Annotated in this window: 37 protein-coding genes and 1 pseudogene; 20 read left to right on the top strand and 18 right to left on the bottom strand. The window is 56.3% G+C overall.

Annotated features, from left to right (window positions below; all coding sequences use genetic code 11):
• Positions 1-200 precede the first annotated feature (200 nt).
• The 5 genes and pseudogenes from IGS16_RS03335 to ispE form a co-directional block, all read right to left on the bottom strand.
• Positions 201-446, bottom strand: coding sequence for a DUF4365 domain-containing protein (locus tag IGS16_RS03335; RefSeq protein ID WP_297083324.1), 246 nt, complete (start codon positions 444-446; stop codon positions 201-203).
• Between the two features lie 41 nt (positions 447-487).
• Positions 488-2,005, bottom strand: a complete 1,518-nt coding sequence (locus tag IGS16_RS03340; RefSeq protein WP_297083325.1) for a cryptochrome/photolyase family protein — start codon at positions 2,003-2,005, stop codon at positions 488-490.
• Positions 2,006-2,020: 15 nt separating this feature from the next.
• Positions 2,021-2,359 carry a DUF3082 domain-containing protein gene (locus IGS16_RS03345; protein ID WP_297083326.1) on the bottom strand — a complete coding sequence of 113 codons (339 nt, stop codon included), beginning with the start codon at positions 2,357-2,359 and terminating at the stop codon, positions 2,021-2,023.
• Between the two features lie 2,018 nt (positions 2,360-4,377).
• Positions 4,378-4,611: pseudogene (locus IGS16_RS22275) on the bottom strand (patatin-like phospholipase family protein); the annotation flags it as partial.
• Positions 4,612-4,691: 80 nt separating this feature from the next.
• Positions 4,692-5,636: a 4-(cytidine 5'-diphospho)-2-C-methyl-D-erythritol kinase gene (ispE, locus tag IGS16_RS03355; RefSeq protein ID WP_297083327.1), complete on the bottom strand. Its 945-nt coding sequence runs from the start codon at positions 5,634-5,636 to the stop codon at positions 4,692-4,694.
• Positions 5,637-5,930: 294 nt separating this feature from the next.
• Here ispE and IGS16_RS03360 point away from each other — a divergent pair, with 294 nt between their 5' ends.
• From IGS16_RS03360 to minE, 6 genes are all read left to right on the top strand, one after another.
• Positions 5,931-8,693, top strand: a complete 2,763-nt coding sequence (locus IGS16_RS03360) for an SMC family ATPase (RefSeq protein ID WP_297083328.1) — start codon at positions 5,931-5,933, stop codon at positions 8,691-8,693.
• Positions 8,694-8,792: 99 nt separating this feature from the next.
• Entirely contained in the window at positions 8,793-8,990 is a 198-nt protein-coding gene (locus tag IGS16_RS03365; RefSeq protein ID WP_297083329.1) for a hypothetical protein, read from the top strand.
• Between the two features lie 191 nt (positions 8,991-9,181).
• Positions 9,182-12,277: a CHAT domain-containing protein gene (locus IGS16_RS03370; RefSeq protein WP_297083330.1), complete on the top strand. Its 3,096-nt coding sequence runs from the start codon at positions 9,182-9,184 to the stop codon at positions 12,275-12,277.
• 317 nt (positions 12,278-12,594) lie between these two features.
• Positions 12,595-13,392 (top strand): septum site-determining protein MinC, encoded by a 798-nt coding sequence (minC, locus tag IGS16_RS03375; RefSeq protein WP_297083331.1) that lies wholly within the window; start codon positions 12,595-12,597, stop codon positions 13,390-13,392.
• Between the two features lie 161 nt (positions 13,393-13,553).
• A complete protein-coding gene (gene minD, locus IGS16_RS03380; RefSeq protein WP_297083332.1) occupies positions 13,554-14,360 on the top strand; it encodes a septum site-determining protein MinD in 807 nt (268 codons plus the stop codon).
• 65 nt (positions 14,361-14,425) lie between these two features.
• A complete protein-coding gene (gene minE, locus IGS16_RS03385; RefSeq protein ID WP_068513308.1) occupies positions 14,426-14,698 on the top strand; it encodes a cell division topological specificity factor MinE in 273 nt (90 codons plus the stop codon).
• A gap of 573 nt (positions 14,699-15,271) precedes the next feature.
• Here minE and IGS16_RS03390 read toward each other — a convergent pair.
• A complete protein-coding gene (locus tag IGS16_RS03390; RefSeq protein WP_297083333.1) occupies positions 15,272-16,204 on the bottom strand; it encodes a YihY/virulence factor BrkB family protein in 933 nt (310 codons plus the stop codon).
• A 262-nt stretch (positions 16,205-16,466) separates the two neighbouring features.
• Here IGS16_RS03390 and IGS16_RS03395 point away from each other — a divergent pair, with 262 nt between their 5' ends.
• Positions 16,467-17,234, top strand: coding sequence for a hypothetical protein (locus IGS16_RS03395; protein ID WP_297083334.1), 768 nt, complete (start codon positions 16,467-16,469; stop codon positions 17,232-17,234).
• A 51-nt stretch (positions 17,235-17,285) separates the two neighbouring features.
• Here the strand turns inward: IGS16_RS03395 and IGS16_RS03400 are convergent, their stop codons facing one another.
• The 4 genes from IGS16_RS03400 to ndhC all read right to left on the bottom strand — a co-directional run bounded on the left by IGS16_RS03400 (position 17,286) and on the right by ndhC (position 20,083).
• Positions 17,286-18,191 (bottom strand): hypothetical protein, encoded by a 906-nt coding sequence (locus IGS16_RS03400; RefSeq protein WP_297083335.1) that lies wholly within the window; start codon positions 18,189-18,191, stop codon positions 17,286-17,288.
• A 275-nt stretch (positions 18,192-18,466) separates the two neighbouring features.
• Positions 18,467-19,000 (bottom strand): NAD(P)H-quinone oxidoreductase subunit J, encoded by a 534-nt coding sequence (locus IGS16_RS03405; protein ID WP_297083336.1) that lies wholly within the window; start codon positions 18,998-19,000, stop codon positions 18,467-18,469.
• Complete coding sequence (locus IGS16_RS03410) at positions 18,993-19,727, bottom strand: NADH dehydrogenase subunit K (protein ID WP_172356042.1); 735 nt, start codon at positions 19,725-19,727, stop codon at positions 18,993-18,995. The genes IGS16_RS03405 and IGS16_RS03410 overlap by 8 nt, the downstream gene beginning before the upstream one ends.
• Positions 19,718-20,083, bottom strand: coding sequence for a photosynthetic/respiratory NAD(P)H-quinone oxidoreductase subunit C (gene ndhC, locus IGS16_RS03415; RefSeq protein ID WP_172358922.1), 366 nt, complete (start codon positions 20,081-20,083; stop codon positions 19,718-19,720). Before ndhC ends, IGS16_RS03410 begins: the two co-directional genes overlap by 10 nt.
• A gap of 236 nt (positions 20,084-20,319) precedes the next feature.
• Here ndhC and IGS16_RS03420 point away from each other — a divergent pair, with 236 nt between their 5' ends.
• Positions 20,320-20,961: a hypothetical protein gene (locus IGS16_RS03420; protein ID WP_297083337.1), complete on the top strand. Its 642-nt coding sequence runs from the start codon at positions 20,320-20,322 to the stop codon at positions 20,959-20,961.
• Between the two features lie 44 nt (positions 20,962-21,005).
• Here IGS16_RS03420 and IGS16_RS03425 read toward each other — a convergent pair whose 3' ends face one another.
• On the bottom strand, positions 21,006-21,254 hold the full coding sequence (locus IGS16_RS03425; protein WP_297083339.1) for a hypothetical protein: 249 nt from the start codon (positions 21,252-21,254) through the stop codon (positions 21,006-21,008).
• A 738-nt stretch (positions 21,255-21,992) separates the two neighbouring features.
• Here IGS16_RS03425 and IGS16_RS22280 point away from each other — a divergent pair.
• The gene (locus tag IGS16_RS22280) at positions 21,993-22,979 is read left to right on the top strand and encodes an AAA family ATPase (RefSeq protein ID WP_367185719.1); all 987 of its coding nucleotides are present in this window, start codon (positions 21,993-21,995) and stop codon (positions 22,977-22,979) included.
• A gap of 36 nt (positions 22,980-23,015) precedes the next feature.
• Here IGS16_RS22280 and IGS16_RS03435 read toward each other — a convergent pair whose 3' ends face one another.
• Positions 23,016-23,336 carry a DUF1825 family protein gene (locus IGS16_RS03435; RefSeq protein ID WP_068513336.1) on the bottom strand — a complete coding sequence of 107 codons (321 nt, stop codon included), beginning with the start codon at positions 23,334-23,336 and terminating at the stop codon, positions 23,016-23,018.
• A 355-nt stretch (positions 23,337-23,691) separates the two neighbouring features.
• Between IGS16_RS03435 and hpsU the strand changes: the two genes are divergently transcribed.
• Positions 23,692-24,375: a hormogonium polysaccharide biosynthesis acetyltransferase HpsU gene (gene hpsU / locus IGS16_RS03440; RefSeq protein ID WP_297083343.1), complete on the top strand. Its 684-nt coding sequence runs from the start codon at positions 23,692-23,694 to the stop codon at positions 24,373-24,375.
• A gap of 180 nt (positions 24,376-24,555) precedes the next feature.
• On the top strand, positions 24,556-25,893 hold the full coding sequence (locus IGS16_RS03445) for an SLC13 family permease (RefSeq protein ID WP_297083345.1): 1,338 nt from the start codon (positions 24,556-24,558) through the stop codon (positions 25,891-25,893).
• A gap of 16 nt (positions 25,894-25,909) precedes the next feature.
• Here the strand turns inward: IGS16_RS03445 and IGS16_RS03450 are convergent, their stop codons facing one another.
• Both IGS16_RS03450 and IGS16_RS03455 read right to left on the bottom strand, forming a co-directional pair.
• Positions 25,910-27,433 (bottom strand): serine/threonine-protein kinase, encoded by a 1,524-nt coding sequence (locus IGS16_RS03450; RefSeq protein ID WP_297083346.1) that lies wholly within the window; start codon positions 27,431-27,433, stop codon positions 25,910-25,912.
• A 641-nt stretch (positions 27,434-28,074) separates the two neighbouring features.
• A complete protein-coding gene (locus IGS16_RS03455; protein ID WP_297083348.1) occupies positions 28,075-28,605 on the bottom strand; it encodes a 2TM domain-containing protein in 531 nt (176 codons plus the stop codon).
• Positions 28,606-29,239: 634 nt separating this feature from the next.
• On the opposite strand from IGS16_RS03455, the gene IGS16_RS03460 reads away from it, so the two are divergent.
• The gene (locus IGS16_RS03460; protein WP_297083350.1) at positions 29,240-29,773 is read left to right on the top strand and encodes a hypothetical protein; all 534 of its coding nucleotides are present in this window, start codon (positions 29,240-29,242) and stop codon (positions 29,771-29,773) included.
• Between the two features lie 205 nt (positions 29,774-29,978).
• Here the strand turns inward: IGS16_RS03460 and IGS16_RS03465 are convergent, their stop codons facing one another.
• Complete coding sequence (locus IGS16_RS03465) at positions 29,979-31,037, bottom strand: peptidoglycan-binding protein (RefSeq protein ID WP_297083352.1); 1,059 nt, start codon at positions 31,035-31,037, stop codon at positions 29,979-29,981.
• 333 nt (positions 31,038-31,370) lie between these two features.
• Here IGS16_RS03465 and IGS16_RS03470 point away from each other — a divergent pair, with 333 nt between their 5' ends.
• The 4 genes from IGS16_RS03470 to IGS16_RS03485 all read left to right on the top strand — a co-directional run bounded on the left by IGS16_RS03470 (position 31,371) and on the right by IGS16_RS03485 (position 36,304).
• Entirely contained in the window at positions 31,371-33,098 is a 1,728-nt protein-coding gene (locus tag IGS16_RS03470; RefSeq protein ID WP_297083354.1) for a diflavin flavoprotein, read from the top strand.
• Between the two features lie 54 nt (positions 33,099-33,152).
• On the top strand, positions 33,153-33,734 hold the full coding sequence (locus IGS16_RS03475) for a Uma2 family endonuclease (RefSeq protein ID WP_297083356.1): 582 nt from the start codon (positions 33,153-33,155) through the stop codon (positions 33,732-33,734).
• Between the two features lie 106 nt (positions 33,735-33,840).
• Complete coding sequence (locus IGS16_RS03480) at positions 33,841-34,383, top strand: phosphate-starvation-inducible PsiE family protein (RefSeq protein WP_297083358.1); 543 nt, start codon at positions 33,841-33,843, stop codon at positions 34,381-34,383.
• A gap of 187 nt (positions 34,384-34,570) precedes the next feature.
• Positions 34,571-36,304 (top strand): diflavin flavoprotein, encoded by a 1,734-nt coding sequence (locus IGS16_RS03485; RefSeq protein WP_297083359.1) that lies wholly within the window; start codon positions 34,571-34,573, stop codon positions 36,302-36,304.
• Between the two features lie 188 nt (positions 36,305-36,492).
• Here IGS16_RS03485 and IGS16_RS03490 read toward each other — a convergent pair whose 3' ends face one another.
• The 3 genes from IGS16_RS03490 to IGS16_RS03500 form a co-directional block, all read right to left on the bottom strand.
• Positions 36,493-37,509, bottom strand: a complete 1,017-nt coding sequence (locus IGS16_RS03490) for a hypothetical protein (RefSeq protein ID WP_297083361.1) — start codon at positions 37,507-37,509, stop codon at positions 36,493-36,495.
• Between the two features lie 110 nt (positions 37,510-37,619).
• Positions 37,620-38,189 (bottom strand): hypothetical protein, encoded by a 570-nt coding sequence (locus IGS16_RS03495; protein WP_297083363.1) that lies wholly within the window; start codon positions 38,187-38,189, stop codon positions 37,620-37,622.
• A 347-nt stretch (positions 38,190-38,536) separates the two neighbouring features.
• Entirely contained in the window at positions 38,537-39,796 is a 1,260-nt protein-coding gene (locus tag IGS16_RS03500) for a GTP cyclohydrolase II (RefSeq protein ID WP_297083364.1), read from the bottom strand.
• 416 nt (positions 39,797-40,212) lie between these two features.
• Here IGS16_RS03500 and upp point away from each other — a divergent pair, with 416 nt between their 5' ends.
• The 4 genes from upp to IGS16_RS03520 all read left to right on the top strand — a co-directional run bounded on the left by upp (position 40,213) and on the right by IGS16_RS03520 (position 43,448).
• The gene (gene upp, locus IGS16_RS03505; RefSeq protein WP_297083366.1) at positions 40,213-40,887 is read left to right on the top strand and encodes a uracil phosphoribosyltransferase; all 675 of its coding nucleotides are present in this window, start codon (positions 40,213-40,215) and stop codon (positions 40,885-40,887) included.
• A gap of 375 nt (positions 40,888-41,262) precedes the next feature.
• Positions 41,263-42,063, top strand: coding sequence for a hypothetical protein (locus tag IGS16_RS03510; protein WP_297083367.1), 801 nt, complete (start codon positions 41,263-41,265; stop codon positions 42,061-42,063).
• Positions 42,064-42,344: 281 nt separating this feature from the next.
• Positions 42,345-42,815 carry a hypothetical protein gene (locus IGS16_RS03515; RefSeq protein WP_297083369.1) on the top strand — a complete coding sequence of 157 codons (471 nt, stop codon included), beginning with the start codon at positions 42,345-42,347 and terminating at the stop codon, positions 42,813-42,815.
• A gap of 21 nt (positions 42,816-42,836) precedes the next feature.
• On the top strand, positions 42,837-43,448 hold the full coding sequence (locus IGS16_RS03520) for a 2'-5' RNA ligase family protein (protein WP_297083370.1): 612 nt from the start codon (positions 42,837-42,839) through the stop codon (positions 43,446-43,448).
• The last annotated feature ends 19 nt before the right edge of the window (positions 43,449-43,467 follow it).

Genomic DNA, 43,467 nt, shown 5'->3' on the forward strand with positions numbered 1-43,467 from the left:
CTGCTTCCCTCCTGGCTTTCATCTCAGCCTGCCACCGTTTTGTCAGTCAAGCAGCAGCGAATGGTTATACCAATAATGGAGGTGCGTTAAATCACCTCGAAACTTTAGGTAGTCCTATTTCTTAAAGGATGAAGAATAATCACCTGTTTTAGGAAGCTTGCTAGGCAATACTCTCAGAACCAGGCTTTTTTCTCTGTCCTTTACATAAGGGCACTACCAAACTTTATTCCGTCTTGATTTCTATGTCTGAAGTAGCTTTCACCCGATTTGATTTGCAGTCCAATTAATCGTCCTGATGGATTTCTATCCTCACAGATTTCAACATGAGCATCTATACCCATGTCTTGTTCTAGCTGTTGTCTAAATATCCACCCAAAACCTTGAAAAATCATCCCAACCTTGTAAACACCTTGGCTTGCAGTTGGATTAAATCTAGCTTTACTCATCCTGATTGACTAGATAAACAATGAGGTAGTTAGTGTCCAATTTAAACTAGATAAGAATGCTGCTCGTGCCAGTCTTTAGCGTGTTGGCGGATGGCTTGGAGTTCTTCGGGAAGCATCTTGTCCAGGTTGGCGAGGATGAGGTTGATGCGGCCCTGGGATTTTAGCTGGGCGCGGTGGCGATCGAGGAAGTCCCAATAGAAAAAGTTGAAGGGGCAGGCGTTTTTGCCCGTGCGCTGTTTGGGGTCATAGCGACAGCCCTTGCAATAGTCGCTCATTTTGTTGACGTAGTTGGCGGAGGCGGCGTAGGGCTTGGAGGCGAGGATGCCGCCATCGGCGAACAGGCCCATGCCAATCACGTTCGTCTGCATCACCCAGTCGTAGGCATCGATGAAGGCGGCGTGGAACCAGTTTTCGACTTCCTGCGGCGAGAACCCGGCAATTAGCGAAAAGTTTGCCAGGATCATCAGCCGCTGGATGTGGTGGGCGTAGCCCGTGCGCTCGATCTGGCTGAGGGTTTGGCGGAGGCAGTTCATGTCGGTCTGCGCCGCGTCCCAAAAGAAGGCGGGCAGCGGCTGAGTGTGCTGAAACCAGTTGCGCTGGGCGTAGTCTGCCTCGACGTGGTGATACAGCCCGTACATATACTCGCGCCAGCCGAGGACTTGGCGGATAAAGCCTTCGACGCTGCTGAGGCTGAGGTCTTGCTCGTGGTAAGCGCGTTCGGCGGCGCGGATCACCTCTAGCGGACGCAGCAGCCCCAGGTTCAGATAGGGCGACAGCAGCGCGTGCCACATCGTGTCTTCGCCCGTCACCATTGCGTCCTGGTAGGGGCCAAAGGTGGGCAGGCGCGTGGCGATGAAATGATCCAGAACTTGCAGCGCGTGCGATCGCCCCACGCCCCAGCGAAACGGCTCCAATTCCCCATAGGTGGGACAGTCCAGCGCTCGCACCTGCCGCATCACCTCGCGGGTGATGTCGTCCGGCTCAAATTCTAGCGGCGCGGGCGGATTCAGCTTGCTCTTAGGCGGTTTGCGATTGTCCTTATCGAAATTCCATGCGCCGCCGACGGGCTGCTTGCCCTCCATCAGCACGCCAAAGCGCTGCCGCCCTTCACGATAGAAATATTCCAGCAGCAGGCTCTTTTTGCCCTTCGCCCAGGCGGCAAACTCGCCATCCTGCCAGAGAAAATGGTTATTGGGCAATAGGTTCAGCTTGCAGGGCAGATCGAGGGACTGGATGAGATCCAGGAAGGGGCGATCGCCCGGTGTCATTACCCGCAGTTCTGTAATCCCGTTCGCCTTGATCCACTGGATCAACGGTTGTTCAAAATCTTCCGCCGTCTCATAGGTGACGGGCCAGCCCGCCTCGCGCAGTTCTGCCGCAAAGTGGCGCATGGCAGACCACACCAGCACCAGCTTTTGCTTGTGATAGGGACGCAGCCGCACCCAGCCCAGCGACTCGATCAGGATGACGGGCGTGTTTTCCGCTTGCCCAGCACGGCTTTGCAGCGCCGCCTGCTCCTGCCAAAGCTGGTCGCCCAGCACCCAAACGCCGATGGTCATGGTTGGGAGAACGCCCTATGCATCTGACTGCTTGGGCTGAAGAAGAAGCTGAATCCCCAGCGCCACCAGCCCCACCGTGGCAATGCCAAACGTCACCAGCGCCAGACAGCTCATGCCCAGCACCAGCGTCCGCACGGCCGAGCCAATGCTCACTGCCAGGGAGTTGCCCGTGGGCAGCGGCTTGTTGGCAAAGGTGCTGTGGATAGAAATGGTGAGGAAATAAAGCGCAGTGGCGATCGCCCCTGAAATGGCAGCCCCCGTCCAGCAGCGCAGGGGGGTCGGCGGGGTCTCATCTGCCACTAGGGGGAGAGGCTTCTTTTTAGCAGTCTCTTGAACAGGGTTAATCTCTGCCATGTCGCGAACCTCACTTGAGCCTTGCTAGGGATGATCTTACAGGATGGAACGAGCAGGGGAGGATGGGAATTTAGACTCGTGTCCTGGCATCCTCCTCCCCTCCTCGCATCCCATCATCGGCTCTAAAGTTCCGGCATTGTCCGCAGCACGGTCTTTGGCTGCGGGAGCTTCTCATCCAAGGCAGGGGCACACGCCCAGAAAGTCGTCACCGACTGGCGCATCCGCTCGACGCATTCCCTGGCCTTCTTGGCGTGGATATCGTCAGGATAGGCATAGGGATAGCTGGCGTGGTGGGTCGTCAGCTTTTCATAGTCGAACTTTTTCGTAGAAAAGGCGACGGCTTCGAGTTGCGTCAGCCGTTCTTCCAATAGCCCCATCAGCACCCGAAACCGCACCCACTGGTGATCCTCAAAGTTGAATTCCCCAATGAGCTTATCGCCTGCGGTTTTGCCCTTGTTCATCACGCCCTCAATCGTGGCCTTGTCCATTGCCAAGTTGAGGCCGCCTTCGTCGTGGGCCAGGCGCACCTGAGCAATCCGTTCGCGGTAGCCGGGTAGCCCGGCCAAGCTGGTGTCGCGATAGTTTTGTGCGGTCTGGAACATCTGCCACGCGAAGGCCAGCAGGTTGGACTGCAAATCGACCCATTCGGGAGCCTGACGATCGTTGGGGCGTGGCAGGAATACATCCTGATTCAGCACACGGCCGCTTTCCTGCGATCGCTCTTCTTGCAAATTGGGCGAGTTGGGCGTGACGCTCAAATAGTCCGGGTTGATCGTGCGCGTCGCGCCAGTGCCAAATCCGGGTCTGGCTTGCAGCGCGTCTTCCGACACCGACCCCAGGTTGATGCCAAAGGTCGGGCGCGTGGGCAGCCACGAGTCAAAAAAGTGAATCGGGAAGTTGCTGCAAATGCCGCCATCGCTGAACCAGTTTTGCTGCAAATCTTTGGAATTTTTCGTCAGGTCTACTCTGATCACATCGCCCGGCTGGTGGCGATTGAGGCACGACTGGGACACCGTGTAGAGCGGCACCGCGCTAATCAGCACCGGAAAGCTGAGGCTCATTCGCGTTGCCACGACCACAGGCAGATCGTCGGGATCGGGCAGAAAGTAATAGCCGTTGGGCAGGTTATACTGCGGCCGCTGCCCCGCCTTCTCGACCAGATGCTTGACCACGTTGCTGGGAAACAGCCTGCTAAATTCTTCGACCTTAAAAATAAAGCGGTGATCGGGTTCAAAGGGCAGCGTGTAGGGGCGATTGTGGCTGAGATTGGAGGTGACCACGCGCAGGTCGATGTTGTATTTACCGTTGTCGCAGTCGGGCAGATCCCCGTTTGGCAAGGGCTTCTTTCGCAGGTCGCCAAAGGTGAGCGGTCGCCCGGTTTTCTCCAGTCCGGCCAGATTGTTGAGGTTGACGCTGAGCCAGTCCGTCAGCGCGATGGGGTCGGGGTCTGGCCCACTGTTTCCCTCTGGGATATGTCCGGTGCAAATGCCAAACAGGTTGTTGGGCAGCATTTTAAACAGCGCCGTGTATAAGTCCACCGCGCCCGCCGCCAGCGTCCCCACGCCCAGCAGCCGATCCAGCCCGATGAACATCATCGCCAACACGCCCACCCCCAGCAGATAGTCGCCCAGCGCCACCGAGTTGCCCGTCAGCCAGCCCGCAACGCCAAAGGCGATCGCCGCCAGAGTTCCCAGCACCAGCGCCAGCACCGCGCTACCCAGCAGCCCCCAGAGGGTTCCCTTGCGGGCGCTGGCGGGGCTGGTGCGGCGGGTGATGTCGAGCAATTCCTGTATCCGCTGGAGCCAGGATTTCTTGGGTTTTGCGCCTTGGGCACTGGCGGCTCGGCTCGATTTGCCCGTTTTGGGGTCGGGCGTGATGCCCAAAATTGCCATCAGCGCGTCCATCAATGGCTTCAGCGTCGGTTCTGGCTGAAACAGGCTGAGCAAGAATCCCTCTTGGCAAAGCTGTTGACTGAGCGTGTCGAGTCGGTCGAACCCGCTGGGCTGTCCGTCCCAGGCTGTTTCCCGACCAAACTCGGCGGCGGCCGTCACCGCAGCGGCGATCGCCCCAGCGGAGGTTCCCCCTACGCTGCGAAAGCGATACTTCCCCTCGCCGGCCAGTTTGCAAATTGCGGGCGGATAGACAATGCCGCTGGTGATGCCGCCTTTCATCACCAGGTCGCATTCCTGCTCTGGCGTGAGATAGCGGGTTTCGGGCGCTTCGGATGCAGCCGATGGTTGGGCTTGGGACATGGATCAACTCCTTAAAGGGGGCATGGAGAGCGCCAGACGGCGCTGTTCCTTCATACCCATCCAATACCCCAAATTTCGGACTACGGTGCCAAATGGATACCTTTCGCAATCAACTGGCCCACCCAAATTTCCAGATCTGGGTCGGGCTGCTGTTCGCGCAGGGCCGCCGTCAGCGCCTCGGCTTTTTCCGGAGAGTGAGCCAGCCCAAACACCGTAGACCCCGACCCCGACATCAGCGCCCCCGCCGCCCCCAGATCGAGCAATTGCTGCTTGAGGGCTGCCACCTTGGGGTGGTCGGGAAACACCACCCGCTCAAAGTCGTTGTAGAGCAACTCAGGGATTTTGGAGCCGTCGCGCTGGGCGATCGCCCCCACCATTGGCCCAGCGTGAACCCGCGCTTGCCGCTGCTGGAGCGAGTCCGTATCGCGGGCATAGGTTCCTTCAAACCGCTGGCGATAGGTTTTGTAGGCCCAGGCGGTGGAAATCGGCAGGCTGCGATATTTTGCCAGCACCACCCAGAGATAATCCACGCTGGGCAACGGGTCTAGCTGTTCGCCCCGACCCGTGGCGATCGCCGTTCCGCCGCCAATGCAAAAGGCCACATCCGACCCCAACTCGGCCGCCAGTTCTTGCAGTTCCATCTGGGTCAACCCCAAACCCCACATCAGATCCAGCCCCACCAGCACCGCCGCCGCATTGGTCGAGCCGCCCGCCAGCCCCGCGCCCACAGGAATCCGCTTGTGCAGCGTCATATCCACCCCGCCAAACTGGGCGTAGGCCTTGGGAAACCGCTGCGCCATCAGCCTTGCCGCCTTGTGCGCCAGATTGTTCTCATCGGCGGGCACCTCCGGCGAGTCGCAACTGAGGCGAAACTGCTCGATGCCATTTGCCCGTAGATCCACCCGATCCGCCAGCGACACGCTCTGCATCACCATCGCCAGTTCGTGGTATCCATCGGGGCGATCGCCAATGATTTCCAAATAAAGATTGATTTTGGCCGGGGCAATTAGAGAATAAGAGCGCATTCTAGGGGTTGGGGGTCGGGATACCCCTGCTAAAGTGAACAAATGAACTAAACACTGGTCCTGGCGGTTTATCCTGGCCATTGAAATGGCCATTGAAAGTCGATGGGCAGAACCCTCCGCAAATCCAGTAGGATGTGTTAGCACCAGCGGAACGCATCAAAGCCTTGTGGGGCAGTGCGTTACGGCTACGCCCAATCGCAACCTACACACTCATATTCTCATCATCTAGCGCCAGGCTACTGTTCCGCATCTCTCTGCATTTCTCCGCATGTCTCTTTTCTCGCCGCTGCCACTATGCAACTCCTCACGCTCACCCTGACCAATTTCAAATCCCACCGCGATCGCCATGTGGTGTTTCAACCGGGGACAAACGCGATTTGCGGAGAGAATGGGGCAGGCAAGACGAGCATTCTGGAGGCGATCGCCTGGACGCTGTTTGCCTATCAGGGGCCCTATCGCAAAGAGGATCTGATTCGCAATGGCGAAAAGAGTGCTCAGGCGCGAGTCGCCTTTATCTCGCGGCAGGACGGGCGCACCTACGAAGTCGAGCGCTGCACCACCAAAGGCTACGTCATTTACGACCCGCAGCTTGGGCAAAAGCTCCCCTATCGCAACCTTGAGGCAGAGGTGATGCCCTGGCTGCGTCAACAGTTGGGCGTGGCGGGCGGCACGGATTTATCGCAACTGTTTGCCAACACCATCGGCGTGCCCCAGGGGACGTTTACCGCCGACTTTTTGAAGGCGACGGAAGACCGCAAGCGCGTCTTCGACAGCATCCTCAAAGTCGAGGAATACAAACAGGCAAACCAGAAAATGCTGTCGCTGGAAAAGTATGCCAAAAGCGAGGTAGAAACCCTGGAGCGCGACATCGCCCGCTATGAAGAAGCGCTTCAGGATTTGGAGGCGACCCAGCAGCGCCAGCAGACGGTGACCCAGGCGATCGCCACGGCCGAGGCCACGCTGATCCAGCTAGAAGCAGACCTCGCAACCCTGCAAACCGAGAAGGAGGCGCTAGCGGCCCTGGCGAATCAGTTGCAACAGGCAGAACTGCGGCTGCAAACGCTGACCACGCAGATCGCAGCCCAGCAGCAGACCAACCAGGTGCTAGAAACTTCGGTGCAAAAGGCGGAGGCGGCTTTGGCGCAGTGCGAGGCCCATCGAGCCAGCCATGCGGCCTATCTCCAGGCCGAGGCGACGCTGAAGCAGTTGAACGAGCAGCTTAAACAGCGATCGCCCCTGGTCAAACAGCGCGATGCTCAGCAGAAAGCCCTGGCCGCCGGCCAAGCCGAACTCACCCGCCTGAGCCTGCAACTGGAAGCCCTAGCGCAAGCACAGCAGCAGTTGCAAGCCCTCCAGCCGGGAATCGCGCAGCAGGCAGAACTGGAAGCGCAGCAGGCCGCAGTCGCGGAGTCGCTGAACCAGCTTCAGGCGATGCGGGTAGAGGAGCGATCGCTCTTGTCCCAACAGGGAAAGCTGCAAGAAAACCTAGCGGAGCTTGCCCGGGACATTCAGCGACTGCAAGCGTTGGCTGAGAACTTGGCGGATGTATCCAGCCTGGAGCAGCAGCGCGATCGCCTGCAAACTCAACTCAGCCGCCTCGAGGCGGCCCGCCAGTTTGAGGGCGAGTTGCAAACCCTGCTGACCGGGGCAGAGCAGCAGCGCGATCGCCATCGGGCACAAGCCGCAGCCGCCCTAGACACCTTACGCCAGATGCAGGCGGGAATGCCCCTGCTGGCAACCGATGCCGTAGATGCCGTGCTGCAAGCGCTCCAAGAGGGTATTGACCTGAATTCGGAACTGCTGAGCAACATTCGAGCCATTCTGACCGATCTGGCCGCACAGACCGACGCAGAGGCAATTCGCAAACAGATTCAGCAGACGAAAAAGGCAATCGACGCGGCCTATCGCCAGCGGGCGGAAGTGGACAATTTACCCGCCCAGCAAGCGCAGCAGCAGCGTCTCCGGGGCGAGTTGCAGCAGGCTCAGTCGCGGCTCCAGCAGCTTCAGCAGTCCCTCCAGGCAGAAACAGCGACCAAAGAACGGCGATCGCACCTGATCCAAGCCCTTAGCGACCTGGGCGATCCACGGGGGCGCAGCCAGCTTTTGCAGCAAGACCTGGCCCAGCAGCCGACGCTCCAGGCGCAGTACGAGCGGCTGAAAGCCTCACAGGCAGACGCAGCAGCGGCGATCGCCCAACTGGATGCCCAGCTTGCCGAGTTTGCCGAGTTGGAAACCCAGATAGACACGCAAACCGCAATTCGCCAGCAGCACCAGGTGGGCTACCAGCATTTTCTGCAAGCGCAAGCCACGGCGGAACCGTTGCCCAGCCTACAACAGCAGCTTCAGGCGGCGATCGCCCAGGTTGCGACCCTGGAAGCCGAACGGGCCCAGGTGCAGGCCGAACTGGACGAACTCCAACAGCGCTATGACCCGCAGCGCTGGCATCAGGTCGAAGCCGACTACAGCGCCAAACGCAGTCAGGCAGACCAGATCAGTGGGGGATTGCCGCCCCAGAGGCAGCTTTTGGCAGAGCTAGACCGCAAGCTGGCAGAACTAGGGGCGATCGCCGCCCAGCGCGACCAGGCCCAGCACGACCTAAAGCAGCGCAAGCACAACCATAAGTTCATCACCTTTGCCCGCAAAACCTACAAAGACGCAGGCCCGCGTATCACCGCCCGCTATGTGCAGCAGGTGTCTCAGGAGGGCGATCGCCTGTTTCGGGAGCTAATGAACCGTCCCAACCTGTCGCTAGAGTGGACGGCGGAATACGAAATTCTGGTGCGCGAGGGAGGCTACACCCGCCGCTTTATCAACCTTTCGGGGGGCGAGCAGATGTGCGCGGCCCTGGCAGTGCGGCTGGCCCTGTTGCGCGTGGTGGCAGATCTAGACGTGGCCTTCTTCGACGAGCCGACGACCAATATGGATCGCCCCCGCCGCGAAAGTTTGGCTGAGGCGATCGCCAACCTCAAGTCCTTCCGCCAACTTTTCGTCATCAGCCACGACGACACCTTCGAGAAAGTGACCGAAAACGTGATTCAAGTTACCCGCGAAGTTTAGTCGTTACACGCAACTTTTTAGGGACGGGCTGCGTCTAGCCAATTGGGCATTCTAGATGTCACGGGCCTTCGGTGGGCCGATGGGGTGCAGTGCCACACAATGGGCGATTCCCGTGGGGATCGCTTCGCGAATCGCCCCTCACCCGCTGTCGGAAATGGCTTCGTCGGGCTAAATGCGATTCTGTCGCAAGGCCACGCGAACAGCGCTATTCTGGATCTAGAAGCAGGGACAGACTACCACACGTTTTATCAAGCGGTTTGCTCCGCACGACGGCTGGCTAAACTGGGCCACCCTTAGGCATTGCAGCGCAACCTCTGGCGCGTCGTTGGGCAACACTGCACGAGCTATCTCGCGATGGGCTTTTTGCGGGTGCGTTCGCCCCAGGTGTGGATCACACGAGTCTCCTGGCTTCTGGGACTTTGGCTAGCGATCGCCCCACATCAGATGGAAAGCCCCGATCCATCACACATTAGGGAAGCGCTACAGCCGTGACTCAGGAGTTTCATCTTTCCGTAACCCCTGTGGGCAATGACGAGTATCTGGTGCGAACCGAGCGGGTTGCGCCGGGCGTGCCGCTGGCGGAGGAGCAACTCCGCTGGACAGTAGAGGAATGGCTGGCGCTGGCGCGGCAGTTGATGGATGACCCGCTGCTGGGGCTGCTGCGGGGGCACGGATTTTATCGAGTGGGCGGGTTTGAGCTGCCGCGTCGATCTGAGTCTGAGAACGAGCTGCCCGTCAGCCTCACAGAACTGGGCGAAACGCTATATCACGCGCTGTTTCAGGGGACGCTGCGGAATAGCTGGATGATTGCCCGGGGCATCGCCCAACACCAGGGCGAAATGCTACGGCTGCGGCTGGGACTGAAGGGGTCGCGCCTGCCCCGGCTGCCGTGGGAGGTCATGAACGGGGGCGATCGCGACAGTTTGGGCAATCTGCGCCATCCCATCGCCACGGGAACCGATGTCGTGTTCTCGCGCTTTCAGACGGGCATCCAGGTCATGGGGGGGCGATCGCTCCGTCCCCTCAGCCCAACTCAGCCCGTCCGCATCCTCATGGTGGTCGCCACGCCCACCGATCAGGAGCGGCTAGAGCTAATGCGCGAAGCCATGCATTTGCAAGAAGAACTGCGGCGACCCGCCGGGTCAGGTTTGGAGGGACTGGGCATGCATCCCCAGCTAGAGCTGACGGTGCTGGAGCAGCCCGGCCGCGAAGAACTAACCCACGCCTTGGAGCAGGGGCATTTCCATATCCTGCACTACGCAGGCCACAGCAATCTAGGCGCATCCGGCGGCAACCTGTACCTGGTCAACTCGCGCACGGGACTCACAGAAACCCTCAGCGGCGACGACCTGGCCGGGCTGCTGGTGAATAACGACATTCGCCTGGTGGTGTTCAATTCCTGCCGGGGCGCACACACCGCCGTTCCCGCTGCTGGAATGCCTGCCGAAGCCCAGCCCGCCCAAGACACGCGCAACCTGGCCGAAGCGCTGGTCAGCCGGGGCATTCCCGCTGTGCTGGCGATGGCCGAAAAGATTCCCGACGACGTAGCGCTGACGCTGACCCGCCTGTTTTATCGCAACCTGCGGCGGGGCTTCCCCATCGACCTCAGCCTCAGTCGGGCGCGGCAGGGACTGATCTCGTCCTACACGTCTAATCAACTGTATTGGGCGCTGCCCGTGCTGTACCTACACCCTGCGTTTGACGGATACCTGGTGTCGGGCGATTGCCACCACACCAATCCCGCCGATCGGTTACAGCAGTTGCCCCCGTCCTATGACCTGCCGCTGCTGGCCGGGGAGGAGCCGTCTTTGGTGCTGTCGCCGTCGAGATTGCTAGAGCCAGATTTGGCTCCAGATCTAGAGCCAGATGAGGATTTTGAACTCATTTCGCGGGCGGTGCTGCTCGATCACGACTGGGCCTCGCCAGGGCTGGAGTTCGACAATCCGTTTCATTTCGATGCGCCCGTCGCCACCGAAAACCCGTTTGATTTTGACTTTGCCAGCAGTGGCAGCCTGGTAGAGGTGCAGCCCACCAGCAGCGAACGGCTAGACGAGGCGGCAGAGTCCAGACCCGCCCAGTGGCCGATTCATCATCCGGGTGCTGGCTTATTTACCCTCGGACGGTATGACCAAGAGCCATCTGCTCCAGCAGAGGGACTGGGTACGGCGGATCAACCAGCAGCAGAGGGGCGATTCGCGAAGCGATCCCTAGGGGAATCGCCCTTGGAGCTTCCCGGCGGCTACCTGGGTCGGCTGCTGGCACAGCACGCAGATCCGGCAGACCACAGCACCGCCCCAACCTCCCTCAGTCTGTCTTCTGCCCCTGCTCCCCAGCAGAATGAAACGGCGAATGCCGCCAATGCCGCAGACCTGTTGCAGCAGCTAACCCCCCGCCCCGTTGACCTGATGAACGTGGCCACCGACGCGACTCAGGATGCCCGCCCGGTCGATGCGCCCGTGTCTCCAGCGGCGACCTATCGGTGGCTGGCTAGCCATGCGCCTGCGACCTCCCTGGACTCTTCAGAAGCGGCTGCGCCACCGCAGGATTCCCAGCCAAATTCCCAGCCAAATTCCCAGCCAGAATCTCAGCAGCAGACGGCTACACCCCAGGATTCTCACCGAGCGATTACGCCTGTAGACATGATTCCCACGGCCGACCGTATTCCGGCGCTGCGGGACAGCCGGGCAGCCCATCCCGCCCGCAAGCCTGGCCGACTGCAAAAGCAGCACATCCTGCTGCCGCTGGCGGGTGCAGGCGCAATGGCGATCGCCCTCTCCTCGTTTCATTACACGATGGGACTGCTCCGCCGCGACCCATCACCCGCTGATTTGCTGCCGCCGATGGACAACGCCTATACGCCCAGCGCGCCGCCGATGCCCGTTGGCACGACTGAAACCAGCCAGCTTGCAGGCGCGGCTATCCTGAACCTGAAGCGCGAAAACCTGCCCGAAGCGGAAAAGGCGATCGCCCAACTGCTGGATCAAAATGCGCTGCTGGATGCCAAAGTCGCCCTCGACGCAGTGCCCTCCGAATGGCGCAATGCCAGCTATCCCGAACTGATGTTTTTGATGGGGCGACTGGGATGGCAATGGCAGCAGCAGGAGGGAAATATCTACAGCGTGGACGACGTGCAGCGGTTTTGGAAACTGGCGGCCGAAGGACGGCCCGATGCCGCCGCCTACTGGAATGCGCTGGGCTTTGCCCACTATGCCAAGGGTGAGTCGGTAGACGCGGCGCGAGTCTGGTGTCGGGCGGCGGCGCTGATGCTGGCACAGCCGATTCCCGACTCCGTAGACGCAGCAGACGACCGAGCCGCCCTCAACTGTCCGCCGCCGATTCAGTCTGTTACCAATCCCGAAGCGCTGACCGCCTATGCCGGAGTAGCGCTGGCCTTGCAGCAGGCAGCCCTCGACCCCAAATTTTCTCAGAGTGCAACCGAGCTACTGAAACAGTCTGCCGCATACTATCAGATGGTCATGCTGAGCAATCCAGCCAGTTTCGATCAAACGGCACTGGCAAAGAACTGGCTGTGGACTCCCGCGACGCTGCGCGACTGGGCGGCGCTGGGCAGTCGGCGACCTTAGCCGCGGTGAATCTGCACCCTGTAGACCCTGCAACCTGTGAGTTTGCCATCTACGAGTCTGCAACCTGTGAATCTGCATCTGTGAGTCTGCATCTACGAGTTTGCTATCTATGCGTCTACAATCTGTGCGTCTACAATCTGTGCGTCTGCAACCTGTGGACTCTACGACTTAGGGAGACTCTGCGGCGTAGGTAGACTCTGCGGCTTAGGCATCGAGTGCGCTACCCTATCCTGCGAAAAACATTTTCCGAATCTCGCTCCCGCGACTAATATGGATAGTTATTTCGCCCTGTTGCATAATCGTCATCCTTTGGGTTCATGACTTCTGACTCCTCCCCCGTGTCTACGGTGTCGGCCCTGCCCCAACCCCCTGCCGATGCCGCCCATCCCAATTCGCAGGTTCGCTTTAAGAGTGAAGGCGGCCGCCTGCTGCTGATGCTGCCGCCGGAAGGCGAGAGCGAATTTGCTGTAAGCTGGGGCGACCTCTGGCAGCAGCTCAAGCAGCGACTCAGTGCGGGCGATCGCTTTTGGCAGCCGAATACCTCCGTGCATCTCATCGCGCGCGATCGCCTGCTGGACGTGCGCCAACTCCAGTCCATCGACGAAGCCCTGACTCAGGAACAGCTTTGCCTAAAGCGGGTCTACACCAGCCGTCGGCAAACTGCGGTGGCAGCAGCGACGGTCGGATTCTCGGTCGAACAACACACGCCCGTTGCCCATCTCAACGCCCCCGCCGAAGCCACCGGACAAGCATTGGCAGAGCCACTCTATGTCGAAACGACGGTGCGTTCGGGGATGGAAATTCGGCATCCGGGCACGGTGGTCGTGCTGGGCGATGTCAACCCCGGCGGCTCGATCGTCGCGGATGGCGATATTGTGGTGTGGGGGACGCTACGCGGCGTAGCCCACGCGGGTGCATCGGGCAATCCCCGCTGTCTGATCATGGCGCTGCGGCTAGAGCCAACCCAACTCCGCATTGGCGAACACCTAGCCCGCGCCCCCGAAAAGCCACCCGAACAGTTTTATCCGGAGGTGGCTTACGTGGCCTCGGAAGGGATTCGCATTACTCGCTCAGCAGATTTTTCCAAGCTGCGGCTGTTAGCGCCCGATGCCTAACAGAATCCAGGGTTCAGGGTTTTGTGCAAAAGATTTCTCCTGTCAAGGCGGCTGCTAGATTGCATTACTAAATTGCATCGGCCAGGGTTTCGATTTCATCTCCACATTTCATTCGTTCAGGGTTTACTCAAACAGCTTTAGGAGCATTAGGGGCGATTTTCATGACTCGGATTATTGTCGTCACATCGGGCAAGGGCGGTGTTGGCAAAACCACGACGACTGCGAACCTGGGCATGGCATTGGCCAAGCGGGGGCGGCGGGTCGTGGTGATTGATGCAGACTTTGGACTCCGAAATTTAGACCTGCTGCTGGGGCTAGAAAATCGCATTGTTTACACCGCGATGGAGGTGATTGCAGGCGAATGTCGGCTGGATCAGGCGCTGATTAAAGACAAGCGACAGCCCAACCTAGCACTGCTGCCCGCAGCCCAAAACCGCACTAAGGACGCGGTGAATCCTGATCAGATGAAGCAGCTCATCGAAACGATGAAGGAGCAGTTCGACTTCATCCTGGTGGATAGTCCCGCAGGCATTGAGATGGGCTTTCAAAATGCGATCGCCGCTGCCCAGGAAGCGCTGATCGTCACCACGCCTGAAATCTCCGCCGTGCGCGATGCCGATCGGGTCGTGGGGCTGCTAGAAGCCAACGACGTGCGAAAGCAGCACCTCATCGTCAACCGCCTCCGACCCTCAATGGTGCAAGACGACCTAATGATGTCGGTTAGCGATGTCCAGGAAATTTTGGCCATTCCACTACTGGGAGTGATTCCGGATGATGAGCGCGTGATTGTGTCTACGAATAAGGGCGAACCGCTGGTGCTATCGCAAAAGCTCTCGCTGGCGGGCTTAGCGTTTGACAATATCGCCCGCCGCTTAGAAGGTGAAACGGTGCCTTTTCTGGACTTCACGGCCAGCCATGATGACCTGCTCTCTCGCATCCGCCGCATGTTCCGCAGCCCTTCGCGCTAGCCAGTGCCGACCCTCTTAGCACGGGGGTTTCTCTCCTCACCCTCTTCCCCAGTTAGCCCTGCCCTATGCTCAGCGAACTTCTCGACCGCCTCTTCCCTCGCCAGCCCGAAGTCTCTAGCCGCGAAACGGTAAAGCAGCGCCTCCAACTTGTGCTGGCTCACGATCGCACGGATCTGCCGCCCGCCACTATCGAGAAGATGCGCCAAGAAATCCTGGAAGTAGTGTCGCGCTACGTGGAGATTGATCAAGAGGGGACGGAGTTTATGCTGGAAAATAATCAGCGGGCGACAGCGCTGATTGCGAACTTACCGATTCGTCGAATTAAGTCGGATGTTTGATGATTTGAGCGCTTGGATTTGAGCGCTTGATTGAATCCCCTGCCTGTTTCTGTTATTTCGACTAGCAATCGTTACCAAACGTTAGGAAATCGGCTCAAAGTTTACATAAAAGCGCCGCAGGTAAACTTTGGTTTCATTAACTTGATTTCATCTCTAGATCGTCTATTCTTAATCTTGAAGCTAATAGGTGATCTGGCTTTTAAGAGCGCTTCATCTGCTGGCTTCCCTGGCAGATTAACAGCCAAGTTCACACGTTCACTACAGAGGTAAAAGCGCTGTTTATTACAATCTGTCTCGTCCAACCCAACAGCACCCAACTCAAGAACTGAGATTTTCCCATCTGGCAACACAGGGAGTGTAATCACATCGACCGAACTTGAATGAATTGATTGAATCAATTAGTTGAACCAATTAGTTGAACCAGTCGAACAAGTCGTTCAGTTTTGATGTCTGTGAGGCTCTACGAAGTGGCTGTGAAAAGGGGAAAATAAACGGTAGAGAGGCTGGGTGCTGTTGGATTTTAAAGCATTAGATTTTAAAGTATTTTCCCCCAGGCTTTCTATTATTTTTCTATCATTCTAGCGATGGCTCTGGCTGTGGGTCTGCGTTGCGCCGACTGCCAAAAAGCTGGGCATACACATAGGTTAACTCGCCGCCCAAAAAGAAGACCTGGCTGGTGAGATAAATCCAAAACATTAGCACCATGACCCGGCCCACGACTCCATAGGATCGAAAGCGATCGCCCAGCGACAGCACGCTGTTATGCACCAGATATTGCAGCAATAGTAGCATTCCTGCGGTGAGCAATGCCCCCAGCCAAACATCCCCCCAAGTGACATTGGTAGAGGGCAAAATCCGAAACAAAATCATAATGATCAGCGCCAGGATCAGAAACGAAAAGAGCGCCTGAAGCGCCCAGACAATCTCTACCGAATCAATCCCCAACGGCTCTAGAAAAGCGCTCGTGCCGCCCGTTTTTTCTAAAAGCTCCAGTCCAGTTTGGACTAATAAATCGGAAACCAGCGACACAAACAGTAGCGGCGCAGTGCCAATCACCAGCATCACAGAAAACGCTTTTTTACGCAGCATCACCCGCAGGATTTTCCAGGGGCTTTGGCCGGGCTCTGGCTGAAACGCAACGCCCCAGATTTTATCAAACGCGCGATCGAGGGAATAGAAAAAGTTGCTGGCGGCAACCAGCAAGAACACTAGACCCAATAGCCCAATGCTGAGGCTGTCTTGCCCTGGCACAAGGATCGAACTCTCGACGATGCGGTAGGCTTCTGGGGGCAGCGCCTCCTGCAACAGGGTTTGCAGGCTGGTGTAAAGTTCGGCATTGCGACCGAGCAGCGACCCCAATAGACTGAGCGACAGCAGCAACAGGGGAAACAGGGAAAACAGTGCGTGGTAAGAGAGCGTCGCGCCCATATCCAGGCAATTGTCTTTTTGCCATTTCAGGACAGCTAGAAATAAAAGCTGAAATGCCTGAGAAAAAGGGTTTTTCATGCGGAAACTTGCGGGTCTGGGTGGGAATGTCCCAAATTTTAGGGTTCAGCGGTCTATCACCTAACGTAAGCTTAACAAGCGACTCCATTTGTCACGCATCTGGGCAAAGAGAGCGCAACCGACATCCGAAAATATAGTACAATTGTCCTATATTGATGGAGGAGATGTTGGGCTGCCGAAGCAAAGATACCCTCCGGTTTGACTAGGCGGCGATCGCCTGTAATCTAGACTCATTCCATCCTCGCCTGCGAGAGATTCACCTATGGCTATCATTGCTCTAAAAGCCTGGTATTTGCGAGAATACGAGCCAATTCGCGAGGTGGAAAAGCGCCCCCATGACCTCCGCCTTAGCAAGAACAGCTTGCTCAAGTCGGCGCTGCGGGCCGATTTTCTCGACGACAGCGCCGAGGTGCGGGAAACGGAGTGGTTTCAGCGCTATCTGGATGGTGACACGGTAGAGTTTTACATCGAGGGCAGCGGCGGCTATGCGATCGCCAATATCGACCTGATCAGCCACGAAATGTATTTCGTCAAGCAGGATTCGCTGTCGCAGCTTGATCCGACTATTTTCCTGTGCTATCAGACGCAGTTTGATGAATCTAGCGACCTGCTGCGCGAGGAGTTGCAAACCTTTATTGAAAAGTTCAACGGGCGATCGCGCATTTCCCTTACCCTGGAGGAGTCACACCGCCTGACGGATGGCCCCGCCCGCCTCAGCAGCAGCCTCATGCGGAAGATTCGCAAGTCGCTGCTGTTCATTGCCGACGGTACGCCGATTCTGCATCTAGACGGCACGCCGCCGCAACTGATTCCCGACCCCAAGGTTTGCGTTGAAATTGGCTACGCCCTCCAGAGCAAGCGCTCGGAGCAAATCTTGCTGGCGCAGATGGAGCGCTCGGACGTGCCCGGCCAGTTTCCCTTTGACCTGCCCAGCACCAGCCGCCTGCCCTTTCGCAACAAGGCCGAACTGCGAAAGCTGCTGCCACAGGCGCTAGAGTCCCAGCTTCAGCGGTTCAACCTGACAGCTTAGACGCGACAGCTCAGGCGCAATGGCTGAAACGACGGTTTAAGCGAGGAGCGATTATCGCTCGTAATGCACCCGCGCATTTAGCCCGAAGTCGCGGAAATAGCGATTCCAGCGCTCGGCGGCGCTGCGTCCCGAAAAGGGCCCCACCAGCACATGGGGGCCGTGGGGGCGATCGCGCTCCTGCACCCGCCCTGCCACTGGAAAGCCCTCGCTCAGCAGCCGCACCTGCTCACTCACGCGAGACAGACTGCCAGACGAGCCAGGAATCAGCACGTAGTAGCCCCGACTTCGGTCGGCAGTTCCATAGTCGTAGGCAGGGGCGGGCTGTGGCTCCAGCACTGGATATTGCCCAAAGGGAACCTCTGCGGGCGGCGCAGGCGGCAGCGGGTCGAGCGAGGCCTGGGCGGCGTCGGGATAGATCGTTTGCACCGGAGCCACGCCACCCGACACGGCTACGACCTGTGCGGTAATCCCCTGCGCCGCTAGTGCTTGCACCTGCTGCGATGCCGTCCACTCCTCTCCAAACACACCCGCCTGAATCACCTGTTGCCCCTGATAGGACTGGAGTCCAGCGCCGGGGGCAACTTGCTGCACCTGAGACAGCAGCAGCGGACTGTTGCCATTTACAATAACCACGTACTGCTGGCCTGAAAATTGGGCCGTGCTTGTCCCGCGCCCGTCTGACCCCACGGCGGCCCCCGGTTGCGGATAGAACGTTCCTGCTCCTGCATCCGGCGGCGGCGGCAGCCCATCTACGATGCGCTGTGCTACGCGCTGGGGCTGCACTACAGAATTTGGATGCATCTGCTCGGTTGGGCCTGCGCTGGCAGACGCTGCAACGCCCACACTGCTGCCTAGGGCGATCGCCCCCAGCACCAGCCGCGCCCAGATCTGTCCCTCTGCTAAACGCCCAGAGCGCAGATCCGACCGATGCCATAGAGAAAAAAACGATGCCGTCATAAGCTTGCAGAAGTGAGGGGAACGAATAGGCGATCGCGCTACAGATAGCGGACAAAGGGCGATCGCCTGCTAAATCTAGATATCGATTTTTGCCCGCAAGTTTAGCACGGCACTTCCCAGATGAATCAAATTTTTGTCGGGGCGATCGCCCCCAGCACCCTACCAAAAAGCAAAACGCCCAGGAGCAAAAAGCCCCCAAGCGCGAAACAACCAGTCGTCAAGCTGGACAGCAAGATCGAACAGCTAGCTTGAACAGCTAAAACAGGACAATCCGCTTAGTAAGCGTCTTGCAATTCAAAGAAGTCGGGCGAAATGTAGTCCTTCCGCAAAGGGAAACCGACCCAATCTTCCGGCATCAAGATTCGCTTCGGGTTAGGATGCCCTTCATAGACAATGCCATACATATCGTAGCTCTCGCGCTCCTGCCAGTCGGCCCCCTTCCAGATCCAATAGACCGAAGGCACTCGCGGATCTTCACGCGGCACAAACACCTTCACGCGCACCTCTTCCGGGCGATCGACGTTATCGGCAATCTTGATTAGGTGATAGGTGCTCACCAGGTCTTCACCCGGCCCCGCGTCGTAGGCCGCCTGACACTGCAAACAGTTGAACCCATAGGCGTAGAGCGCCGTTGCAAAGGGAATTAGAAACTCCCGATCCACCTTCAGCACTTCTACACCCAGATGATCCGGCTCTAGGGCTTCATGCTCAAAGCCGTTCTCAGCGAGCCACTTAGACACCTTGCCAACTTCGACAATCGGCGCAGCTTCAGGGGTTTCCTGGGGAGTAGGGGTTGTCTCTTCAGCCACGATCCACGGCCTCCTTTTCAGCTTCCAACGCGGGCGACATAGGCATTCCAAACGCTTCGGCCAGTTCCTTCGGCGGAGCCTTGCGTGTGTCTGCCTCCAGATACTTCCCAGTCAGAATCGGCGATACTTCCTTCATGCCGTGGGAAATAGTGTAGTAGCGGTGGGTTTGCGCCACTTCGCCCCGTTCTGCCAGCGCCTCACTAGAAATCTTCTTCCGCAGCTTGATGATGGCATCAATGATGGCTTCGGGACGCGGTGGGCAGCCAGGAATGTAGACATCCACCGGAATCAGCTTGTCTACACCGCGCACTGCCGTTGGCGAGTCCATGCTGAACATGCCGCCCGTAATCGTGCAGGCCCCCATCGCGATCACATACTTCGGATCGGGCATCTGCTCATAAAGCCGCACTAGCGCCGGAGCCATCTTCATGGTGATAGTGCCAGCGGTAATGATCAGGTCGGCCTGGCGCGGACTGGATCGCGGCAACAGACCAAAACGGTCAAAGTCAAACCGGGAGCCAATCAGCGCCGCAAACTCGATAAAGCAGCAAGCGGTTCCATAGAGCAGCGGCCAGAGGCTCGACAGCCGCGCCCAGTTGTGCAAATCATCGACTGTGGTCAGGATCACGTTTTCCGAAAGATCCTTCGTAACCTCTGGGCGACCGATGGGGTTCTGTAGACCTTCTAGCAAGTTCTTAGGTTCTGTTGTGCCAGGATTCATGACCATTCCAGTGCTCCTTTCCGCCACGCATACACAAGACCAACAACCAGGATCGCAATGAAAATCAGCGCCTCCACAAAGGCCAGCAGCCCTAGCTGGTTAAAGGCGACCGCCCAGGGATAGAGAAACACCGTTTCCACGTCAAAAATGACGAACACCAGCGAAAACATGTAGTAGCGGATGTTGAACTGAATCCAGGCTCCGCCAATTGGCTCCATGCCTGACTCATAGGTGGTGCGCCGCTCCACGCCAGCCCGCTTGCTAGGACGCAGCACCCAAGACAACCCTAGCGCTAAAAACGGAACAATGCCACAGACGATAAGGAATCCTAGAAGGTATTCGTAGCCGCTGAGAACAAACACGAGGTCACCTGCCACTTGAACAGCTTAAGTGCGACACTAGGATGCGGCTTTGCATGTGCAACCTAGTGAAACGTCAGGATTCGATAAGCCGAATCTCTGATAATGTTACTCTCTTTTTACATTGTTTTGAGAGCCTGAACTGTTTGCAAGGATTCGGTTTTGTTTGACTACCCTTCAGAAATTTGAATGGTTTGATTCAGGCTCTCGATACGGCCTCTTGATAAGGCGCATTGCTCATGGCGGGTCTAGATTTGCTGATTATTGTGGTGTACGCGCTGACGCTGGTTTACGTGGCCCGGCAGGCGCTAGGCGAGATGGAAGACTGGGCGACGGTGCAGCTTGACCAAAATGGATTGAAGGAAGAACTGACCCGCGCCAATTTGCAGGGCAAGGTCAATATTAATGTGGGGCTGAAGCCGCGCTACGGATTTGAGCCGATCTCTGAGCTGGCGCTGAGCATCAGCAATGCATCGCCCGTGCCGATTTATGTGGACTGGGACCGGAGTTCGCTGACTAATTTTCAGGGGCGATCGCGCCGAGTCATCCGAATTACGCCCAGCATGAATCTCGACCTCTCTCGCCCGCAAGTCTTTAGCGTCATTGCACCAGGCAAGTCCCTCAGCGAACGGATCGTGGCAGAAGACATGCTAAAGCGCACCCCAGAAGGCATTTTGCAGGTGGCTGCGCCGCTGGTAGACCTAGGTGCAGCACGGGGACTGCCCGACGACGGCAAGCTAGAGTTTTCGCTGCGGCTGTTGCTGCTGCTGGTAGAGCAGGAGCGTCAGGTCGATGACGACGTAACCACCCACGCCGTTCTCTGTCGCTTCATCGTCCGCCGCATTCCCTGGAATCACGACATCCCTTGGCTTCGCCGATAAGCTAGCGTCCTGTCATAACTAGCTGTGTTTCAAGTGCATCAGCGCTAGCGCTCTTGCGAGCTGAGTCTTTTGGATACCCAACTAGCTACGCCGCTGAGGATTGCGCCTGCCATGAGGATGCCGATCGCGGGGGTAAAAACGGGTTCCCAGAGGGAATACCATAGGTCAAAGCCAAGGGGGAGATTCAGGGATTTGCCGAGGAGGGCGATCGCAAACCAGGCAAAGGCAAACAGCACAAAGAATAGATTTGCCATCAGCGCCAGGTTTAACCACTCCAGAAACTTTTCTTTCATCGCTAAATGCGTTTACAAATGCGTTTACAGCCAATTTTTTGCCCATCCTAGCAGGTTTGCGGCCGCCGCTATTCGCAGCAAACGATTAAGATATCTACAGCTTTTCCCGACGTTGTGCCACCGTTTTCCCGGCGTTGTGCCAACGTTGCTAAGACGGTTTCTCTAGCGGCCCAGGAGGATTCTGTGGATTTTCGGCAAATCGTTGGCTTTCGGCAAGTGCGGCAAGATGTGACTGACCTGCACAAATCCCTTGCGCCATTGCTCAAGCACGACCCTCGCCTCGCAGAAGTTGCGCTGACGGATTTTGCCAAAGTGGTGCAGATTTGCAGCCGCAGCAACAAGGAAATTGGGTCAGCAGAACTGCTGGCCTACCTGATGATGGACGCGCTAATCCGCGACGACAAAGACACCCTCAGCATTGCCAATAGCAAGTGGGAGTTTTCCAGCGACGATCGCCTCAAGTATCAAAAAATTACGCTGCAAACCATCCTGGATCGGGTCAAAGCCTCTTCTCAACCCGATCAGCTCAGCTTGCCCTCGCTGGTAAAAAAACTGGATGAGGAAAAGGGGACGGATTTCCTCGGCGAAGCAGTGAATGTGATTTATAAGTTCGCGCAGGTGGTGGCTAAGGCAGACGACGTGATTTCCATGCAGGAAATGGAAGCGCTGTCGAAAATTTGGCAAGGGCTGCATAGCATTGCTCCTTTAGAAAGCTACGAAAAGGGTCTAGCCAGTGCCCTGCCAAGGCCCCTGCCTCAGACCACAGGCGGCCCTGACCAACCGCCCGCTGACTCCAGCACCCCAGATGCAGCGGCAGTGCCAGAAAAAACACCAGAAGAACTTGACGAGATCTTGCAAAAGGCGCTGGCGGAGCTGGATGAACTCGTCGGCATGGACAATATCAAAGAAGAGGTGAAAACCCTGACCAATTTCCTAAAGGTGCAGAAAATCCGACAGGAGCGCGGGCTGGCGCAAACCCAGGTGTCGCTGCACTCTGTGTTTTGCGGACCACCGGGAACCGGGAAAACAACTGTTGCCCGCATCATGAGCCGGATTTTTCAGGGGTTAGGCTTTTTGAAAAAGGGGCACCTGATCGAAACCGATCGCGCGGGGCTGGTGGCGGGCTATGTGGGGCAAACGGCGAAAAAGGTGGATGAAGTGGTGACCTCAGCGCTGGATGGGGTGCTGTTTATCGACGAGGCCTATGCGCTGGTGCCCCCAGAAACGGGCAAGGACTTCGGGCAGGAGGCGATCGACACGCTGCTGAAGCGAATGGAAGACTATCGCGATCGCCTCGTGGTGATTGTTGCGGGCTACACCGATGAGATGTCGGTGTTTATCGAATCAAACCCAGGGCTGAAGTCGCGCTTTAATCGCTATTTCTATTTCGACCATTTCAAGCCGGAGGAACTGCTGGCAATTTTTGAAAATATGGGCAAGAAGAACCACTTCACGCTCACGCCCGAAGCCCGCGATACGCTGTTGAAACGCTTCGAGGCGCTGTATGTGAAGCGCGATCGCACGTTTGGCAACGGGCGCACCGTCCGCAACCTGTTTGAAAAAACCATCGAAAAGCAGGCCAACCGCCTCGCAGTTCTCTCCAACCTCACCGACGAAGTGCTGACCACGCTGCTGCCCGAAGATATTCCTACCGAACAGGCCAGTATCCACGCGGGCAAGGTGGATTGGCAAGAACTAGCATCTCGCGAGAGCGGTGAGAGTTAAGGTTGAGGCACACAACCTCTAACCTTTAACTAACCTTTAACCCTTCTCTAGCTCCGCTTTCATGCGTTCTAGCGTCGCGTGCATCTGGTCAAACATTTGCTGGGGCGTGATGCCAAATTGACCGAGGTGGGTTTTGAGCTGCTCGACGGTCATTTGTGCCGTGAAATCTTCCGACAGTTCAAAGCGCTTCATAAAAATGCGATAGCGCTCCATCATCGATTCCATCTGCTCGATGTAAATCTTTTTTCCTTCGCGGTCAAACTTGCCATAGCTCGACCCCAGTTGCATCAGCGATTGATAGTCCTCAAATAGCTGACGCGCCTCTTGTTGAACGATTTCAGAATCGAAAAATCCCATTGTCAGCCCCACCTTCCGAAAACTGAACCAAAATGCTGAACGATATCGACTTCAATGTTCAATGCAGGTTGCTGAGTGCAAAAATCGGGTGCAGAAACTTAGCGCCAAGTGGCGGCATCTCAGGCTGCACCGCAAACAGCCGATTTACCTTACATCTTACGGCAGAAGCCAGGGACGGCTGAAGTGCGGAAAACGCTACTTTAGAGACGCAAGAGACGCAGACTGCTGCGAGTTTGGCGGCGTTTCTCGTGGGTGTTTTGCGGATTCCCATCAGTTTCGTCGTTGCCGATCGCACGCTTTTGAATTGCAGGATTTCGCGATGCCCGACTCAAGGTTTGGATGGGAGGAAGACTCAATGGCAGGAAAAAAACAAGATTCTGCTGAGTTGAGCAACCCGATACCGATTGAGTCAGCGGCAGTACAGAGGCCAGGGGCAGACGGGGAAAGGCTAGAACCTGTGCTGGATGCGCCGCCCTTGATAGATTTGCGGCAATATGACCCACGAGGTTTTGTGCGGGGGCGGCCCGGCTGGGTGGTGATGCTGTGGTGGGTGGTGCAGGCGATCGCCTTTCCGCTGACGCTGCATAGTCACCATGCGCCGCGCCGGGCCCTGCTGCGGTTATTTGGGGCAAAAATCGGGCGGGGTGTGGTGATTCGCCCCACGGCTCGATTCACCTATCCCTGGAAAGTCGAGATTGGCGACCATAGCTGGGTGGGGGATGACGTGGTGTTCTACAGCCTTGCCCCGATTCGGGTGGGGACGCACTGCGTTATTTCTCAAAAGACTTACCTGTGTACCGGCAGCCACGACGTGACCGATCCCGCCTTTGGGCTGATCACTGGGGCGATCGCCATCGGCAACGGAGCCTGGATTGCTGCTGACTGTTTTATCGCCCCGGGGGTCAAAATTGGGGCGAATACCGTCATCGGGGCCCGCAGCGCCGTGTTTCACTCCATGCCCGCGCAGACCGTATGCTGGGGGTCGCCCTGCCAAGTGAGGGGCGATCGCCAAATTTTGCCCAAGCCCGAATTACACTAAGCCAAGTGTCCGAAAATTCCCTGGTTTCCCACGTCCCAAAAAACACGCCCTCTATTCTCTATTCCCCTTGCGTCAAACCGTCACCTAAGGAGACACTTAAAGGCTGAACTTTAATGCAGTCGTTCCCTGATCTCCGCTCCGGTTCATTGCCTACCACTCATCCATACAGGGAGAACAGCCTTGGAAAACACACCCGCAATTCTTGCTCTGGGCCTGTTTTGCACGGTTATTTTTTTGGTCATGACGGAGTGGATACACTTCACCATCGCCGCTTTTCTGGGGGCGCTGCTGCTGGTGTTTACCAACGTCATGACGCTCAACGAAGCGATTGGCTACATTGGCGCAGGCTATTCCACGATCGCCCTATTTTTTGGTGTCATGGTGCTGGTGCGCTCGTTTGAGCCAACGAAAATTTTCGATTATCTAGCCACGCAAATGGTCATCCTTGCCAAAGGCAAGGGAAATCGGCTTTTGTTAGCGATTACAGGTATCACCTCCTTGGTCTGCGCCTTTTTGCCCAATGCCACGACGGTCATGCTGCTAGCTCCGCTGTTGCCCCCTTTGGCGGCCGACGTGGGCGTAGACTTTGTGCCGCTGCTGATCTTGATGGTGCTGGTGTCCAATAGTGCGGGTCTGCTGACGCTGGTGGGCGATCCGGCAACGTTTATTGTGGGCGATGCCATTAATATCAGCTTCGTCGAGTATCTCAGCCGATTGAGCCTGGGAGGGGCGATCGCCCTGCTCACTATTCTGGTCATGACCCCTGTCCTATTTCGCAAAATCTGGCGGACTGAGCTAACCAACCTCGACCAGTTGCCCCACCCAGAAATCAATCATCCCCGCGTCCTGTCCGTCGGCGCGATTATCGTTGCGCTGGTGCTGGTATTTTTCGTCATTGGCGAGTCGCTGCCCGTCCCTGTCTCCCCGGCGGGCGTGGCGCTGATGGGCGCAGCGCTGGCCCTCCTGCTGGCCCACCACAGCAAAATTGATACGCTCAACAACATCCTGCGCGATGTGGACTGGAGTACGCTGATTTTCTTTATGTCGATTTTTGTGCTGATTGGCGGCTTGCAAAAGACTGGCGTGATCGGCGGCATCTCTGGCATCCTGGCAGCAATTTTGGGACAAAACATTTTCCTGGGTTCCATCCTGCTGCTGTTTTTAGTGGGGCTATTGTCCAGCGTCGTGCCCAACATTCCGCTGGTGGTGGCAATGGTGCCCCTGCTGAAGCAATATCTGGTGAATGTGGGCATGGCAGGACAAGAAGTGCTGGAACCGAGCTATGCGGGTCAGTTTCCGCCAGAGGTGCTGCCGCTGTTTTACGCCATGATGTTTGGCGCAACGCTGGGTGGCAACGGCACGCTGGCCGGCGCGTCGGCCAATATCGTCGCCGCTGGCATTTCCGAGCAGCACGGCCGCCGCATCTCCTTCAAGCGGTTTTTTCACTACGGCTTTCCGGTGATGGTGGCGCAACTGATTACCAGCGCTCTGTTTGTCACCGTGCGCTTTTTGCTCTGAGGTTTCTGCGACTCGCTCAGCCCGACAGGTCAACGCCGTCATCATAAAGCGATTCGAGCTTCATCAAAATCTTGGGCTTCAGATCTTCCAGCGCCAGTTTGAGCTGATTTTTCGTGGCGTTGAACTGGTTAAGCCCAGGGGTCATTTGGCCCATTGTCAGCCATTGCTTAAGCCGTTCACATTGAGCCAGTGCAATAGTCGAGGTCATGACGTGGGCACAGCGCTGCGGCTCCTCTTGGGCAAAAAACAGCAGGCGATATTGCCCCGACTCGCTGAGCAGTCGCACCATCTGCTTTCCCTGTGGCGTTTTCAAGTCCAGATAGCAAGACAGCCAGCGTGCGCCCGCACTGCGCGTATATAGCACCGTTAGCCAGAGGAGCGACGGATGTGGTGACGGGGCAAAAAGAAACTGGTTGTAGCGAGTGCAGGCATGGCGAGAAAAGATTTCTTTTTCTGAGAGCATGACCCAGATGCTGGGCAGTATTCCCTGATCAGTCCGGACGGGATTGGGGAACGAGATGTCGCCGATGGGCTTGTTGGCGGGCCAGGAATAGGCTCGGCCGATTGTGTCAGATGGCGGTGGCAGTTTGGTCTTACTAACGGGCACTTTGTGGAGCGTGTCTCCGATGACCGCTGCCACGTTACGTCCTGGAATGTAGCGCTCCTCGAACGGCTTCAGTTGCTTGATGACTTCGTTGGCGCTTTGGGGGCGATCGCCCGGCGACTTGGCCAGACAGCTCATGATCAGCGTTTCCAGCGCCTTGGGCACGCGCAGGCTAGAATTAGCCTCGGTCAAAGAGCGCGGCGGCTGCTGATGATGGGCACGATACCAGCCGCCAAAACTGTGGGTATCCGCATTCAGCGGCATCTTGCCCGTCAGCATTTGAAACATCATCACGCCCAGGCTGTAGATGTCAGAGCGAGCATCTAGCTCGTGTCCCTCCATCTGCTCTGGTGAAGAGTAAGCCAGCGTGCCCATGAAACAGTTGGTCTGGTTGCTGTCAGCCTGGAGCGTCTTAGCAATCCCAAAGTCCAGGATTTTTGCCACCTCGCCCATACTCGCATCGCGAGTAATCAGAATATTGCTGGGTTTAATGTCGCGATGCACAATCGGGCAAATTTCGCCGTCAATGGGAATGCCCTCATGGGCACACTGCAAGCCCAGACAGATTTGGCGCGTCAGGTTCAAAAAGCGGGGCAGGGGCAGCGGCTGGCGCATAATGATTTCGCTCAGGCTATCCCCTTGGAGGTACTCCATCACGTAGTAGGGAATTTCGTCTTCGTCTACGCCGTAGTCGGTGACCTTGACGATGTGCATACTCCGCTGTCCCAGCAGGGCGCAGGTGGTGGCTTCTCGCATAAAGCGATCGCGCATCTTTTGGTTCAGCAGGGTTTGCGACAAAAACTTGACTGCCACAGGCACCCCGCCCAGCAAATTGTTTTCCGCTTTATAGACTTTTCCCATCGCCCCCTGACCGAGCAAGCCTACAAGCTGATAGCGATTCTGAAGTATGCGACCAATATTCGGGTCTGACGGCATCCGACTCAAGGCTCCGATGAATTCGACCTGGCAAGGAGTAAGGGAGTAATCAGGAGAGGGGCGATCGCCCTAACCATGCGTCCGGTTTTCAAAACTTCCGGTTTTCAAACCGCTGGCTGCTGAGGTCACCTGCAAGAGGGACTGGCTTCAGGACGCTACAGGAAACCGCAACTTGCTGACCCAAAAGGCTAGAGCGCCTGCCCAGCAGAGTAATGAACCCCGATCCAGATCCGCAAGACTTTTCCGCAAGACTTTGCAGAATACTCAGGACGACGCAGGGCGGAGGCTGCACCAGAGAACACTGCTGAATCCTGCAAGAGGAACAGCCGTGTAGCGACGACCTGAACGTATGATGAATAAAGGACGGGCGCTGTAGTCTGCGAAATTCACCAGATGTGGCGATAACTGTCATTCTAGCCAGTCGGTAGCGCTTCGGCGACCCTGCCATCAAAATTTTGAGCGGACGACCCGCAACAGCAGCTTGCCCATGACCGGCGCTCAAAATTGGGGAAACCTATCGCTAAAATTCCCACAAATCTTGATAGGGCAACAGTTAATCCAACTCATGCAACCAACTCATGCAACCAACTCATGCAACCGTTTAAGGGTTAGCGTAAAGCCTTGGTTTTTTGGAAAACATGCTAAGGCTTGAGCCAGCGGGTCAGCAATGAATGTACAGAGCGCTTGAGGCGATGGCGACGTTGCCACCTGCGAAAGGCATCTTCATAGCGATCGCCCGTCAGTCCATAGGTATTCCAGCCGTCCAGCGCCAAAAACATGCCCCAAAACAGCGCAATGTAGGGCACGCCCATAATACTCGCGCCGCCACTCGCCAGCAGCGCACAGCCCGCCAAAAATCCGTTGACAATCAAATAGCGCGTGACTCGCCGCTGAAACCGCCCCTTCCGCGCTTGGTCAAACGCCTGCCGCTCCTGCATCTCGCCGCTTTGGGCCCGCCACTCAATTTCGGCTTCGTGGAGTTCGCTGGGAGAAATCCCCAGTTCCTCTGCAATTTCCAGCAGTTGGGCACGAGTCAGATGCTCCACCGTGCCAGAAGACCGAGCCTGGCGGGCGATCGCCACCTGAAGGATATGCTGCACTTCGTCCTGGCTATAAAACTCCATCCTGCTGCCCTCGCCAAATCTCTCATCCGTCGCGCTCGCGTCAACCATGACCTGGGGCGAATCAAACGGCGAGCCTAGAGGAGATGCTGTACGCGGTTTCATGGAGCCATAACCTGGAAAGGAGTTGCATTCTCTGTTATACGCAAAATACGCGCAGAATTGCAGCGGGGCATCCGACAGCGACAGGTGTGGATTTCCGAGCCACTTAGGTTTAGATTTAAGTTCGGGTGTTCTACTAAACGATAAGTTTTTCTTTGTTAAGGTATTTCAAAAAGTTATTAAATTATTACTATGATTTTGATAGGAGACACTGAAGTTAAGCTAGGGCCGCAAGCCCGTATAATATGGCTAACCGACGCTAAGCGTAGCAAGCGCTACTGGTCTAGTTTCGCCTGCCGACCCTGCTCTTAGCGATGTGCCCTGAGCAAGTCGTGTCAACGCATTCAGTTTTGACACTTGGCCTGGAAGTCTTTGCTCAAGAGTTTGCACTTCGAGAAACGGCATGGGGAGTTCGGTTTTTATAGACTTACTGGAAGCAGGTTCGCTTCTAGGGAACTGACGTTTTAGGGAACCATTGTGTTGGTAGACGGACTCTAGCAAAGGGCTTTTAAGGCGTTTAGCGATATCTGAAAGATTCTGAGAAATATTTAACCATCGTCGTTTTATAAGGAGTGCCTATCAGATGGAAGGTGCTGAGGTCGGTCAAAGCAATGGGCGCGGTGTGGCAAGTGCCCCAAAGGAGGAATCTGTGAGTGACGTGGCAAATACTGTGAAACCCGAAGAAACAACCCCTGCTGAGAATACGAGCGATGTAACGGCGCTTTCGGTGCAGCCGCGAAAGAAGGCAGGTGAACTGTCGGGATATGTGGGCGATCGCCCCGTGGGCCCTGCTCAGATGGAAGTCTACGAAAATTTCTCGGTGGCCGGTCTGCGCCCCATTGCCGCAGGCAAGCTAGAGGTCTATGGCACGATTTTGAACAACCGCCCTATTGAAGCCAGCAGCCTGCAAGTTCTGGACGACGTGCTGCCGGGACAGCGGCCGGTATTTGCAACTGATCTACTGGTGCGCGACGATCTGACTTTGCCTGGTGGTCGCCCCATCGTCGCTAGCGATCCGCGCCTGCTCGAAGCCTCGCTGCTGCCCGGCGGTCGCCCCATCGCCTCCAACGATGTTGCCAACGAAACGGGCGACGTGCTGATGGGCTTCATCGACTAGCCCTAAGCCGCAAATAGCTCCAGGGGATAGAAACCTGGTTTTAGTGAATACTAGACAGCGTGTAGACAAGTGCTGCACGCTGTTTTGCTTTGCGAGGTTCCCTTCTCTTAGGCACAGCGACCACTGAAATTACTAGAAGACCTACAAACGGTGGACTAGCAATCCAAAACCGCAAATCCAAAATCCAAAATCAACACAACCGCGCCTAAGGGGCCCAATCTCCTAGGCTCAGTCCATAGTTGCGCTGCGCTTGCTCGATTGCCTGCTGAGTAGCCAAATCCATCACGCCATCCAGCGGCCCCTGATACAACCCCCGCTCCGATAGCTGCTTTTGCAACTCCAATACGCCTGCGCTGGGCGGCGGCAATACGGGATTGGGTGAGACTGGCGGGGCGGCGGCAATGGGAGGTGCGGTAGGGGCGATTGGCGGCACAGAGACGACCGGGCTGGCTGGGTCAACGACTCCGGGCGGTGGGGTCGTCACTAGTCCGGGCTGTTCGACAGGGGCGGACTGGACGAGCGGCGGCGCAGCGGTAATCGGCTGCGGAGAAACAGGCTGGGCAGAACCCTGAGGATTGACTGAAGGTGTGGCGGGGGGGCTGGGTTGGGCGATCGCCTGGGGGGCATTTGCCAGCGCCGCCAAGGTCGCCGGCCCCGCGATGCCGTCTACCGTTAACCCCTGGGCCTGCTGAAAAGCCAGCACCGCCGCTTCCGTCTGGGGGCCAAAGGTGCCGTCCACTGTGCCCTGATAGTAACCTGCTATAGCTAGCCGCTGTTGCAGGGCGGTCACCGCTGGCCCTGCATCTCCCACTTGCAGAAGAGAATCGGACGACGAAGCCGCCCCCGACGCAGGACTCCCTGCACGGGCCAACGCCGATGCCGTTGCTGGCCCCACAATGCCATCAGCAGTCAGACCTTGCGCCTCCTGAAATTTAATGACTGCCTCCTGCGTCAGCGGCCCAAAGGTTCCCGAAATTGGCCCGCTGTAGTAGCCCAATTGCGTCAGCCGGGTTTGCAGTTGGGCAACGGCATCGCTGCTGTCGTTGAGTTGGAGCGTGTCGTCGAGGGCGGACTGACTGAGCCGAATCGGCTGCCCCAGCGTGGGTGATCCGGCTGCGGGCGATCCGACGGATTGCGCTAGGGAGGGGGAAACCGTGGCAAACAGGCTGGCGATCGCCACCCCTAGCCAAAACGCCAGAGAGCGAGTCGAGCCGATTGGGCCGCAGGCTGCAACGCCGGACTGTAGAAAAAGACGTAAGGACATGGCGAATGGCTAAAAAGCGCGTTAGAGGATGAGGAGAATCGCCGTCATTCTATGTCAATTTCTGAGAGCCGAAGCAGGAATTTTTGGAAGAATAGCGATGGCTAGTCGTGCAGTTCAGTCAGAAAAATTTATAAAACCTATAGAATAGACCATAGAATATAGATTTTATTAATAAGTAAGTTTACTTATTGAAAGTTTACAAAACCCTCAGGAGCGGGGTGATAATAGAGACAGGTTGCTTAACGAATTTTCGCAATCGATCACTATTAATCGACTTTTGCATCTGGCTATTTCTGGCAGAACTTTTGTTTATCACCCGGAGGTTCTAGGTATATGGTGGCTCTGGTAGACCGCGCCCAAAAGCGACTCACCCTCCAAACTGCGCCCCTCGCAGCAGACACGACCGCGATTCGCTCCCTCGACTGGGATCGCGATCGCTTTGACATCGAGTTCGCCCTAGAAAACGGCACCACCTACAACTCCTTTCTGATTCGTGGCGACAAGGTAGCATTGATTGATACCTCCCACGAAAAGTTCCGCCAGCTTTATCTGGACTGCCTCACCGGGCTAATCGATCCCGCCGAGATCGACTATCTCATCATCAGCCATACGGAACCCGACCACAGCGGTTTGGTCAAGGACGTGCTGCAACTGAACCCGAAAATCACCGTCGTTGGCGCAAAGGTGGCGATCCAGTTCCTCGAAGACCTAGTGCATCAGCCCTTCGAGCGCAAGCTGGTAAAAAGCGGCGATCGCCTCGATTTGGGTCAGGGTCACGAACTGGAATTCGTGTCTGCGCCTAACCTGCACTGGCCCGACACCATCTTCACCTATGACCACAAGACGCAGATCCTCTACACCTGCGATGCCTTTGGGATGCACTTCTGCGACGAGCGCACCTACGACGAAGACCTTGCGCCGCTGGAGGCCGACTATAAGCTGTATTACGACTGCCTGATGGGGCCCAATGCCCGCTCGGTGCTGGCCGCGCTGAAGCGGATTGGCGAACTGCCGGAAATTCAGACCATTGCCACGGGGCATGGGCCGCTGCTGCGCCACCACGTTCCCGAAATGATGGATCTCTACCGCGACTGGAGCCAGGCTCAGGCCAAAGCGGCCACCACAGTCGCCGTGTTTTACACCGCTGACTATGCCCACAGCGAACGACTGGCCCAGGCGATCGCCCACGGCGTTAGCAAGACCGACGTGGCTGTGGAACTGGTGGATTTGAAGGTGGCAGAACCCCACGAAATCAGCGTGCTGGTGAGCATTGCTGCGGGACTGGTGATTGGGATGCCGCCACAGTCTGGCCCTGATGCAGTTTCTACCAAAGCCGCCCTCAGCACCATCCTGGCCGCGGCCCACGCCAAGCAAGCCGTCGGTCTGTTTGAAAGCGGCGGCAGTGATGACGAATCGGTCTACCCACTGCGAAATCGTTTCCAGGAAATTGGCCTGACAGAAGCCTTTGCGCCGATTTTGATCAAGGAAGCGCCGACCGATGCGACGCTGCAACTCTGCGACGAAGCTGGAACCGACCTGGGGCAATGGCTAACGCGCGATCGCTCGATCAAGCAAATGAAGTCCCTCGACAATGACCTGGACAAGGCCCTCGGTCGCCTCAGCGGCGGACTCTACATTATCACTGCCCAAAAGAACGATGCCGCCAGCGCGATGCTGGCTTCGTGGGTGGCCCAGGCCAGCCTGGAACCGTTGGGTATTTCTATTGCGGTGGCCAAAGACCGGGCGATTGGCTCCTTTATGCATGTGGGCGATCGCTTCGTGCTGAACGTGCTGGAAGAAGGCAACTATCAGCCGCTCATGAAGCACTTCCTAAAGCGCTTCCCGCCAGGTGCCGATCGCTTTGCAGGCATCAAAACCTACCCCGCTGCCAACGGCTCGCCCATCCTGGCCGATGCCCTCGCTTACCTGGAGTGCGAAGTCGTCAGCCGGATGGAGTGCAGCGACCACTGGATCGTCTATAGCCGCGTAGACACGGGCCGCGTCTCCAAGCCCGACTCGCTGACGGCGGTTCACCACCGCAAAGTGGGTAATCATTATTAGAGACAACATTATTAGAGACAACATTAGAGACAACCCCTCTCACCCGAATCGTGAATGAACCTCACTCTCCACCTGGGAACGGCGATCGCACTGACCGACGAGCAGTTCGAGCAGTTGGCGCGGGCAAATCGAGATGTGCGAATCGAGCGGTCTGCAACAGGAGAACTGATTCTGATGCCACCCACAGGCGGAGAAACCGGAAACCGAAATCTGGAAATCATTACAGACTTGGGCATTTGGAACCGTGCGGCCAAGCTAGGCGTTGCCTTCGACTCGTCTACTGGCTTTCGGTTGCCCAATGGTGCAATTCGATCGCCCGATGCAGCCTGGATTCGACAAGAGCGCTGGGATGCCCTAACGCCTGAGGATCGCAAGCGGTTTCCGCCGCTCTGTCCAGATTTTGTCATTGAGCTTTGTTCCGAGTCGGACGACTGGCCCGTGCTGCAAGCCAAGATGCGGGAATATGTCGAAAATGGCTTGGTGTTGGGCTGGCTAATCGACCCCAGGACGCGACAGGTCGAGGTGTATCGGCGCGATCGCCCGCCAGAACGCCTGGAAAACCCTGCATCGCTATCGGAGGAAGGCCTTCTTCCCGGTTTTGTGCTGGATTTATCGGAAATCTGGCTGTCCGAGTAACTGAAATTTTGAATTCTACTTATAACTTAATTGAATGCAAAAACTCTTTACCTATAAATCAGGCTGAACTAAGGTGGAAAAAAACACCCAAGGCTGGAGGATTTCCATGCAAACGCCGCTTAAGTCTGATTCGGGCGATCGCCTCTCCTGGCTCACCCGCGATCATCTAGTTCACGCCCTCGAAACCATTCAAGACTGGATTGTCATTTCGCTCTGCGTAGGGCTGTTTAGCTTCATGGTGCTGCAAATTCGCCAGATGTTTCTGTCGCTGCTGCCACCGCTCAATTTTCAAGAAGTCACCGCCGATATTCTGTTTCTGCTGATTTTGGTGGAACTATTTCGGCTGTTGATTATTTACCTGCAAGAACAGCGCGTGTCGATTGGCGTGGCAGTTGAGGTTTCGATCGTGTCGGTGCTGCGCGAAGTGATTGTGCGCGGCGTGTTGGAAACGTCTTCTACGCAGATTCTCTCGGCCTGCGCCTTTTTGGTGGTGATGGCGCTGCTGCTGGTGGTGCGGGTGTGGCTGCCACCCACCTTTGAGGGCATCGACCCAGAAAAGTTCGTGTCTAGCCGTCGCCGCGCTGCCTGGGGCGAGTTTCCCTCTCGGACTAGCGATCGGGCCACCCAGATGAGAGATACTAGCCCCTAGGCTCTTTCCTCGCGAGGCGCTGATCACGTTTCTGAAGTTAGTTAGGTACGCGGGCAGTTATAGGCTATTTGCTCTTTTGAGGCAGCGCGTACCTTTCTCCACAGAGGAATGCTGTAGCCCCAGCGCGATCCTCTTCTTTTAACCCTTTTTCACTTGTCCCCAACCCTTGCCACACTAAGGATTTCCTATGGCTGAGCTAAGACCCAAAGACGTGCAAGTGGCGGAAGTCGGTGCAAATACTCTAGTGCTGCGATCGCGCACCTTTGACCGACTCAAGTTTGAGGTGGAATACGCCCGCCAAAAGGGAACCACTGCCAACGCCTACCTGATCCAGGCAGACCAGACTGCCCTCATCGATCCGCCTGGAGCCTCCTTCAGCGGGCTGTTTATCGAGGAGCTGGCGCACCATGTCTACCTCCAGCGGATCAACTATGTCATTCTCAGCCACGTCAACCCTAATCGGCTATCTACGCTGAAGGACTTGCTCAACCCCGAAGTAGCAGCACAGATTACCTTTGTCTGCACCCGTGCCGCAGAGGTGGTGCTGCGGGAGTCGTTTCCAGAGCAGGCGCTGCGGATTTTGGTGGCGAATGCAGAGGACACCATCGACCTGGGACAGGGACACTGCCTGCACTTTATCCCCACGCCCACGCCGCGCCACCCCGATGCGCTCTGCACCTACGACCCTGCGACCCGAATCCTGTATAGCGACAAGCTGTTTGGGGCGCATGTGTGTGATGACGCGCTGTATGACGAACACTGGCGATCGCTCACCGATGACCGCCGCTACTATTTCGACTGCATCCATGCCGCCCAGTCTAAGCAGGTGGAGTCCGCCCTCGATCGCCTGGCCGAAGTCACTCAGTCGGCGCTGATTCTGGCTCCGGGGCACGGGCCGTTGGTGCGCTACAGCGCCAGCCGTCTGGTGTTTGACTATCGCTATTGGTGCGAGCAGCAAGATCAGCAGGACTTCAGCGTGGCACTGCTGTATGCCTCCGCCTATGGCAACACGGCCACGATGGCGGCGGCGATCGCCCGTGGGCTGACCCAGGCCGGCGTAACGGTGGCCTCGATCAACTGCGAGTTTGCCGACCCGGATGAGATTACAGCAGCGATCGCCAAAACCGATGGCTTTATCATCGGTTCCCCCACCTTGGCAGGCCATCCCCCCAGCCAGATTCAGACCGCTCTGGGCATCGTCCTGTCTACTGCACCCAAAACTCGGCTAGCGGGCGTATTTGGCTCCTTTGGCTGGAGCGGCGAAGCAGTGGACTTGCTAGAGAGCAAGCTGCAAGATGCGGGCTATACGCTGGGCTTTGAGACGCTGCGGGTAAAGTTTTCGCCGACCGAAGAAGTCTTGCAGCAGTGCGAAGCCGCCGGAGCCGAATTTGCCCAAATCCTGAAGAAAACCCGTAAAAGTCGCACCCTGCGCCAGCCCGCCGCCGATGCTAGGAGCGATCGCACGGAACAGGCGGTTGGTCGGGTCACAGGTTCCCTCTGCGTCATGACGGCAAAACAAGGCACCGCCGACATCGGCATCCTTACCTCTTGGGTGTCGCAGGCGACCTTCAATCCGCCGGGGCTGACCATCGCCCTTGCCAAAGACCAGGCCGAAGCGCTGCTGCCCGAAACCGGCGACGGCTTCGTGCTGAATATTCTCAAAGAGGGTCGCAACCTGCGCCGCCATTTCCAAAAGCCGATGCAGCCCGGAGAAGATCGTTTTGCAGCCGTGGCTCATCACCCCGCCAGCAACGGCTGCTTGGTGCTGGACGAAGCGATCGCCTATCTAGAATGCCAGGTGCAAAACCGGATGGAGTGCGGCGATCACTGGCTGATCTACGCCAGCGTAGACAACGGAAAAGTGCTGGAAACCGTGGGCGTGACGGCGGTTCAGCACCGCAAATCGGGAACGTATTATTAATTCCCGCTCATCCTTCAACGCCCGCTGCCCGTCAAACACCCCCCAAAACGCACTCCCGACATGATTTTCCGCAAGCGCTGCGCGTATCCATTCCGCAGCGGGTATCGCCCCGAAACAGGTGAGAGAACAACCAATAGCGATCGCTCTTTAGCAGCAAGGGCGATCGCTTTGCATTTGAAATCTTTAGTCTAAAGAAGTGCCCGAAGCATTTTCTTGGCACTGGAGAGACGCTGCGCTGCTAGCACGGCCTTCTCCGCATCATCGCCTGAGAAAAGCGAAGTACCAAACTCTTCGATGTATCTTTCCATGTCCTCTACAGTACAAGAGACATGGCTACCGCCCATCCATTTATGAAAATGAGCATGAATATCAGAACGAATTGCGATTAAGTTGGTCTCGATGTCTGCAAGTTGAGGATAGGCACATTTATCAAAGAGGTGATGGACTTCCAAGTCAAATTTATCAACACTCTTACGACGACCCGTTAGCTGGCACTTTCCATTTGCTTGTTTGCGAACCCTCTCCATTGCGGCCTCAATCCGCTTCTTTCTTTCCATTTCATGTTTTTCCAGAGTGCCCAAAGCTTTAGGTGCATACTCTGAAACGACTTTCATCCATTCTCTACGATGCTTCTGAGTCAGGCTGCTGCCCAAATGCTTGCTGATTAGAGCAATCCCAGTACCGCTAAAGTGTCTACCTTTAGTCTCCTCATCAAAAAAATCTTCTCTAGGCTTGAGAGATTCCCGCTCAGTATTACCATCTTTTGGTCTCTGTACTTCTTGAAATGCTCGATTAAGAACATCTTGCCGCTTGCCCAAGCCCAGTACATCGCGGCAGGCTCGTGGAGACAAAAAAGCTCTCCCGTTTACAAAGACAAGTTGCCCTTCTAAAGTGCTAACCTCCTGAATTCTCTTCGAGATCATTAGTCCTTTTAAGCGTTGATCGCGCCTAAAAATCCATCTCTCAAATCGTTTAAAGAACGGTCTCTCTTCTTTATTCTCCTCAAGATAGTTACAAATTTCTACGGCCCCTTCTGGGCTGAAAACCCTTGCTCCATGTGTTGCCCAAGTAAAATGCTCACCCTCTTTTAGATCCCAGTCATCATCAGGATCAGAATCAAAAAACTCGCAGATATCTGCTAGTTTATCGAGGCTGATGTCTAGCGCTTCTGCCAATTCTTTGTCAGTGATATTGAACTTTCTCATCTTGCAATCCAATCCTGTGAAAAGTCAGACGAACAATAAACCTGGCACAACAAGCTAGAGAGCAACTCTAGAAGTATTATTGGCTCTCTATCAAATATTTGTTCTTGACTCTAGAAAGCAGCCAATAAGCTGTCGCGCATGATTTTCAACTGTTCAAAAACTTCAGCTTGTCCACCATGATCTGGATGATGTTGTTTCGCAAGCTTATTGAATGCTGCTTTGATGTCTTCGGCAGTCGCGGTCTGAGGGTTCAAATCAAATACTTTCCAGGGCAAGAAGTTTCGCAATACGTCTACCCCATTGATTGATGTCGAGCTAATTGCATCACGTTCGCTATCGGGAAGACCTACAAATTTCCGATAAACCTTTAACCAGGCTTCTTTAGAATTCATTTTCAAGCCTTGGTCTTGTACAAAGAGTTGGAAGCTCCCATTCTTCTTGAGTTCATTGTAGGAAGCGCAGTTAAATGCAGCGATTACAGCTTCCTTCAGTTCTTGCATACCCGGTTCCACGGGCTTAAACTCGCCACCGTTAACAAACTCGGCCAAATTCAATAGAACCTGCTCGTCATAGTTAAACTCTTGAGCGATCGCCCGAATCTTTGCTCGTACCTGATTTCCGTTGGGGCGTTTCTTCGATTTAGACGCATTAGACGTAGCTGACTTAGACTGCTTAGCCATATTTCTCCCAGAACCAAGTTCATATGTACTCGCTTCTCAAGTATGGTTAAAGTCGCAGAAACTATCTTTTACTTGAGGGGGCGATCGCCGTTATGAAGCGCTATATCTTTATATTTCCCTATCAAACATGAAGCCTAACAGGAGAAATTTGTGTTTTTTCTGTGATTTTGGTGATTAAATTGGCAAGTTTTGGCAAGTTTTTCCAAAACCTCGGTGGATAGTACTCAATTACCCGCGTACAAATACCGAAAGCGGGCTGTTTCAGGGTTGCCTGTAAAACCACACCCTTCAGCCCGCGATCGCCCGCAATTCAATTGTTCTAAAACCCTTGAACCCTTACCAAAATCCTAATAATCCCGTCCCTTCACCTGCGCCAGCGCGTCGGTCGTCAGCACGCCGTTTTCGGAATAGTAGCCCGATGCTTTTTTGGCTTCGATTTCTACCTGCGCGTCGGCGGGAATCAGGTCTGGCGGGATTGGGATTCGCTGCACAACTTCGATGCCCGCGTGAGTAATCGCGTTGTATTTCATATTGCTCATCGACACCAGTCGATCGATCTTGCTCACGCCCAGCCAGTGCAGCACGTCGGGCATGAGTTCCTGGAAACGCATATCCTGCACACCCGCGACGCACTCGGTTCGCAGGAAATAGGCATCCGCGCGATCGCCCCCTTCCTGGCGTTTGCGGGCATTATAGACCAGAAACTTGGTCACTTCGCCCAGGGCTCGACCTTCCTTTCGGCAATAGACGATAACACCTGCACCGCCTTCCTGAGCAGTTTGGATGCAGACTTCAATGCCATGCACCAGATAGGGGCGACAGGTGCAAATATCAGAGCCAAATACATCGGAGCCGTTGCATTCGTCATGCACCCGCACGGCCAGCGGCTTGGTTGGGTCGCCAATGGTTGTTTCGTCGCCGACAATGTAGACCGTGGTGCCACCGATGGGTGGCAAAAACACCTGCAAATCGGGGCGCGTCACCAGTTCAGGAAACATGCCGCCCGTCTGCTGGAACAAAATACGGCGTAGTTCCCATTCTTCGACCTCCAGCCGTTTGGCAATTCCCGGCAGATACCACACCGGGTCGATGGCGGCCTTGGTTACCACCAAATTGCCGTCTTCTTTGAGAATCTTGCCGTCTACCCGCAGACGGCCGCTGGCGATTTCGTCGCGCAGTTCGGGAATGAAGATGTGCGCCTTGGTGATGGCGATGGTGGGGCGAATGTCGTAGTCGCTGGGGAAATGGGGCGCAAAAATCTCGCTGGCGATCGCCCCCCACGGATCAAGCGAGACAATCTTTTCGGGATCTTTCCAACTGGCGTAGGGGCCAATTGCCGAAACCGGAGAAGTATTCGTCAAATCCGCCCGATGCTCTGGATCAAGCACCCCGCTGGCCACCGCCAGCGCCCGATAGACGCTGTAGGAACCGCCGTGCGTGCCGATTACATTGCGCTGAGCCGTGCTGCGAACCGAGCCAATGATGGGGCCGCGCTCGACCGGATCGGCCGCGCCCCAGTGAATTGGCGTAGTCTTGGCTCCCAGGCGATTGCGATGCGACGTGAGAATAATGTGTTTGGGCTTGGCTTTGGATTGTGCGTCTGTCATAGCGAAAAGACACCCTGAGAATGATTCACAAACTTTAGCAAGTTCTTTAGTCCGTTTTAAGATTGGCAACGTTGAGGCTAGCTAATGGGACGGCCTAAGACTGGCTGATACAGCGTTCTTGAAGCGAGTGAGGTATGCAGAAAGCTACGAAACCTTGGTCTTTACAGGACAGCGCGTATCTCACCCTGCAAGAAAATGCTGTAAGACTCGCTGAATTGTGTAAAGCGAGATTGTAGCATCTGATTTCTCAGCCGTTAAAGCCCTGAAGAAAGAACCTGGCTGGAGAATCGCAAGTTTCAGGCAAGAACGGAGCAAGAAGGGCGATCGCCTATCGATGAGATGCACTAAAATCGGGCCATGAGAAATTCAGGCTGCACTGCAAAAACTCGCGTCTGGTCAAAGGTCTGGTAAAAATCGTGTCCGAGCAACCCCCATCTCAATCCTCATCGATTGTCTTTCCGGCTGAAGTTAACGTCATCAAGCACCCGCTGGTGCAACACAAACTCACCCTGATGCGCCGGTCAGACACCCACACGCAAGACTTTCGACGGCTGCTCAAGGAAATTTCCATGCTGCTGGCTTATGAAGTCACCCGTGATCTGCCGGTGAAGTACGAAAAAATCCGCACGCCCCTGGCCGAGATGGAAGCACCCGTGCTGGCCGCCGACAAAAACATGGTAATTGTCTCGATCATGCGGGCGGGTCAGGGCTTGCTGGATGGCATGTTAGAGCTAATTCCCACTGCAAAAGTTGGGCATATCGGGCTATATCGAGAGCCGACCACGCTGACGGTGGTGGAATATTACCTGAAACTGCCCAACGACACCGAACACCGCGACATGCTCGTTGTAGACCCGATGCTGGCTACGGGCAACTCGGCCGTCGCCGCCGTCGATCGCCTCAAGGAAGCCAATCCGCTATCGATCAAGTTTGTCTGCCTGCTGGCGGCTCCAGAAGGCATCCAGTGTTTTCATGAGCAGCATCCCGACGTGCCCATTTACACGGCTGCGGTGGATGAGCGACTGGATGAGCATGGCTACATTGTTCCTGGTGTGGGCGATGCGGGCGATCGCCTCTATGGAACGAAGTAAGGGTCAGGGGTCAAGAACCACGGTCAGGCTTGAAGGGGCATTCTAGCAAGGCTGACGTGCCTTCTTGCTGAGCCAACTTACACAGGATGTACATTTGCCGATCCCCCTCGCCCTAAATCCCTCTCCCGCTCTGGGAGAGGGACTTCAAGCCTCTTTTGCTCCCCTTCTCCCAGGTCGGGAGAAGGGGCTGGGGGATGAGGGCAGATTGAAAGTTGCACATCGCGTAACTTACCGTTCTAGATATCAATCCGCGCCAACAGTGCGACCAATGAAATCGCTGAAAGCCTTACAGACGCTTGGGCTAGCAATCTAAAATCGCCAATCTAAAATCCAAAATCTAAACTCGATTCCTGTACCTGGAACACATTTGATGTGATGCCAACTTCTGATTCGCAAACTGCTGGTGTACCGGGCGATTCTTTGGCACAAACCAAAGGCGATCGCCCCGCCCAAGTGATCTGGGTTTCGCCTCTGATCTGGCTCGTGTGGCTGATCTACGTTGGCTATGTGCTGCTGAGCGATCTGCCGCCGGGGCCGTCGTTGCCGCACACGTCGCCGGCCACCCTACAAGAGGCGATCGCCCTGAGCTTGAACTTTGGGCTGGTGCTGCCTGCCTTGTTTCCCTCGGCAGCGCCGGTGCTGCATCCAGGGCTAGAGGCGCTATTCAACCTGACCGTGGGCTGGGGGCTGCTGTTCTGGGGCTTTGCGACGGATGGACGCGGGCAGCGGCTGCCGATGTTGCCCTTTCTGCTGGGCACGGCGTTTTTGACGAACGTATTTTATCTGCCCTGGCTGGCGCTGCGGCGACCCAACCCAGAGCCGCCGATCCTGCCGCTGAACCGTCTGGAGCGAATCACCGAAAGCCGAGCCTGGCCGCTGGTGCTGGGGGCGATCGCCCTGGCATCCGTCATTTGGGCAATAGCAGCCCGCCCTGACTTTGGCGACGGGCCGACGCGCTGGGCCAGCCTGGTAGAAATATTGCAGGGCGATCGCCTCGCCTATTCTTTCCTGATCGACCTGCTCGTATTTTGGGTATTTCAAGGATGGCTGGTGTCCGATGACATGGCTCGTCGCCAGTGGGTCAACCCAGCAATTGGCTGGATCGCCCGTCTGGTGCCGTTTGTAGGGCTGGTGGTGTATATGGTGCGTCGCCCGTCTTTTGAGCAGGCCGCTTAATCTGATAGGGTTGTCAAAAGTCTGGCAAAAAAAGCTGGTGAAAGAGTCTGGCAAAAAAATCTGGCAAAAAAATCTGACAAAGCGAAAATCCTTTGCGCCAGCGTCATCAAAGCGTCATCAAAGCATTACATTAAGCGGCGTTTGCATTATGCAAACATTACATAGGTTCACGGTGCAACAGGCAATTCTACGGTCGTTCCCCGGTGATTCCGTTCCTAGATTGGGAATGATGAGAGTGTGATGCTTTCTGGATGTGGTCTTTTCGCTTGAGGTGAGTCGGTGTGAACAACCCTGTTGCCAATCCGCCTGTTGCACAGCCGCTTGTACATCCTGTCGTGCATCTCCAAGCCCCGTCGATGCTGGTCAGCAGCTCCCTCATGGAAGAGACCCAACGCCAAGCCTCCAGTAGTCAATACACCGATGACTTGATCGGGGCTGCTATTTTTGATCTGAGCGGACTGCCAAAGGAATACTTCACCACGGCCGAAAGCAGTGATGTCAGTTGGGTGCAAACCATCTTTCAGGCGCTGGGGTTGCAATCGTTGCTGATGTCTTCGCTAAAGCTAGACGGGTTTCGTCATGCGGTGATTCATGGTGCAGACTATCGGGCAGTGGTGGTGCGGCAAAAGAATCGCTACACCGCCCTGCTGACTCGACAAACTTCTGAAGCCCTGCCGGAGTCATTTATCCAGTGGGCGCAAGAGTTTGAACCCACAATCTTGCGATCGCACCCCCGGTTCAGCGCCATGTAGTGCCCCCTGTTTTTCCCCAACATGGTTGATACAACCGCCCGCTTTTTCATTGCCCTGGTTCCCCCCCCTGCCATTCAAGACTATGCCAATGGCGTAATTCAGGAATTGGGCGATCGCTTTCAGACCCACACAGCCAAAGCACCGCCCCACGTCACGCTCCAGCCGCCGTTTGAGTGGTCGCCGGCCCGCGCCGATCGCCTCACCGAAGAACTGGCCGCCTTTGCTCAGCAGCAGAGCAGCGTTCCTGTGCATCTGTTAGGGTTTGGCCAGTTTTCGCCTCGCGTGTTGTATATCCACGTCGAAAGGACTCCGGCCCTGCTGGCGCTTCAGGCGGCCCTAGCGGAGCATTTAGAGCAAACGCTGGGCATTGTCGATCCCAAGGCAAAGCGGCGGCGGTTTACGCCCCACGTCACGGTCGCTTCGCGCAACATCACCCCCCACACGTTTCAGCAAGCCTGGGCCTTGTTGAAAGAACGCCCACTGGATTTGAAATTTCTGGGCGATCGCCTGACGCTCTTGAAACACAACGGACATCAATGGCAGATTTACCAGGAGTTTGCGCTGCTGCCCCCTGCCTGTCCGTCCACAGAACCGGGCGGGGTCATCGGCGTGGGCGATCGCCCAATCGGGTGATTTCTCAAAAAACTCGCCC

Origin of the sequence: Thermoleptolyngbya sp. C42_A2020_037 (assembly GCF_015272455.1) — a bacterium.
Taxonomy (GTDB): domain Bacteria; phylum Cyanobacteriota; class Cyanobacteriia; order Elainellales; family Elainellaceae; genus Thermoleptolyngbya.

Bases quoted from the DNA above. Each gene is read 5' to 3' on its own strand.
- IGS16_RS03400 (WP_297083335.1), bottom strand. From the start codon at position 18,191: ATGACGGCATCGTTTTTTTCTCTATGGCATCGGTCGGATCTGCGCTCT.
- IGS16_RS03470 (WP_297083354.1), top strand. From the start codon at position 31,371: ATGGTGGCTCTGGTAGACCGCGCCCAAAAGCGACTCACCCTCCAAACT.
- minE (WP_068513308.1), top strand. From the start codon at position 14,426: ATGCTCAGCGAACTTCTCGACCGCCTCTTCCCTCGCCAGCCCGAAGTC.
- IGS16_RS03455 (WP_297083348.1), bottom strand. From the start codon at position 28,605: ATGGTTGACGCGAGCGCGACGGATGAGAGATTTGGCGAGGGCAGCAGG.
- IGS16_RS03510 (WP_297083367.1), top strand. From the start codon at position 41,263: ATGCCAACTTCTGATTCGCAAACTGCTGGTGTACCGGGCGATTCTTTG.
- ispE (WP_297083327.1), bottom strand. From the start codon at position 5,636: ATGCGCTCTTATTCTCTAATTGCCCCGGCCAAAATCAATCTTTATTTG.
- IGS16_RS03365 (WP_297083329.1), top strand. From the start codon at position 8,793: ATGGGCGATTCCCGTGGGGATCGCTTCGCGAATCGCCCCTCACCCGCT.
- IGS16_RS03395 (WP_297083334.1), top strand. From the start codon at position 16,467: ATGGCTATCATTGCTCTAAAAGCCTGGTATTTGCGAGAATACGAGCCA.
- IGS16_RS03480 (WP_297083358.1), top strand. From the start codon at position 33,841: ATGCAAACGCCGCTTAAGTCTGATTCGGGCGATCGCCTCTCCTGGCTC.
- IGS16_RS03390 (WP_297083333.1), bottom strand. From the start codon at position 16,204: ATGAAAAACCCTTTTTCTCAGGCATTTCAGCTTTTATTTCTAGCTGTC.
- IGS16_RS03345 (WP_297083326.1), bottom strand. From the start codon at position 2,359: ATGGCAGAGATTAACCCTGTTCAAGAGACTGCTAAAAAGAAGCCTCTC.
- IGS16_RS03465 (WP_297083352.1), bottom strand. From the start codon at position 31,037: ATGTCCTTACGTCTTTTTCTACAGTCCGGCGTTGCAGCCTGCGGCCCA.
- minC (WP_297083331.1), top strand. From the start codon at position 12,595: ATGACTTCTGACTCCTCCCCCGTGTCTACGGTGTCGGCCCTGCCCCAA.
- IGS16_RS03520 (WP_297083370.1), top strand. From the start codon at position 42,837: ATGGTTGATACAACCGCCCGCTTTTTCATTGCCCTGGTTCCCCCCCCT.
- IGS16_RS03340 (WP_297083325.1), bottom strand. From the start codon at position 2,005: ATGACCATCGGCGTTTGGGTGCTGGGCGACCAGCTTTGGCAGGAGCAG.
- IGS16_RS03420 (WP_297083337.1), top strand. From the start codon at position 20,320: ATGGCGGGTCTAGATTTGCTGATTATTGTGGTGTACGCGCTGACGCTG.
- IGS16_RS03360 (WP_297083328.1), top strand. From the start codon at position 5,931: ATGCAACTCCTCACGCTCACCCTGACCAATTTCAAATCCCACCGCGAT.
- IGS16_RS03495 (WP_297083363.1), bottom strand. From the start codon at position 38,189: ATGGCTAAGCAGTCTAAGTCAGCTACGTCTAATGCGTCTAAATCGAAG.
- IGS16_RS03435 (WP_068513336.1), bottom strand. From the start codon at position 23,336: ATGGGATTTTTCGATTCTGAAATCGTTCAACAAGAGGCGCGTCAGCTA.
- IGS16_RS03450 (WP_297083346.1), bottom strand. From the start codon at position 27,433: ATGCCGTCAGACCCGAATATTGGTCGCATACTTCAGAATCGCTATCAG.
- IGS16_RS03460 (WP_297083350.1), top strand. From the start codon at position 29,240: ATGGAAGGTGCTGAGGTCGGTCAAAGCAATGGGCGCGGTGTGGCAAGT.
- IGS16_RS03425 (WP_297083339.1), bottom strand. From the start codon at position 21,254: ATGAAAGAAAAGTTTCTGGAGTGGTTAAACCTGGCGCTGATGGCAAAT.
- hpsU (WP_297083343.1), top strand. From the start codon at position 23,692: ATGGCAGGAAAAAAACAAGATTCTGCTGAGTTGAGCAACCCGATACCG.
- IGS16_RS03500 (WP_297083364.1), bottom strand. From the start codon at position 39,796: ATGACAGACGCACAATCCAAAGCCAAGCCCAAACACATTATTCTCACG.
- IGS16_RS03410 (WP_172356042.1), bottom strand. From the start codon at position 19,727: ATGGTCATGAATCCTGGCACAACAGAACCTAAGAACTTGCTAGAAGGT.
- IGS16_RS03335 (WP_297083324.1), bottom strand. From the start codon at position 446: ATGAGTAAAGCTAGATTTAATCCAACTGCAAGCCAAGGTGTTTACAAG.
- IGS16_RS03490 (WP_297083361.1), bottom strand. From the start codon at position 37,509: ATGAGAAAGTTCAATATCACTGACAAAGAATTGGCAGAAGCGCTAGAC.
- IGS16_RS03475 (WP_297083356.1), top strand. From the start codon at position 33,153: ATGAACCTCACTCTCCACCTGGGAACGGCGATCGCACTGACCGACGAG.
- minD (WP_297083332.1), top strand. From the start codon at position 13,554: ATGACTCGGATTATTGTCGTCACATCGGGCAAGGGCGGTGTTGGCAAA.
- IGS16_RS03485 (WP_297083359.1), top strand. From the start codon at position 34,571: ATGGCTGAGCTAAGACCCAAAGACGTGCAAGTGGCGGAAGTCGGTGCA.